The sequence below is a fragment of the Microbulbifer maximicatervae (SeqCode) genome, assembly GCF_052467695.1.
Window position 1 is genome coordinate 3532902 of sequence record NZ_CP174320.1, and the last position, 57671, is coordinate 3590572.

Sequence of the window (57671 nt, forward strand, 5' to 3'; positions counted from 1 at the left end):
CTGAGTTTAAAGGTCGTTATGGCGCGCCTAGAATTGCTTGCGAGCTTCAAGGGTTAGGTGAGCCATGCTCGCGGAACTACGTCGCTAAGCTTATGCAACAGGAACATATTAAAGCGAGAAACGGCAAAGGCTTTCGATATAGTCAGCCCGTGGAGGGGAGCATTAACGTCTCCGCCAACTTACTTAAGCGTTGCTTTGATGTGGATCGACCAAATTGCCGCTGGACCAGTGACATTACGTATATCTGGGTTCTGGATAGGTGGCTATACCTCGCGGTAGTTATGGATCTGTACTCTCGACGTATTGTAGGTTGGGCATTCGACTCGCAGATGACCGATGAATTGACACGTCGAGCATTGAAAATGGCCCTAGAGCGACGACCAATAAAGCCTGGACTGCTAGTTCACTCTGACAGGGGTGTGCAATATCGATCGCAGAAATACCAGGATCTCTTGTCCGAAAGCAAGTGCAAGCCGAGTATGAGTCGCCAGGCTAACTGTTGGGATAATGCGGCAATGGAATCATTCTTTAGCAGGCTAAAAGTCGAGCTGGTCTATGCCGGAACATTCGAAAGCGAAGAGCAAGCAAAATCTGAGGTGTTTGAATACATTGAGATTTTCTACAATAGGGTTCGTAGGCACTCTGCATTGGGCTATGTAAGTCCAGCAGAGTATGAGCGAGAATACGCATAGTTAGAGTGTCTACTTTTTGTGGGCAAGACCAGTGTCAATGAGTAGGAAATATGATTGATGTCATTGATGGGTTTAAAACAGGTGGTTGCGGTAAAATTTTTATCAGACACTTACTTAAGCTTATTTTTACATTGTGTGCCTCAATAGTTCTTGTAGGATTGATTCGCTTCTTACTTGGGAAAGATGAGATAATACCTCTTGGTGCTGAATTCATAGGCGTTTTAATAGCTTTGGTATTAGTGCACTTAGTTGATTTCATGCGTGCGGTAATTAAAAATGGCGAGCATTCTGATATACCTCCAACCACATAACCAGGCCAAGCAGGCTCGCCCAGCCCCTGTGGGGCTAGGCTGGACAGCCTACGCAGCGCGCTTCGCACGCAAACGCTCCGGCTGCCCCTGTTGGCAACGTTATATTTATTTATGACCAAAGTGCCAAGTGTTGGAATATTAGTCTTTGCTGACAACGGAAGTTGTTCAATGTATCTCGTTGAGCATTTTTTAGGAGATTTAAATTATCTTGAGATTGCCGAAGGTGTATTTAAAAAAGATTGCATACCAGAAAATGTAAAAATATTTGTCGAAGGAAAACCATGTGACTACGTAGGTAACCCATTGAGTTGGCATATTTGCTCAAATCGGCTTGCAAAGCATTTGGAGACTCATGCGTCCGCTTGTGTGCGTTTAATCGATATACCTTTGTACTACAAAAGTGGTGCTAGAATTGACGGCTACAGTTTGGCAATACCAACAAAAAATGTCGATTGCTTAAATTACGATAAATCGGAATTCCTCGATGGACAGGGTGGCCCTACATGTATGGAGCCAGTAATTAAGCGATCGTCGGTGAAAGATTTGCCGCCGCTATTTCTAGTAGAAGGTTGTCCCTGGACTGTCCTTTTTAGTCAAGGGCTAATCGCTTCATTGGTTGGCAAGGGGTTTACTGGTATTGGGTTTTTAGAGTGTGAAGTATCATAAATATAACAATGCAATCGTAGGGACTTTTGTTGCTACGCTCCGTTTTGGGGTGGCTTCGCCACTGTACCCCAAAACTCAACTACACAACAAAAGCCCCACATAGCGGCGTTATGATTAAGAAAGTTTCTAGATTCACGCTCTTAACTTACTTGGATTTCGGGGGCTGATTGATTACATTTTTATACGTTGTCCTAATTATCATACTGGCTGTCGGTCTTGAGATGGTCTATGAAAAAACCAGTGGAGTTGATCGAATATATAAAGCAGATGATACAATGGAGGCTATGGCTAATAGCGGTATTAAAACTTCTCTCAGGCTAATTGGCTTTGGTTTGTTATCCATTATGATTGTTGTTGGTCTTACCCAAAGGTTTAACTAAGTGCAAAACATAACAAATACAAGCAGGTTGCTGCGGGTCTTTGACCCTTCGCGGGACGGCCTACGCTACGCTCCAGTCGTCCCTGTTGTAGTCGTTAGAAGGCTTTGAGAATGTCGAGAAAACTCAAAATCACGATCGTTATAGCGTGCGTAGTGGCAGCACTACTTACTGCCACATACTGGTTCCTGATTAAAGCGCTAGAACCTAAAATACCTGAACCAAAATCTGATGTACCCATAACGTATAAAATTGGGTGGTGGGGCTACCAAGACGACCTAGTAATCGACGTATTAGAAACCAAAGAAATATACTCCAACTTGTACTTATTTAATTCCAAGGCTGTTATCGAGTACAGATTGAGAGGAACTATCAAAAACAAACCAATGTGGAAACCTTATATAAAATCAGTATTCCTTAGTGAGCGCTGGCTTGGTAATCCTGAAAGCTTCAAAGGAAATACTGGGGAAGTTATTTTGACTCCTGTTGTAGGCGTGAAGGAAGATCAAGCGTATAGGGGAGAAAGAGTTTCTTTCGATCTTAAAGTACAAGACTATTTACAGGCCGGAGGATGGGGTACAAATACTTATCTGGTAAAAGCACAAGACAAGGAACAAAAAATTGTACTCCAGCAGCGTAAGTAGCCTTCTAACCAGGTCAAGCAACAGGACCCGCGCAAGCGCGGGCTTCTGTTGGCGGCGTTAGTTGCTCTTAATGAAGATAATGAAACATAAATGCCCACACTGTAATAAAAAGGTGATTTCGAATTGGGATAAATTCAATTCCAGCGCGTTGCACCCCGCCATTTGTCCAAATTGTGGTGGTTACTCTAAGCAGCACTACGCTGGTACAGCACTTGAGAGCTTACTGGTAACTTTTGGTGTTCCCGTAGTCTTGCTATGGTCTCTCCTCGCTAAAACCTGGTGGCCAGTCTTTGCCTCTGTGTTGATTGTTATATCTAGCGGTATTCTTAAATTCTTATACGTCCCGATGGTTGCGGTTGACCTACAGGCAGCCAAAAACTATCACTGGTTTGCTTTTGGGTGCTTAGTTATAGTTCTAGCCTGGGTCTCCTATGAGGCACTTGGAAGTTAAGCAACTAACAAATCAATTAACTACGCGCCTTCGGCGCCCGACAGCTTACGAAACCTTCCCCCATTGAGTAGACGCCTATCTTTTAAATAGGATAGGAAAAAATGCCGAAAATACTGAGTGAAGAGCGGGTTGTTGAATATTCAACAGAGTTCAAAGTTAGAGTGGTAGCTCTCACTAATCAACTGAAAGTAGATACGACTACTATCGCCAACATTATTGGTTTGCATCCAGTAATGGTGTATAGATGGCGACAGGAAAGTAGAGAAGGCAAGCTGGTCGAGAAGCCCAGTCGTAGAATAAGTATGACAAAAGCAACGAAAAATCGGTCTCAAACCGATGATAAAGAGATAAGACGTCTAAAAAAGAAAGTCGAGAAATTGCAAAAGGAGAATGATTTCCTAAAAAAGTGGGAAATGTACCTGAAAGATCCAAAGCCGAAAGATTCTCATTCATAGCTCTTAATCGATCAGACTTTGGTGTCAGGTACTTATGTAGATACTTGAATGTTTCACCCCAAGGGTTTTATAAATGGCTCAATCGAGATGAGAGCACTCGTGACATAGAGAATAGGCGAATTCTAAGGCGTATCGAAGCTATCTATACACAGCATGATGGTAATTATGGAAGTCCAAGAATTAGCGCAGAGCTGAAAGCTAATGGTGAACGAATAAATCACAAGCGCGTTGAGCGCCTTATGAGAGAGGCTGGAATCGTGGGGAAAGCTGGAAGGATCTATCGTCGGCGCCCTTTGCCTGGAAATCCTTGCATTAAGTTTGAAAATATACAAAGAGAGCATGGTATGCTGAGTAAACCAGACTCTCAATGGGCTGGTGATGTAACCTATCTGAAGATCAATGGGCAATGGCAATATTTAGCTGTGATTATTGATCTTTACCCCCGGAAAGTGTTGGGTTGGGAGCTGTCGGATACTCGAACCGTTGAGCTAACACTGTCAGCGCTAAATAAAGCTGTCCGTCGCAGAAATATAGAATCAGATCTAATATTTCACAGCGACCGAGGTTCTGAGTACGGTGCTTATGCATACCAAAACCGACTCACAGAATTGGGTATTGAGCCGAGCATGAATCGTCCAGGGTTTGTGAATGATAATGTGTATGTAGAATCATTTTTTCAAACACTGAAAACTGAGAGTTTTAAAGGATTTAATTTTGAGTCCGTTGAGGAGCTAAGAACCAACTTAGCTTGGTATCTTGATAGGTACTATAACGTTAAAAGAAGACATGGTTCACTTGGGTTCAAAAGCCGAGATGAATATGAAAGAATGGCCGCATAAGATGAATATAAGGTGGCGTCTACTTTAAGGGGGGAGGCTTCCTGGACTCGCTCTGCTACGCGCCGCTCGCCCATTCGCAAGGCGTTATTGTGGCGGTCATTTTTTAGGTAGTTTGAGGTTGCTGCAAGCACCAATCTCTTCCTGATCACATTTTTCCAGAGAGTTTTCCTGCAAGTTGGCACCGCAGTTCCGTTCAAGTGCCTTCGTTTAAAGCCAACAAGTTATGCAAATTAACTGCAGCATTGTGGAGTGCCAGTCAGTTAGTTAACCGTTGGGGAAAGTATGGTATTTTTCCCAGTAAATTTATCGGGCAGTGGCCAGCCAAAGGTGGCTGGCAGAGAGCAAGTAGGTCGTTCAGTTATAACCTTGCCAGGCAAGATCGCCCAGCCGGTGGCTGGGCTGGACAGCCTACGCTTCGCTTCGGCTGCCCTTGCTGGCAACGTTCAGGCTGTAGAAAAACTCTTAAAAGATAGTATTTTTTGATAAAATGGGATCTCGTTATTGAGATCCTCAACATGCCCAACTTTAAGCACTATGATTACAACCAAGATGCCATGGTTGTAATTAACTTCGAAGAGCAGTTACAGCCTCAAACTTTTGAGTTTACTCTCCACCATCTGATCAATGATCACATAGATCTATCTGCCTTTAATGATAAGTATCAAAATGATGGTGGTGGCCGCTCAGCTTATGATCCCGCGATTATTCTGAAGATCGTTTTATTTGCTTACTCCAAAGGCATCACCTCTAGCCGTGAGATTCAGTGGCAGTGTGAACACAGCATCATTTTTAAGGCGCTCTCATGTGATAGCACTCCACACTTCACCAGTATCGCGAACTTCGTTAGTAGCTATCCTGATGCAATTGAGTCTGTATTTGAACAGGTCTTGATGGTGTGTAGTGAACAGGGGCTTCTTGGCAATGAGCTCTTTGCGATAGATGGCTGTAAAATGTCATCAAATGCTAGCAAAGCGCATTCTGGCACTTTTAAAGAGCTTAAAAAGAAGCGGGAGAAAATTCGTAAGAAGATCAAATCCTGTCTCAGTGAACACAAAAGGCTTGATGGAAGAAAACCTCAAGAAAGGGAGCGAAAACAGGCTGTTGCTAAGGCTGCTGACACATTACGAAAGCACTTTGAAAAAATTGATCAGTTCCTAAAGAGTCATCCCCAAGGATGGGGCAAGGCAAAAGACCGAAAGAAGTAAAGAGCAATATCACAGATAATGAATCAGCGAAGATGACTACTAGCAAGGGGACTATTCAAGGTTATACCGGTATTGCGGCAGTGGATAAGAAACATCAAATAGTCGTTGAAGCACAAGCTTTTGGTGAGGGGCAAGAGCACCATACCTTGAAGCCTATTTTGAATGGTATTAGTACACGCTATAAAAATACCGAGATTGATGAAGATATCTTAGACAAAGATGTCATTATCACTGCTGATACTGGGTTTTCAAATGAGTCTAATTATAAGTACTTGAGAGATAATGGAATCAATGCCTACATTCCTGACAATAAATTCAGGTCAAGAGATAGCAGCTTCTCTGAGCAAAAAGAGAAATATGGTAAACGTAATCAAGGAAAAAAGGTTGGAGTTCCCCAGATAATACCGGCCAAAGATTTTACCTTTAATAAAAGAAAGAAAACCTGCATTTGCCCAGCGGGTAAAGAGATGTCTCTTCAAAGAGAGGAATATGTTAGCGAGGGTAAAAGAAAGCTCTTTTTTGAGGGGCGTTTAACGGATTGCAGAAATTGTGACCTGAAACATCAATGCATGCGAAGCCCAGATTCAGCAGATACGAGAAAGGGACATGGTCGGCAGGTATCACTAACTTGGACAAACGGGCGTACTGCTACCGATTGGATGAAAAAGCGAATTGATAGCATAAAAGGTAAAACCATTTATGCGCACCGTATGTCGGTTGTTGAGCCTGTGTTTGGGAACATTGGTACCAATAAAGGGTTGAATCGGTTCTCCTTGCGAGGGAAGAGCAAGGTTCAAGGCCAATGGCAGATGTTTTGCTTAGTACATAACATTGAAAAGTTGATGAGATATGGCAATATCCACTGATTGAGGGTGTAATATGGACTTAAGAAGCCAAAATTCTATGTAGTGATATAATTCTAGTTCTTCAGAAGAAATCTCTAGAATTTTAGATGGGCGATGATTGATTGGATAGGGGTTTTGGTCAATCTGTTTTTCTACACCCTCGTTATAAGGCTTAGGGAATGAGATCTACAGCCAGATCTTGGCTTATCGAAGAAAAAATCGGTTTAATTTCGGAGCACGAACTAGTCGGGTTAGCTGATAGATATATAGCTGACCATGATGACTTCCCCGATTGGATGATTGATATATCAACTGGTTCATCTCTTGAATTTCAGGATCAGCTAGATTTGGTTGTTTATCCAATAAATGTTAATGATTGCAAAATAATAGCTAGGCGAATGTTAGACCTTCTTGCTTCAAATGACATCTCATTGAAGGATTTAGGTAGGGCTTGTGAGAAAATGTATCTGTCTGTTGAATGGGGTTCAGAACCGTTCAACCATTTTATTTGGGTTAGCGATGAAATTAACCTTAATGAACAGGGCTACAAGGCAACGGCCAATATTGATCAAGCTATTAAGGATGCTTTGTGCAAAATCACAGCCTTATAACAAGACAATCAACTACGCGCATTCTGCGCCGGAAGCAGCTAAGCTGCTCCGGTTATTGAGGCGTGTGTGCCAGGCATGGCATTTAACTAGAGAGGTGGAAGTCCTCTTACCAGGTATTCGTGGAGCCGAAGGTTAGCGAAAGGGCAAGGTCAATATCGCGAGGTATTGGCTGGAGGAAGCCCAACGCAAATTCACGGGGTGATGAACAAGAACTGGATATGAGGTGTGACGCAGGTGGAGCCAGTGGGCACGTGACCATAAAGCTCTCCATCCACAACTGGCCTGCGTTTTATAAATCCAGCATCTACGTGAAGAAAGTTAAATGTCTTACCCTGGGAGGTCTATGGGTTGTTAATGGAATAACTGAAAACTGAGAGATTGGTTTTGACCGGCCTATAGAAGTCAGCAGAAGGCATAGTAGGTAGATTTCGTGTTACTGAAGGCCTGAACAATTCTGGACAGTATTATTAACGCAGAGCTTGATGACTGCATCTGACAAGTAACTTAGTTACCAGAGAAAAAAAATTTTTTTCTGGGTGAACATCAAACTGGAAACTTAATCATACATTGTCCAATTTCTCATCTCTTTTAATGCAGCGAATTCTAGATAGGAATAATCTGTTTCGAGCATTACAACAAGTCTCTCGTAACCAGGGTGCACCAGGCCTCGATGGTATGACGGTAAAACAGTTGCCGGAACATCTTAAGCAGACTTGGATTGCTACCCGACAAAAGGTGCTAAGTAGTAGCTATCGTCCTCAACCGGTGAAACGCGTCTTTATACCAAAAGGCAATGGAGGCCTGCGTCCATTGGGTATACCCACTGTGCAAGATAGGTTGATCCAACAAGCTATCGCACAGATACTCAGTGAGCAATGGGAGCCGAAGTTTCATGCTCTTAGTTTTGGTTTTAGACCAAATCGATCGGCACACCAGGTGATTAGACAGGTCCAAAACTTTGTCCGGCAAGGAAAGCGCTGGACGATCGATATGGACTTGAAATCCTTCTTTGATGAAGTGAATCATGACAAACTCATGCTAACACTGAAGCAAAGCGGAATACCGGCTGATGTGCTGGGGTTGATAAACCGATACCTAAAAGCGCCAACGGTAGTCGATGGCAAGGTAATAGCTACAACAAAAGGCGTACCGCAAGGTGGGCCGTTATCTCCGCTTCTAGCGAATATTGTGCTTAATGAACTGGACTGGGAGCTGCACAAGCGGCAACTCAGTTTTGTACGATATGCCGATGATTTTCAAATACTGGTGGGAAGTCATCGGTCTGCAGCGCGGATAAAAGTAAGCCTTACGCACTTCATCAAATGTAAGCTGAAGCTCACAGTAAATACTGAGAAGAGTGCAGAGGATCACTTCTGGAAGCGGAGCTTTCTAGGATTTAGATTGCTGAAGAAGGATGCCCGGATAAAGGTATCAGAATCATCGATTAATAAATTGAAGGCAAAGATCAGAATGATCACCCGCCGAACACGAGGCCGTAAGTTTACTCAGATCATAGAAGAGTTAAAGAAGGCCCTGCTTGGTTGGAAAGCGTACTTTGACATCAGTGAAGTACTGAGCCCTCTGAAAGATCTGGACAAGTGGATAAGGCGGAAGTTGCGATGTTATTTATGGAAGCAATGGGGACGTAGTGGTTACCGCAGATTAAGAAGGCTGGGCGTTGATCGTTTTTTAGCGTGGAACACGGCCAAATCAGCGCATGGACCATGGAGGCTAAGCAAAAGTCCTGCCCTTTACAGAGCATTGCCAAATAGATACTTTAGGAACTTGGGGCTGCAGGAATTGGCAGATAGGAAGGGGAATAGAATTGAACCGCCATGGTACGTGACCCGTATGCCTGGTGGTGTGGGAGGAGGGGCATCGTGAGGTGCCTCCCTATCCCGATTAACTGTATTAGCGAATCTGGAATGTTTTTCAAAAAGAAAGAATCTACTGATACCAAATCTAGCGGCAATAAGGCCGTGTTTTGGGGGGCAAGTGATCGAATGGTTTGCTGCAAAGGAATAGATTGTAGTCAAAATGAGTTCAACGTAACTTCTCACCCCAAACTATGTGAAGGTGGTTATGTTTGTACTCTTGAAATAACTGTCCCAAGCGAAGTTCAAGGTATCTTTGTTCATGTGTTCTACTCAGGCCACTGGTCATTTGCGGTAAGCCCTTCAAGTGAAAATTCAGATGATATGCCAGAGTGGCGGATTGATAGAGACTGGGGAACAATAAACCCTCACTCAGAAACCCTCACGATTTACTGTCCAAAAAGTGCACGACTTGAAGTGATAGACCGGATCGAGGGGGATAGTTAAATCGGGTAGCCGGTAGTTTCTAGCTACCGGCCCCCACACCACCCATCGTGCGGGTCCGCAATGGGCGGTTCCCTATCCGTAATGAATCTCTACCCAACGATCTCGCAATGAAATCAACCCCATCTCTTCGAAGAACCCATTATTGAGCGCAATATGAATACCCTCAGTTTTTGCGCTTCGCCAGTAACTTTTACCGGACGAGCCGCAGGTAACTGCCAGCGACTCACTCACACCCATACGCAGTAAATTTCGAACTTTCGTTCTCACTCTGCGCCAATTCTTCCAATAGCTCATTCTTAATCGCCGACGTATCCAGCAGTCTAGATCTATACATTTTTGATAGCCTTGTGCTATACCAAAATAATTAATCCAGCCACGGAGGAATACGGTAAGCTCTTTCATTTTCTTCTCCATCGAAATACCACGAGATCGCCCTGTAATCTGGCGGACGCAGTATTTAAATTGGCGCAGTGACTTATCATGCCAGACAAGCTTTGCCCCCCGAAAAGAGAAGCCTAGGAACTTACAACGGCTGACAGGAACCACTTGGCTTTTAGTATCGTTAACTTTGAGCTTAAGCTTGCGCTCAACAAAGCGCTTAATACTCGCCATAACCCGTTCACCCGCGCGTTTAGAGGAAACTACAATCACAAAATCATCCGCATAGCGGACAAAAAGGTGTTGGCGTTTTTCCAGCTCTTTGTCGAGCAGGTCGAGTACAATATTGGACAGCAGCGGCGATAAAGGGCCACCTTGTGGCACCCCCTCATGACAGGCTTTCCAGCATCCATCTTCTACACTTCCTGTACGCATGTAGCTTGCGATCAGTTTGAGTAAGCGCTTATCGCTGATTCTTTGGCCAAGTAAACTCATGAGGAAATCATGATTTACCCGGTCGAAGAATTTAGATAAATCGACATCCACTGCTATTCGTTTCCCTCCCTCGATATACTTTCGCAGCTTTTTCACCGCATGATGCTGCGATCGCTTTGGGCGGAACCCATAGCTGAACTCCGAAAAGGTTTTATCGAAACTGGGACCGATGATTTGGGCGATAGCCTGCTGAATAACACGATCAAAGATCGTAGGTATCCCGAGCCCACGCTGGCCCCCATCTGGCTTGCGAATGTAGACGCGCCTGACGGGAAGCGGCTGGTAATGACCCTGTCGAATAGTCTCGATGAGGTCGTCGCCAACTGCCTTGAAGTGCTGCACAAAATTATCGACAGTAATCCCGTCAATGCCTGCGGCACCTTTGTTGCTTCGCACGTGTTTCCATGCAGCATTAAGATTTTCTTTGCTGAGGATGGCTTCAAGCAGATTTTCATTTGAGTTGAGTGTCATGGCAGTGCGCTACGTCAATTTTATATCCGGCTGGCAACACATCGGTAGGCTAGCCCTGTCTTTTAACTCGTGGATTTTGGGTTCAGGCCTTCACCGTATCCAAGGTATTAATCTTGGCATTAGGCTACTATGCCGTCGGCTGACTTCTGTTCAATCACCTTGGCCATTACTGGCCGAGGCGCTGCTGTGTTCCACCAATTTTGTTTACCCCCGCGATGGTGGCTAGCGGGCTGGGCCTACTTATGAGTCAGCGGCCACGCTGACAGCTTTACAGCAGCAGGTTGAACAGATCTCCCCAGATAAGAACGTGAACTTTCACTACACAACAGCATCATTTACTCTACCCGTTAGATCACATGGCTTCGGTGTTCTTGGCCACCTCGCCTCCAGGCTAAGCCTTATATGATGTTTCTGTCCGTCAGCTCGTAGTTTTGCTAGCGGCTTCCTCCCCACAAGACCTCACGGTGTTGCAGTTGCCATTCGCTAGTAGTTAGCATTTAATGGAATCCATTAAACGGTGATCCTCCTACAGGGGACTTTCACCCCATTAGTTCACGCCCATGCTGGGCGTACCAAGTAAAGGCACCCGACGTCAAAACCGCCGCTTCGCTTTGGTTTTGCCGCAGGTGCTTTAAGCGTTATGTTCTAGGAGAGTTATGGCTTCTTTACAAGGTATATTAAATACTGACTTCTCTTATCCTGGGATACAAATCAAGGTTGAGCTGATTGTCCTGAAAGAATACTTGTCCCATATGGAGGTTGGTGTAGAAGCTGCTTGTGATAATTACGTTGCATTAGAAGAGGACAAAGCTAAAGGGCAGGAATATGAAGAGTATTCATATATCTACCGTATCGCTGAAGAGGAGATACCACGTATCATTCGAATGCCCTTGTTGGTCAGTATTTACACCTTATTCGAAAACTCAGTAACGCAGCTTCTTAAATATGCTCAAGAGAAAGAAGAGAAGGCGCTGGGATTAAAGGATATAAACGCTAAATCTCTACCTTCAAAATTTAACAAGTATATGGAGCATGTGCTTGGTTATGATTTCAAATTTTCTGAAAGTACAATGAGTTCACTTTCAGAAATTATCAAGCTTAGAAATTGTATAGCCCATGCAAATGGAAATTTGGATGCTCTTGATAAAAGTAAATTTAGTGCTATCAAGAAAATCGAAGATAATGGAGCAGCTATAACCACTTCAATGAGTCAACTAGATATATCTCACAATTATCTCTGCCAAAGCATGGAAATTATTGACTCCTCTCTGAGATCGCTAATGAGGCATATGGAAGAAAGGTATGGTTTTAACTAAGAACATAACAAGTTGCTCAAGTACACTCCGGCCGCAAAAAGCGTGGCCTCCGCGGGACAGCCTACACTGCGTTTCGGCTGCCCCTTAGCAAGGCGTTCAGGCTGTAGAAAAACTCTTAAAAAGTAGCTTTTTTGTTAAAATGGAGGTCTTGATGTCGAGATTATCCATATGCCCAATTTCAAACGTTACGATTACAACCAAGATGCAATGGTCGTCATCAATTTCGAAGAACAACTACAACCTGAAACCTTTGAGTTTACACTTCATCATTTGATTGATGACCATATCGACCTCTCTGTCTTCCATAAAAAATATCAAAATGATAGCGGCGGGCGAACCGCTTATGATCCAGCTATCCTCCTGAAAATCACATTGTTTGCTTACTCAAAAGGCATTACCTCAAGCCGTGAAATTCAATGGCAATGTGAGAATAATATCCTCTTCAAAGCACTGTCATGCGATACCGTTCCGCATTTTACTAGTATTGCAAATTTCGTAAGCAGTTATCCTGATGCGATTGAGTCGGTGTTTGAGCAAGTGTTACTGGTCTGCGATCAGCAGGGGCTGCTTGGCAACGAACTTTTCGCAATAGATGGATGCAAGATGCCATCCAATGCCAGCAAAGAACATTCGGGGACTTTTAGAGAGCTAGAACAGAAGCAGGAAAAAATTCGCAAGAAGATCAAAGATTGCCTCAAAGAGCACAAGAGGCTGGATGGCAGGAAACCTAAAGAAAAAGAGCGAAAGCAAGCGGTAGCTAAAGCGGCGGATACGCTGCAGAAACACTTTGATAAAATTGATCAGTTCTTAAAAAATCACTCCCCCAGGATGGGGCAAGGTAAAAAACCTAAAGAAGTGAAAAGTAATATCACGGACAATGAATCAGCTAAGATGACTACCAGCAAGGGAACCATTCAGGGCTATAACGGTGTTGCCGCAGTTGATAGGAAGCATCAGATAGTTGTTGAGGCCCAGGCCTTTGGAGAGGGTCAGGAGCATCATACATTGAAACCTATTCTTGATGGCATCAGTTGCCATTATCAGAATATAGGAATAGATGAAGACATCTTGGCCAAACAGGTCATCATTACTGCTGATACTGGATTCTCCAACGACGCTAACTACAACTACCTGCGAGAGAACGGCATCAATGCCTACATACCTGATAATAAATTCCGTTCACGAGATAAAGCTTTTACAACGCAAAAAACCAAGTATGGCAAGCGCAATCAAAAAGGTAGGGCTAATGTCCAGAAGACTACCCCAGCTAGTGAATTTACATTCAACAAGAAAAAGAAAACCTGTATTTGTCCTGCAGGAAAATCCATGCTTTTGTTAAAAGAAGAGCATGTCAGTGAAGGTAAGAAAAAACTATTGTTCGAAGGGCGCCTCACTGACTGCAGGAAATGCAGCCTTAAAAAACAGTGCATGCGAAACCCAGATTCTGCTGACTCTCGAAAAGGACATGGAAGGCAAGTATCCCTAACTTGGACAAACGGACGGACAGCCACTGACTGGATGAAAAAGCGGGTTGATAGTATCGAAGGCAAGACCATTTATGGGCATCGAATGTCTGTTGTTGAGCCTGTGTTTGGGAACATTGGTACCAACAAGCGATTAAATCGCTTCTCGCTACGAGGAAAAAGTAAGGTTCAGGGACAATGGCAGATGTTCTGCTTGGTACATAACATTGAAAAGTTGATGAGATGTGGCAGTATTCACTGATTGAGGATGAATTAAGGGCGTCAAGACGCCTAAATTTAATACAATGAAAGAAATTTGGTGGTATAGCTAAATTTAGCTCGAAATTTAAATTAGAGGAGCCTGTGGAGTGACAGCTTTTTCTAAAACTGTTTTTCTACAGTCTCGTTATGTTTAAACTCAATAAATAAGGAAAAATTATGAGGCCAATTAAAACTATACTTCTTCTAAACCTACTGCTTATTTCGGCAACTTTATTCGCCGAAATTACAATAACAGAAGAAAAGATCAAAGGTATTAGCAAAGAGTTTGCTAAAGCAATGCAAAATAATGATCTCTCGGCTATTGATAAATACATGCACCCAAACACTAAAATAATAATTGATATGGATCCTGCAAGTAATCGGGGAGAGAAAGAAATTTCATATGATGATTATATGAACCTTACAAAGGTGAGTATGCAAATGATGCAAGATGTTGAGATTCATGATGAGTTAATTTCAATATCAATCAATAAAGAAAGTAACCAAGGAACAATCGAAGAAAAAACAACGGTTGTTGCAAGTATGATGGGTATGAAAATTGAAGATATTTCAATTAATAAAACTACCTATGGAATTATTGATGGTCAAATCAAGGTTCTCGTCTCTCAAGGTCAACTAATTAGCTCAGCTCCAATAAAGTAACCATACAAGGCCAGGCACGATCACAAATGCAAGCATTTGCTGGACCTTCGCCGCTTTGCGGCTACGGCCCGTGCTGGCGGCGTTAGCTTCCTATAGCTTCGAGATAGAAATGGAATTTGTAGATACATTTGAGTACCACCGATCTACACCGGAGATATGTTTCGATACATACGTACGTAGCCGCCGGATAGAACTCGGGGAAAGCCTGCAATCGAAAACCAAGATTTATCTAGATATAAAATACTGGATATATTTTCGCGATGTATTGCTTGGAAGGAAAACAGAAGGGCCGCTCTACGACGCATACCATATTCTAGACTCGCTGTGTGAATCAGGTGAGGTAGTTTGTCCGATAAGTGAGGACATTTTCTATGAAATACTAAAGCAGAATGATCACCAGACTCTTGCTTCTTCAATAGAACTGATGGATCGATTCTCGAAAGGTATATGCATTGCTTCTCAGAGCGAAAGGATTCAAGCTGAAATTCTGTATTTCTACTACCGTTATACGAAGCAAGAGCGAGAGCTATACAGCCCCGATGTATTGGTATGGACAAAAATCAACGACCCCATCATGTGTGGGTTCCCCTCGGGTATTGGCTTTAACGAGAAAGAAAGCTTGGTAATCAAGAAAGCATTTTTTGATCAAATGTGGTTTTCATCCTTATCAGAGGTATGCAATGTGATTGGTCTGGATAGTCTTGTGCAGCTTCCAAAAATGTCAGATTTTTCTCATCTACTAAATACCGATAATTTAGAACGACGCGAATCTTTCTCGAGTTTTAAACAAGTATTTCTTGATGAAATATATATAGCTGTTCAAGAAATGTCTGAACCACTAAAAGATGGTATGGAATACATGTATCGAAAGGAAACTGGTAGATCCCTTACTGATGAAGAGCGAGCTGAGCAGCGCGATGACAAAACTCTTACGAATGTAGTATGTAACTTGTTTCGCTTGGGAAAAGCAGGCGATAACTTCCCTACGTTAAAGGTAGGTGCAGGTGTACATGCCGCAGTTAGGGTTGATAAGAAGCGCACATTTGAAGCTAATGACTATTATGACTTTCGTCATGCGCAAGCTGCAGTCCCTTATTGCGACTATCTATTTACAGAGAAAAATCTTCGCCATTTACTGAGAACCAATAGTCTCTCATACGATGTCGAATATGAGTGCAATGTAATATCTAAGCCTAAAGAAGTTCTTGATGCGCTCTCAAAAATTCGAAGCTAACAAGGCGATGAATTTCGTTACGGCCCTACGGGCCTCCACCGGAAACCTTCCCCCATTGAGTAGACGCCTACCTTTTGAATAGGGTAGGAAAAAATGCCGAAAATACTGAGTGAAGAGCGAGTTGTTGAATATTCAACAGAATTCAAAGTTAGAGTGGTAGCTCTCACTAATCAACTGAAAGTAGATACGACTACTATCGCCAACATTATTGGTTTGCATCCAGTAATGGTGTATAGATGGCGACAGGAAAGTAGAGAAGGCAAGCTGGTCGAGAAGCCCAGTCGTAGAATAAGTATGACAAAAACAACGAAAAATCGGTCTCAAACCGATGATAAAGAGATAAGACGTCTAAAAAAGCAGGTCGAGAAATTGCAAAAGGAGAATGATTTCCTAAAAAAGTGGGAAATGTACCTGAAAGATCCAAAGCTGAAAGATTCTCGTTCATAGCTCTTAATCGATCAGACTTTGGTGTCAGGTACTTATGTAGATACTTGAATGTTTCACCCCAAGGGTTTTATAAGTGGCTCAATCGAGATGAGAGCACTCGTGACATAGAGAATAGGCGAATTCTAGGGTGTATCGAAGCTATCTATACACAGCATGATGGTAATTATGGAAGTCCAAGAATTAGCGCAGAGCTGAAAGCTAATGGTGAACGAATAAATCACAAACGCGTTGAACGCCTTATGAGAGAGGCTGGAATCGTGGGGAAAGCTGGAAGGATCTATCGTCGACGCCCTTTGCCTGGAAATCCTTATATTAAGGTTGAAAACCTACAAAGAGAGCATGGTATGCCGAGTAAACCAGACTCTCAATGGGCTGGTGATGTAACCTATCTGAAGATCAATGGACAATGGCAATATTTAGCTGTGATTATTGATCTTTACTCCCGGAAAGTGTTGGGTTGGGAGTTGTCGGATACTCGAACTGTTGAGCTAACACTGTCAGCGCTAAATAAAGCTGTTCGTCGCAGAAATATAGAATCAGATCTAATATTTCACAGTTACCGAGGTTCTGAGTACGGTGCTTATGCATACCAAAGTCGACTCAAAGAACTGGGTATTGAGCCGAGCATGAACCGTCCAGGATTTATGAATGATAATGTGTATGTAGAATCATTTTTTCAAACACTGAAAACTGAGAGTTTCAAAGGATTTAATTTTGAATCCGTTGAGGAACTAAGAGCTAACTTAGCTTGGTATCTTGATAGGTACTATAACTTTAAAAGAAGACATGGTTCACTTGGGTTCAAAAGCCCAGATGAATATGAAAGAATGGCCGCATAAGATGAATATAAGGTGGCGTCTACTTTAAGGGGGGAGGCTTCCCGGACTGGCCGCGCTGCGCGCACCCAGCCGATTATCGCGGCGTTAGAAGTAAGAGAGTAAAAGTGCGACGAAAGGAATTCAAAAGCATCGTGAGAGGTTTTGCTAAACGCTTAGCAAGTCGCAACAATGATTATGAAGGTTATTGGTCACTAGGCCAGCTTTTAACCATTGCTCAGCTGTAGTAGTTCAGACTTGATCTGACAGTTACCGGTTTTTCAGGAGGTGCTCTGTCAGGTCAAATTCAGTTTACGAGCTTTTCCTTCCAGATGCTTTTTCCATCTTCAAGAGTGGCTAACGGTGTTCGACCGCAACACTTCTTACCCTGATGGGTTCTCTCATTATTGTAATATGTGAGCCACTCGTCCAGATCCTTTTGTAACTCTTCTATTGATCCATAGATCTTGCGGCGTAATGAAGGTTGGTAGAACTCTTGTAGAATAGTTTTATGGAAGCGCTCACAGATCCCGTTAGTTTGTGGATGTCTGGCTTTTGTCTTGGTGTGTTCTATTTCGTTCACACTTAGATATAACTGGTAGTCGTGCTGTTCCAATTTGCCACAATACTCTGTACCGCGATCAGTTAGGATACGCAGCACCGGTAGATCATGTAAGGCATAAAACGGTAGTACACGGTCATTCAGGAGGTCTGCCGCAGTGATTGGCGTTTTGGTGGTGTACAGCTTGCAATGAGCCACCTTCGCATAGGTATCGATATAGGTTTGTTGGTAGACACGTCCGACGCCCTTAAAGGTTCCTACATAGAAGGTATCCTGCGAGCCCAGATAACCAGGGTGTTGAGTATCAATTTCACCACAGGCTTCATCATCATGCCGTTTTCTCTCCAAAGCCTGAACCTGTGACTCCGTGAGGATCAGTCCCTCCTCAGCGACCTTGGCCTCAAGTGCCTTTAATCGCAATTTGAAGTTAGCTAGGTCATGCCGTAACCAGATACTCCGAACGCCACTAGGGGACACAAATACACCGCGTTTACGCAGTTCATTGGAAACTCGAACCTGCCCATGGGCAGGCTCTTGGAGGGCATAAGTTAACACTGCCTCTTCAATGACTGTGTCAACACGGTTCTTGTGGTTGGGTACACGCCGGTTCTTCTCAAGAAGGGCGTCCACGCCACCACTTGAAACGGCTTCCTTGTACCGATAGAAAGTGTCTCTCGATACACCCAGCATCTTACATGCTTTGGAGATATTTCCGAGTTCTTCTGCCAGATTTAGCAATCCGGTCTTGTGTTTGATGATGCGATCATTAGTATGGATCATGGGGTTTATCCTTGGTTTTGCTTTTAGGTTTAGGCACCTTCATCAAAACCGGTAAACCCCTCTTTTTCAAGAGGATGTGTCAGATTTGGTCTGAACTAATACAGCTCAGCAAATGGAAGTAGACAAATTGTCCCTCCGAGCGTCACATGATGCAGTCGAATGTAATAATTCCAATTTGGCTCCGTTCGTTCAAACCTATTGGGCGTACTTATCTGAAATGGTAAAACGCATGGGTGGCAATACTAGTTGGCTTCAAAGCGTTACTATCGAGTTCACCTTTGCCACTGACCCAAAACGATCTTATAGCTTTTGGGGGCAGCAGTTGATGCAGTGCAGTATTTCTGCAAAGCTAACATCCGATTTAGGCAAGCAGTTTACGGCATCTTCAGTAAGTTATTGCGTCCCTCATAATCCGAACAAGGAGCAGAGACGTGCAAACTTCTAACAAGTTTATCAACCATCGCCCCAGCAAAAAGCCGCTGGGGCTGGACCTCTGTTCCGGCGCTTCGCGCCTACACTGCGGCCGGTTATAAAAGCGTTATGTGTAAACCAGTATGAAATTAATTTTTTCCCTCATAGCCCTCGTTTCGATGATATCGACATCTTTCTTCTTAGGTATGAAGTGGGAAAAGTATCGAATTTTGGAGTCGAACAGCTTGGAGCTCCAGGCTCCGTTCGTACTTCAGTCAGATAAAGGCAATGGTCAATTACCTGTTGGCACTATTTTGTATCCCTATTCATCTGGGCCTAGTATAGATACCTTTATCGTCTTCATTAATACTAAGAACTTGAATGCACTAGAACCATTTTCATTTGAAAAGCCCTTTACTATGGTTCCATTGGATGCATACCAAGAGTGAGACACATAACAAACACAGGCAGTATGCTACGGCCCTTCGGGCCTCCGCGGGACGTCTTACCTTGTGCACTTTTTGCGCAGGTCGCTACGCTCCCAGTTTTGCGCAAAACGCGTACAAGGTAATCCGCCCCTGCTGTGGGCGTTATCGGAGCTTACGAGTAAATGCTATACAGAGTTGCCAACATAAATGACTTAGAGGTTTTAGCTAACTTACATGCTGAAAGTTGGCGTGAGTCATATCGGGGAATATTCCCTAATCAATTCCTTGATAATGATGTTTGGGTGGAGCGGAGAAACTCTTGGGCAAATCGATTATCCTCACCAAAGAGTAACCAATACGTTTTGGTTGCCATTGATGGTGATAACATTTGTGGTTTTATTTGTGCTTTTGGTAATGAAAGTGCTAGATGGGGAACATTCATAGATAACTTGCATGTCTCAAGGGCTTATCAAGGTAAAGGAATTGGTAAACAGCTAATGCATTTAATTGCTAAATGGGCTGATGAAAACTTTAGCCATAAGGGATTATACCTTGAGGTTTTAGAAGATAACTCAAATGCACGCGATTTTTATCATCGAATGGGGGCAAAGCACCAAGAAACAAATTTATGGCTACCGCCCGGCAGTAATGTAAAAGTAAATGATTTGCTCTATATTTGGGAAAATAATTTATCGCTGTTGCAGATAAACAACTAACAAGCACCAGCAAATCGCACGCAAAACACGCGAGCTGGACTCGCAACAAGTTGCTCGCCTTTGTGGTGAGCGTTAAATTCCACTCGGAGATAAGCCACGAATGAAATACATCACTATTCTTGCTGCTATAAGCATGAGCATTAGTGCCTATGGGAGTTCCTTTTGGTGTACCGTCAAGGATTTTAACGCGGGTCCTTTAACTCAAGATTTTTATACAGACGCGATTGGAAAAGAGTTTCATGTCAACCGATCAACGGGAAGAATATATGGCGGACTAGATAATAGCGTTCTGGATTCATACACACCGAAAGTGGTGAGTGATGGATCTAACAGTTACTATAAGTCTATTAGCGGAAATGTCATGACTTATTTCACCGTAAGGATAGACAAAAATACAAAATCGCATTTCTTTGTTTTTGTATGAATTTCATGACATACACTGGTCAATGCGTTGATGTATGAGCAGGAATTTAACAAACGCAGCCACACCGGCCTATCGGCCTCGACTCGCTACGCTCGCGTGTGCTGCGGGCGTTAACTTTCCAGGAGATAAAATGGACTTCGGCAAAATCATCAAAAGCGATGGTGATATACAGCTTGCTAAATGGAGTGGCATAATCTCCAGTCATCAAGCCCTCGAGCAAGCTCCTGATAAGAAAGGAACTAACCCTTTTACCAATGAGGAGGTTCTTTTCTCTGGTGAAGGCATAGCTTTCTATCTAGAAGGCGGGGATAAAGTTGGCAATATAAGCCTGGAGAATGGTGTTCTACTGACCAGCGGGGTTCCTATGTCAATATGCTCTGAACTTGCATATTCCCTCAACGCGGAAGCTTTCGAAGATGACCGCAGTTAACAAGGGCCAGCACAATCGCCAAATGCAAAAAACGCATTTGGCTGGACTCGCTGAAAGCGCTCGCTTGTGTGGCCGGCGTTAAGTGTCATTATGGACGATAGAGCATTTACAAAATTAATTGAGTATCTTGAGAAAGTTCCAGCGATACGTGGTGCCATCGGAAAAGGTTCAGAAGTAGATGGCTGCTGGTGGGTGAAATTCGATATTGATATTCACCATCAATTTGCGTGGCACACCGTCCAGGAGCTTGGTCATGTTTTGAACTACATGTCAGTCAATGAGCGTCTGCCAACATCCTTTCACCCGGTGTCTCCACCACCTTATATGAATGGTGGCCCTGATGAGTTTCTATCTTGGGTAATAGAGTGCCATAACCCAGAATTTAAGCCTGGTACATGTGCTGAGTGGCTTGTTGGTCGTTTGCCAAATCCAGTAGAGGACTTAGGGCAATGGGCTACGGAGTAAAACACTTAACAAGGGTAGGCAACATCGCCAGCGCAAAAAGCGCGCTGGCTGGACGTCTTACGCTACGCTTCAGCCGCCGTTGCTACCGGCGTTATAGAGCAGCAGGGTTCGAGTAATGGAAGTACCTATATCCCAAGAATTCGTAAAAATCTGTAAGCAAATTAAAGCCAAATCGTATTCAATCTCCCAGTGGTCTGAAATCGAATCCGATGATATGTTTCACTCAGATTCTTTTCGTGGTGGCTTTGATGCAGATGAACAGGAGTTCTGCTTTAGCTTTTATGACCAAGCTGGAGATGAGTATTGGTTTCAAGTAAGTCTTTCTTCAATCATAGAAATAGCTAGTGGTATACAGCTTAAAATTGTAGGTAGGGCTGCAGACTGAAGGCCTATAACAAGGTGCTCAAACACCGTTCCGGCCGAAAGCGGCCTCCATTGGACGCGCAAAAAGCGCGCGCCGTTTAGCACGGCGTTATGTGAGCAGGAAATAGAGCATATGGACATCGCGATAAAAATGATTGATCAAGCTTGGCAATTACTTGTGCGTATTCCATTTTGGTTGTTGTTGTCCACACCATTGATAATCGCTCTCTACTTTTATGCAAAGAAAATCAGAAGCGTGCAGTGGAATATGGCAATAAAACTGTTGCTTTTTGTTCCACTTTCGACCGTCTTACTTGCTCCAATGCCGGTTGGCATGTTCATAGCACTCGTGCCTAATGGTTTTTTGCTCTTTAGTGGCCTTGAGTACTACAGTAGGGTTTTTGCCTGGTGTGTTTCATCCATGCTCGTATCAATGATAGTTTGTTACTTCGTAGGCAAGAAATACCAGAGACCCACATAACAAGTGACTATGGTTACTCGTCAAGTTTTTAAGCCATACTTTCATCCCAGTAGGTGTTATTTTTCACCATCGTATTCAGAATCGTAATCTGCTTTCTCATGCAAGCAATCAGAGCGACCTTTTTAGGTTTGCCAGCGTCGACTAATCGCTTATACATCGGCTCTAATTTGGGATGATGTTGTATGGCAGACATAATGGAAACAAACAGAACCGTACGTACACGATGCCTTCCACCCCGAATATATCTCTTTCCCTGGAAGCTGCCGCTATCACGGTTCATCGGGGCGATACCGACAAGTGCAGCGATTTCTTTACGGTTCAATTTTCCTAGCTCGGGAAGTTCACTCATCAACGTATAAGCCAATACATTTCCGACCCCTTTAGCACTCAACAATAGGTCGCGCCTTTGCCGCCACTCAGACACACTGTTAACCAGTTTATCCAGTTGCTTGTCGATACCTTGTAGCTCTTTTTTGATGGTGTTTAGAATGGTCTGTATAGGTTTGTGAACTGATTTCGGCATTCTCTGAAGCCGATTCTTTTGCATTGTGCTCATCTCCAAACACTGACTTCTTACCGCCAGTAAGTCACTGATCTCCCTAAGCTTTTCTGGCTTTAGTACCGACAGCCTTGGCTTCATGGCCTCACCAAAATGTGCAATATCCATTGCATCTAGCTTGTCGGTTTTGGCGAGGCGCCCTGCGGATTTAGCGAAGCTTCTTATCTGAGAAGGATTGCAAACAACAATAGGTAATCCTGCTTTGTCGGCGGCGCAAACAAACTCTAACTCGAGTCTTCCCGTAGACTCTATTAATACTCTTAGAGGTTTAAGGGGTTGAAGTTGTTTAATGGCATCCTTAATGCCACTTTTATCATTGGCAACACTAAAAAACTGGCCAGTAGGTCTCACATAAATATCGAGTTGTTTACTGCTGGTATCGATACCGACATTGATCTCTTGAGGTTCCATAAGATAAGCTATCTCCGCCTTGCTATTCGGGCTCGAGGCCCACATGACTATCCGAGTTATGCCTAGTGAGTGCTTATCACGTTCATACTTGTTATCGGTCTTTTACGAACCGGCCAGGCAGCGAACTGTGATAAACAAGGCCTTCGGTGGCCGCCGAAGGTGGGTCTCAATTTACCCGTTAACGAAAAGGATTTTCAACATCAGAATCAGACAAGAGCAATCATAGAAGGCCAGGCAGCATGGCTCCGGGCCTGCGGCCCTCCGCGGGACAGCTTACCTTGTGCACGTTTTGCGCTGGTCGCTGCGCTTGCATTTTTGCGCAAAACGCGCACAAGGTAAGCTGCCCCTGCTGGCGGCGTTCAGGCTGTAGAAAAACTAATTTATGTCTTTGCTGTCTTAGATGTGATCAAATATTAACCATAAATGGTGATTCTACGTGAATTCTGATCTAGGGACCCTCTGATCAACGAAGCATTTTTCTAGAATTAAGCTACACTGCTTGAAAAATTCACTTTATTACGCTCAAACGCGTAATTTTCGCGTAATAGTCCCCTAATTTTTCATCTGAAATCCTCAATAGGCGGATTTCAGGCGCCCCCCCTAGGTAGCCAAGTATTTTCTCCCTATTAATAAGTTGGTAAAGCCTGCCAGTAAGCACAGCCTCTCAGTATTTTTTACCAGTCCCCGATAGCGGACCTTGTCATAACCAAATACCTGTTTGATGTAGCGGAAGGGGTGCTCGACCTTCGCTCTTATCTGCGCCTTGATCTTTTCCGCTTTACGGAGTGCATCACGCCCTGGAAGAGTTTTTAGCTTGCTCGGCTTCATTGCTATATACCAATCCGCCTCCCGCTCTTTCAACTCTTCACGTTTCTCCGCACCAATGTACCCAGAGTCTCCCCAGATTCTTTTCTCCTCCCCGTGGAGAACTCGCTCTGTGGTTGTGACATCATGCGAATTCGCTGCTGTTGTATCTATGCTATGTATTACTCCGAGCACATCATCAACCCCGATATGCATTTTCATCCCAAAATGCCATTGATTGCCTTTCTTTGTTTGATGCATTTCCGGATCACGTTCTTTCTTTTCATTCTTAGTTGAAGTTGGCGCAGAGATAATAGTGGCATCTACAATCGTGCCTTCACGCAGTACCATGCCATTCTCAGCAAGATGTTTGTTGATTTCATCAAAAAGAGCTGCACCTAGCTGATTGAGCTCCAGTAAGTGGCGAAAGTTAAGAATCGTTGTTTCATCGGGAATTGGGCTACTCAAAGTCAATCCAGCAAAACTACGCATGGATTCAATTTCATACAGTGCATCTTCCATAGCGGGATCACTGAGATTGTAAAATAGCTGCATGCAATGAATACGAAGCATGACACTCAATGGATATGGCTGTCGGCCACGTTTGCCTTGTGGGTAACAAGGAGTGATCTGAGCTTCTAGTCGCTGCCATGGGATGAGGATTTCCATTTGAGAAAGAAACTTCTCTCGCCGAGTTATACGGCGCTTTAGCTTATATTCTGCTTCGGCAAAGGTGACTTGGTGCATGATTCATCGTAGTCTTGATGGGTAGGTGAATATTACCAAATTGACTCAGAATTATTCAGAGGTTCCCTAGCTTTCACTGATGAGTAGGCTATTTTTCACGTAGAAGCACAATACGAAAAGAGGGCTGAGTTTTTCTACACCCTCGTTAAGTATCACTATATGAAAAAACAATTTCTTTATATCTGGTGTGGAATAGCTACATGGTATGTTGCACAAGGTTTGCTTTCTTTTATTGCTTTCGAACTCCAGATCGATAAATACCCCGGATTAACTTATGGAGTATTGGCGCTAATTAATGGCTTTATTGGGGGTAGCGTTGTGTTGGCTTTATCTAAGGAAAATAATGTTCTGATCCAGTCAATACCCCTAATAGTTTTATCTCTCGCTTGGATTGTCTTGTCTCCAGCACCACATTGGCGTAATTTCTTCACCTGGAATTGGCCTATTTGGGGAGTGGTATCAATGTTATTAACAATTTATTTTGGGCAAAAATACTTAACAAAAAGCTCAAGCAAGGACGCCGCAAGCGGCGCCGCTTAGCTTGGCGTTAGTGCGACAAGCGAAGCTTGTTGCATCTTGCTGGGTGAAAGTCCCAGCCTGGTATGAGTTAGCCACTCACCAGTATCGAGTCTTGCGCGTTGTGCGGAGCTTTAAATTAGGGGTATTTGAGAGGCAGGATGCACGAGCGAACAATCAACGTGAAGCGTAGACAGAGAAATATGTAGGCCATAGGGAGTGCGCGCTCCTGAAGTGCTGGTATCGCTTCGAAATGCAAATTCTAGGTGACGAGGCTTGTAACGTGGTCGAAGTCCAAACAAAGCAATCAACTCAGGAGTGAATTTGTTTTCGCTACCTGAATGGCAAGATTGTGGAGACCTAGCGGAGTTCTTAAGTCGTGGCATGCGTACAGAGATGTAATGAGAACTTGTGAGACCCAAGGTAACTCCCAAAGGAATGGGTAGGGCGGTGTAGCTGAATAAGCGAGCCGAACGATGGTGTCTTGGGAGTCGGACCAGCTCATAGTAGTCGGAGGGCGGGAAAGCCGTCTACAGGGCGAAGGGGCTGGCAGTTATATTGAGCTTGCAGTCGATACATACACCGGACATGTAGGACTGGATATTGTATGAAAACAAAAGTGCAAGCATTACATTCAGTTGAATCTAAGTTTATGCACTTCAGTCATTGGGTGAAAAGGCGAAGATGGGTAGAGTGAATAGCTTTGATAGGATTTAGCTGCGCGGTAAATAATATAACGGAGGAGCCGGATACGGTAATTCCGCACGTCCGGATCTGCGTGGGGGCTGTCGGGTAACCGGCTGTCCTACCACTACGGCATTTATAAGGAAGTTAGGCATTGAAACTATTTTCAGCATTTTTTGTATTTTTAGTTTGTACCGGTTGTTCAACCCTTAGTAAGACTAAAAACTTTGAAATTGAGCCTTCTCCAAAGTACCAGAGAACCTATGTTTACGATTGGTGTGAAGAAGACCAAGCTGTATTAGGTATTTTGGGCGAGCACTGTTCTGGGATTTACAAGCCGCCTCTTTACTCGGTGCCTATCGATGATGGTTTTCTTGTTATCTACCCATTACTTTTGAGTCATAAAGAGCTTTCAGTGGGCCCTATGGGCTTGCCTATTATCCCTTTGAGTGGTAATAAAGTTTCCGCGAGTGAGGAGCAAAATATATATTTTCGGTTTAGAACCTACTCTAAGATAGGGAACTTTAATATTGCTCCAGTAAGAGTTTCGATTTTAAATGCTAATAGAGGCTCTTGCGACGTAATCGAACGTTCAGAGGATGCAATTGGAAAAGTTTATAACTGTGTGGTTGGTCTTAAAATTAATAAACTTCAAAAACTAATTATTAACCTGGAGCTAGATGACAATTCTACTTTAGATATTTCCTATATTTTGTCAGAGTTTACTAGTTACCGCCCTGTTGTTGCACCAAATGGACCTGCTAGGGATATTAAGCCGTTCATTACAATAGCTGATCCCGATGTCTAACAAGGTAATCATGTAAGGTGCCCATAATATCGGCGGTACTGGAGAAGCCTTAGGGGTTGCAGGTATTGGCAATGAAAAGTCAATTTTAGGGTAAGGGCATCAATTGACTTCAAATTTCGGAGGGGCAATTTGGAAAATGATGTCTGAAAAAGCTCAAGATTGATAAGAATAGAAAGTCGGCATCACAGATCATAGTTGTCGGACAAAATTTACGCAGAGCACGGCGCTATCAAAAATATAAAGTCTCCTTATTAGTACTCTGACCAGTTAGTAACTTATTTATACTGATTTCACCTTCATTTCACCTTTCCTTCTTTAAAGTGCTACTCAACCAGTTATTTAAAGAAACTAACTATGTCGAGTAGCATTCACTTAAAGCAAATTGACCATTATTTTACTTTGGATAAACAACAGGTCAGCCTGTTTGAGGGTTTAAATATTAAACTGCACAGTGGCCATTCTTACGCCATTGTGGGGCCCTCTGGAGTAGGTAAATCAAGCTTATTGCTGTTAATGGCGGGCCTTGAATGTCCGGTTTCTGGTGAGGTGCAATTTCAGAAAAACGGTGAGCCACAATTATTAAAGAACCTGCGTCAAAACTCAGGTTTTATTTTTCAGCAGTTTCATTTGTTACCCGAACTTGATGCCTTAAACAACGTTGCTCTGCCTTTAAAACTAAAAGGTGACAAACACGCATTATCCACAGCTGAATTATGGCTCGACAAGGTAGGGTTATCTGAGCGAATGTATCATAAACCACAGCAACTCAGTGGTGGTGAGCAACAACGGGTGGCCATTGCCCGTGCTTTTGTAATGCAGCCGCAATTTATTTTTGCCGATGAGCCTACGGGCAACCTAGATGAGAATACCGCGCAGCATGTCGCGCAATTGATGTTTGATTGCTGTCAGCAAAACGGCGTGGGGCTGGTATTAGTCACTCACTCGATGGAATTAGCGCAGCAGGCCGATACTTTACTGCAATTGAGTCAAGGCAAATTAGCAGTCAAGGCGCATAACAAAGCTGCGGCTATGGCAGGCCCATTATGCTGATTCTATTAGTGTGGCAATTATTCCGCCAGCAATATCACCAAGCGGATGTGCGCTTAATTCGCTGGACCCAAGCAACTTTGATGTTTTTCATTTTAACGCTCAGCTTAACCAGCAGTTCCATTCAAACTTATTTAGCCAATAATTTGCAGCAAATGCTCGGTAGCGATTTGGTGATTTCTCAGAATCAAGCGCTAACCGATGTACAACTAAGCAAGTTGCACCAGTATGCACAGAAGTTGAGCGTGAGCCAGCTGGTGAATGTAACCTTGACCAATGATCACCATTGGCAAGCGGTTCAATTAAAAGCAGTGGATGATCTTTATCCAGTGCAAGGCACAGTGCAAGTGGCATTTGAGACGGATGGACAAGGGCTATCCCTGAGCCATGGGCCCAAATCCGGTGAAATCTGGGTCGATAGCCGATTGTTTGCTTCGCTGCAGCTCACCCTTGGCCAATCCTTAGACATCGGACACGGACAATTGAAGCTCACAGGTTTGGTGCAACACGAACCCGACCGTCTGCTCGAAGGCCATTCCGTAGCGATGCGTGCATTGGTGCACCTGGATGATCTTTCACTGATACAAGCAGACAATGCCCGCTTTCGCTATTTACTTACGGGGGATGAAAGCGAACTGAACACCCTCAAACAGTGGGCCACTACTGAGCTAGTGACTGCACAGTTTTATGATAAATACAGTGGCCATCCGCTGGCGATGTTTTGGCAACGGGTTGAGAATTTTGTGGGTTTAGCATCGGTACTGTTGTTTTTGATGGCTGCCATTGCTATCGACCAAGCCGGTCGACGTCAGTTGTTATCCCAGCACCGCTTTGCTGCGGTGTGTTTAGCCATGGGCAGCAATAAACCCCAAGTGTTTGCTTTATCATTTGGTCAATGGCTACTAACAGTCATTGCAGGTCTAATTCCGGCAACCGCCTTGGCATGGGGGGCGGAATACCTAATTTTGCAGCAAATGCAGATACAGTTTACGGACCTATCCGCCACCCGGGTATGGACGGATTTATTCAACAGTTACATGCTGTTATTAGCCCTATTGGCGATTTTCCAAATTCCCAATTGGCTAGTGATGGCCAAAGTAACCCCGGCGCAGTTGATTCGCCAAATGGCGAGTCCGAATCACCTATTGCCACGATATGGATTTGCGTTAATCGGTGTGGCTGTGGTGGCCTTTGTTTACTCCGATAACGGTCTGCTCACGGCCATGACTCTATCCGCTATGGCGGCCACCTTGATGTTGATGGTGGTATTGACTTGGTTGGTATTGAGGTTGGGCTATACGGTGACGAGCCGTACAACGGGCATCATGGCTTTTGGTTTTTATATGATGAAACAGCGTTTGCTCAGCAAATCCATTCAAATTCTGGGTGTTGGCATGTGTGCCACTTTGTTGCTGTTCACCTTAAGTTTGATGAAGGACATTGGTCAAACCATGGAAGGCTATACCCGCGAGCACGATGGTAATCTGATGATCACCCAGGCCAATGAACAACAGGTGCAAGACATACGCCAATGGAGTGCGCAAACTGGCAGTGAGATTCGCCAATTAAAGCCATTTTGGTACGGGCAGTTAAGTCATATCAATGGTCAGTCCTTGGTGGAATTAACCACCGGCCCCAGCGAAAGTTTGGCTAGCTTACAGAAGCCTATCCGCTTGCATTTCAGTATTAAGCAAGCAAACAACAACCAAACCGTGATTGGCCAACGCTGGCAAGATCGGGATGCTGACTGGCAACAAGTATCGGTGGAGCAAGAAGTTATGACTGATATGGGGTTGAAGCTCGGCGACCAATTGCGGTTTGAAGTTGCGGGGCAATCTTTGAACTTTGAAATCAAAGCTAGTCATAAATATGTACCAGGCAAAGGTTCCATCACCTTTTGGTTTAATGTGCCGCAAAGCACCATGAACCAGCTTCAAATATCGCCTCTTTATATGGGTAGCCTTGAGCTTGTTGACACTGCTTGGGTGCAGTTGGCAGAGCTTTGGCTGCGTCATCCAACTTTGCGGTTAATCTCGGTGCGCGAATTAACGCAACGCTTTGATGATACTTTGTCGATGGTCATTAAGTTGGTATCTGGATTTAGTTTGATGATTATTGTGCTGGCACTGTTGGTGATCAGTGCATCGGTCAAAGGCTATGAAGCTGATGAGTGTAAAAAGAATGCCTTACTGATCAGCTTTGGTCAATCACGCCTTGCGTGCTGTAAACTAAGCCTGTTTGAGTGGTTGCTGACTTCTTTAATTGCTAGCGTGGGTGCCATTTTAGGTACTTACCTTATGGCTCAATTGATTTATCAGTCTCAATTTGGCATCAATTATAAGCCTGATTGGTTATGGATCATCGCTACTTTACTCGTCAGTGTATTGGTGGTGTGCAGCGCTGGTATGATAGCCAATCGCAGCAGTTTAAAGTTTTCCGTTGGAACCTTGTTAAGGAACACAGGGTGAATAACATTTCAATTTAGTTGGTGGAAGACCAACAGGATTTGGCCATTAATGTCACAGAATATTTTGAGCCAAAAGGTCCGTCGGTAGATTGTGCGAACTGTCTCAGGGGATGACATGAACTTTGATCATCCGGGGGGCAGCATGGTCTTCTGAACAATACAGGCGAAGATATAGAGTTGCTTAACGATGGAGGTTGCATATTAATGGTATGTAAATTGTAAAAATGTGTGTTGCGATACCTATAAAGAGTGCTCCATGCCTCTGGGCGCACTGTGTTCGGCATAGTGTGCATCGCCGTTTACGGTGATATTAGTGAGTAAAAAATGTGAAGATAATTATCGCTATAGTTAAATCTGCACATGATTTTAGTATTTACTAAGAAAATTATTCATGAAAAAGAGCCTTGATCAGCTAATAGATAATAGAGAAGACTGGCGAACAATAGCATTTGCTTTTTACTCCCTGGTTCACAATGACCCAAGTGATTGGGATAAGCTTTCAGACGAATTGAAAAATAGTGAAATAGGCAATATTGTCAGAAATATATAGATACTAAAGATGCTCAGTACCTAATGGGGGCAGGTAAGATGCTTGCAGGTAAAAATTGGTACACAGCTCTTGGAAGAGCATTTTAAATGTTTGTTATTTTAAGTTGGTATAAAAGTTGTGGTGTGTCAAAAAGATGTTAAGTATTGCAAATTAGAGTGAAATTATTTTTCCTAGATTTAACGCTGCTCGCACTCGAAAGATAATATTTCTTGATAAAGCTGAATCCAATCCACTGTTGGTTGGCTTATTTCTGGAAATTGCAATAAGCGATTATTCCAGAGCCTTTCAGATGTGTATGCAGTTTATGGTTTCGTTTAACAGTACATTGTGCTGCCAGGGATGGCACTAAAGTATGAGGCTGTCGTTCATAAAGCTCTTCTCGCTAATTATTTTTACTCCCTTTGAGGGGGGTAGCTTGTTGTTCAGGTCTACTCAGTGCGCTTGTTCAAGAAATGTCAGGTAAGTGCCTGTAATTTCCTAGTGAATACAATTCTAGTAGAATAAAATCAAATAGCTGGTGCTGTTATATATGGCAATGATGGTAGCTCCACGCTATCCGTATTTGGGTTAAGTAGGCTTTAATTATTTAGGTGCTCATAAAATAAGACAGATAAATCCGATATCAGCAGAAAGTGTAATTCGGATGATTGAATGGAAATGTGTTGGATTTATAGTGTTAAGTACTGCCGCATTAGCACTTTTATCACTATTTGTGTTGGGCTAGCTCGTGTTTATGGAAAATATATGCTGGGATGACGCCCCATTTAATCCAAAAAATATTCGCTAAGGTGTAACTTTTTTGACTTTGCAGTTTGTTAAAAGAAAAAATGGATTGTTGGCTTTTTAAAGGAGCTTGCCAATAATTTGAATCTCAAAAAATTACTGTTTCTGTGAGCTGGTATCTTTACAAGTAATTACTTTGCAAGTAGTTTCATTAGCTTGCCTTAACTGTTGGTTTTTAATTTTAGGTTCTGATAATACAAGTGCCGCCGGCACTAAAAGAATGTCAGGAATTATGGTCATCTACAATTGAAATGGGGGCGAGCAGTCTGTTTTAAAGTGTTTTTAGGTGTTTATCATTAAAAAGTGATCGGTAGTTAGGATGCTACATTAGTCACATGGATATAGCAAAAAGGAAAATCCAATGCTAAAAGATGTAACTTATAAAAAAGCTTTAAAAAGTATTATAGGATTAGTATTTGTGTCAGCAAGTTGGCAAGCGCAGGCCATCAGTTGTCCTCAGTTAGAGGATGTTTCATTGCCTCCAAAATGTAGCTCTGAAGAGCTAGGGACTTGTAATGTTGCGGTACAAAATATAATCCCAGCTGCAGCCTGTGCAATCTTTGAAGTGTCTCCGGCTGCAAATGATGCGACGTTGGTACTCCGTTTTACAACGCTTATCACTAACTCCTGGTTTGATGCAACAGCACCTTATCATCCGACAGCAAAGGGCGTTTACTCAGATATTAGTCGAATGACAGAGCCGACAGATAATACTGAGTTAAATATTGCATTGACCTATGCTTCCCACAAAGTACTAAGTGGTTTATTTCCCCATTTGGTATCTGAATGGGATGACATGCTAATTGAGCTAGGGCTAGATCCTGAAAATATTTCAGAAGATACGACGACACCAATTGGTATAGGAAATTATGCTGGTAGAAAAGTTCTGGAAGGACGTGTCAATGATGGGATGAATCAGTTAGGTAATGAAGGTAACCAGCTTTATCATCGCTTGCCTTATGCCGACTATACTGACTTTAAACCTGCTAATTCTGCCTACAAGCTGCGTTTTCCATCAAAATGGCAGCCGGCAGTTTTAATGGAGCGACCAGGCGTATTTCGGGTTCAGCAGTTCGTAACTCCTCAAATTGCCTTGACTACGCCCTACAGCTACGAATCTCCTGATGAGTTCACTTCACCGATACCAATTAAATCCAAAATTTGGAACTACCCCAGTTACGTAGCGCAAGTAAATGATGTATTGGCTACATCAGCGAATTTAACTGATAAGCAGAAGATGAAAGCTGAGCTATTTGATATGAAGATATTCAGCTTAGGCTTCGCTGCCGTTTTTGCATCTGAATCTCAAGGTTTATCCCTGATGGATTTCATACACTATGATTTCCTGACTAATATGGCAGCTTTTGATACTGCTATTGCTATCTGGAAAGAAAAGCGTCGCCATAATTCAGTAAGACCTTTTTCTGCTGTTCGGTATATTTATAAGGATGAACCTGTAACGGCTTGGGGTGGTGCTGGAAAGGGAACCGTGGATGATTTGCCCGCCAGTCAGTGGACTAGCTATCTGCCTGTAGCTGATCATCCCGAGTATCCCTCCGCATCAGCTAGCTTTTGTGCTGCGCATGCCGAGACAAGCCGCTTGTTTTTACCTCAAGGCGATACTTTGGGATATTCTGTAACTGCTCTGTCTGGCAGCTCTCAGATTGAACCTGGTGTAACACCACAAACTGACTTGAATCTATATTTCCCTACCTGGACTTCATTTGAAGAGGACTGTGGTAATAGTCGTGTATGGGGAGGTGTACACTTTGAGCCTTCAGTACCTGCAGGGCAGGCGATAGGTCATCAAGTGGCACATCGTGCTTTTCAGTTTTACCTCTCAAAATTAGAAGGTAACTAAGAGAGATGACGTGGGGCAGAAGAATCACTAATTGATAAGCTCGGATCCAATTAGTATCTTCTGCCTCATTTATAAGTTAGATGTTTCTATTCTGGGACCTCTGTTCATCTATGTTTAAAATGTGAGCTAAGTTGTCATTAGATAATCTTTTATCTCGATACTTGGGAAATCTAGAGTGGCTTTCGATCACAAGAAATGTGAACCTAAGAACCCGATAATAAGTTCACTCAAGTGACTGAAAAGGCCATATAGATAATGCAGCCTATTGTACCATAAGTTAAGAAGTGAAATACTTGACAATGATTTTTGACAGAGGAGCCTGAATCTCAGTAGGGAACAATATCCCGTTGATGTATTTCTGCAGTTTTTAGATGTTTTACAGGGCTTAACTTTAATTAAAATATAATTCGGTCCTGTTTCTCTTATGCTAATTACTTTACTTATAATAATTGGATTGTTATTGCCTGCAGTATGGCAGGTATTGTTAGGATAATTGTGATGAAGCGAATCCCTGAACCCTTCCGTATAAAAATGGTTGAGCCGATCAAGATGACAACCTATAAAGATAGGGAGGTTGCACTCAATAAGGCTGGATTAAATCCGTTTTTACTGCGCAGTGATGATGTCTATATTGACCTATTGACAGATTCAGGTACTGGTGCAATGAGTGATAATCAATGGGCGGGTTTGATGCTTGGTGATGAGTCCTATGCCGGTAGCCGAAACTACTACAATTTGTGCAATGCAGTAGAGCATTTTTTCGGGTATAAATTGGTTGTTCCTACACATCAGGGGCGTGGAGCAGAACAAATTTTGTTTCCTGCTCTGATTGAGCGTATGCGTCAAGTGCGTGGAGGGACGGAGCCTGTATTTATTTCAAATTATCATTTTGATACTACTGCAGGGCATATAGAGTTAAATGGCGGAAAAGCAATTAATGTGGTGGATAAACGTGCTTTTGATACCACGACAGCATACGACTGGAAAGGTAACTTTGATTTACAACGCCTGGTTGCCACTATTGAGGAGCACGGAAGCCACAATGTCTGTGCGATTATAACTACTGTGACCTGTAACAGTTCTGGTGGTCAGCCTGTGTCCATGAAAAATATGCAGGCAGTTTATGAAATTGCTACTAAGTATGATATCCCAGTGGTAATTGATTCGGCTCGATATTGCGAGAATGCTTACTTTATAAAGCAAAGGGAAGAGGGGTATCAAGAGAAATCGATTTTAGAAATTATTCGCGAGATGTATCAATATGGGGACATGTTGACAATGTCCGCAAAAAAAGACCCTATGGTAAATATTGGTGGCCTTTGCTGTATTCGAAACAATGAGGAACTGTTTCAAGCCGTACAAACCCGCTGCGTCCCTATGGAGGGTTTTGTGACCTACGGAGGGATGGCTGGTCGCGATATGGAAGCGCTGGCCCGGGGGCTCTATGAGGCTGCCGATGAGAGCTATTTGAGCTACCGAATTGGCCAAGTGGCCTATCTGGGAGAGCGATTGAGATCTGCTGGAGTACCCATTCAATATCCCACAGGTGGGCATGCAGTTTTTGTAGATGCATCGAAGATTCTTCCCCATATTCCATCAGAGCAGTTTCCGGCACAGGTGTTAACCAATGCGCTGTATCTAGAAGCGGGAATCAGGGCTGTGGAAATTGGCTCTTTACTTCTTGGGCGGGACCCGGATACCGGTGAACAAAAGAAAGCAGATCTAGAATTAATGCGGCTTACTATTCCACGTAGAGTCTATACAAATGATCATATGGATTATGTAGCAGATGCGATTATCGAACTTTGCTCGCGGGCCAATGAATTGCGGGGGCTAGCTTTCGAGTATGAGCCACAAGTTCTACGACATTTTACTGCCAGATTTACAGAGATTTGAGCTATAATTAACTATTTTTTCTATTATAGTAAAACCATTCTTTAGTATATTTTACAACTAAAATAAGGTGGATACATTGGATGTTTGTATCCACCTTATTTTTTCTAGAAATTATCTTGCTGCCTTACCTGGTTCCAGCTGGCCCCTAAGTCGGTCGACTCGTAGAAATCACCATTGGCACCATCGCAGGAAACTAATAAACGATCGGCAACCAGAGGAACTATAGAGGTACAATAGTCTGTAGGTGGTTTATTGTCTGTAGCTATCCAGCTTTTTCCGCCATCCGTTGTTGTTAAGATTCTGGTTTCTGTTTCACGATTCCTACCGGAAAAGTTACTTTGTGAAAAACCAACAATCGCAACGGCTTCATTGTCAGTTGAGAACCAGGGAACGGATCGAAATGTGAAATTTCTATTTATACAGCGATTTCTGGAAGATTTACTCTCTTTACATTCTTTAATATACGTAGTTATTTTATCCTGGTTGCCATTTTTATCAATTTTGTAATAGGTTGGCTTTCCTGTCCAGGACCAGAAGCCAGCTTCCTCGACACCTAACTGAACTGCGCCTGCGTTAACAATTGCATTTAGGTCAAAATCATCTACTGTTTTTTCGATCATCCAACTTTCAGGATCATAGATGAAGATTTCGCTATTGATTGGCGAAAATATAATACTTCCATACGTTGATTGCTCACGGACAGTTATGTAATTCTGGCCGTTGAATTCAAAAATAGTTGTATTGTATATATGTTGGTCACTTTTAGTGTGGGCTTTCATTTCCCCTATTTTTACTTCCGCAATATGCTTCCATCCTTGACCTGATCTTGAGGAGTATTGATTCAAAAGTTTCCACTTTACTTGTGAATTTGCTACTACTCCCCTATAAATATTCACTTCAAAGTCGCGAGTAACTAGAAGTTCTATCTCTCCTGTATCTAGAAGTCTCAGGTTTTCAATGTGAGTATTGTGCTCCAATGATATGTCTAGCCAATCCCCTTTAGCAGAGCGCCAGAATAGGGCGCCTTCACTCCCCCCGACTACTAGATCACCATGATTGTTTTGTGCGATAGCCGTTAGTTCATGATTGGTGTCAACAGCATCAAGCTCCCAGTCCCCGTCGGGAGTACGTTTCATAAATACGCCGACCTTTCCAAGAAAGTAGATGGAACTATCAGGGGAAATATACTCTTCGCTGTATGTCAGAGGATTCTGTGCAATGGATATATAAGCTGACTCACGCTCTTCATCATTTTCATCGATATGCCACCCGTTGATTGATTGAGGATCGTATTTTATGAATGGAAAGTGCTTTGCAATTACCTCCCCTTCTTTTGATTCAGGCGCGCGAATCAAAAGGTCAAGGTATCTGTCACCTTGTGGCTTTGGATAATAGATCAAAGTACCAAGATCAGTGACCTCACCCTGCGTAACTGAAAAGGTCCCCAGCTTCTCATCTGCACTTACGAAACGGCTGTACCATCCATTACCGTTTGAATAGAACGCCCGAATGCTACTAATAGAGTAATTCCCTGGTTTGACAGAAGAGGCAAATACCGTTGTACCATTTAGCTTTGGTCGATCCGCAAGGAGACGTTCAGGTTTTATGGCCTTAGACTCGTTTAAGTTTTCCGGGTTAATTGTGAGTTGATTAAACGGCAGGGCAACTCCAGATGCGTTAATGATTCGGGCGACAATAATTCCATCTTGTTCGTTAATAGGGGCGTCTTCTTTCAATGCCGGTAGCATATTAACTTGCACCGCACAACCTTGTAGAAATAATAAACAGACCGTTAAAAGAAGTGGGCAAGACTTAACGTACCTGAGAGCGTTCATCCCTGACATATTATTCTCCATAATTAGAACCAAAGCTTGCCAATTGTATTGCATTTGGCTCTGAGATAGTATTCAAAACGTTGTCACTCATTTATAAATAAACATATGGAAGTGTTATTTTGACACTAAATTTAAGAAGCGTGATGCCGATAGGCTATCAGGCAAGTGGAGTTAATACTCTTCTTAAAGGCATAATATTTGCGGCAATCCTTGTGTCTGAATCAGTAATTGCTCGGGCGCTGTCATTGGTACCCTATGATAGTCCGCCTGAGTTAGAGGGCGGGCGTGGGTATGTTTTGGTAAAGCTCGATGTAGGAGGTACTGCGCCCTCAATAGAGTTTGCTAAGATGTACGCTAATGGAAATAAATACCTGCTGAGTGGGCAAAAATATAAACTGCGAAAGAAAGGTCGTTATAAAGTCAGCCTCAAGGATAAGTCCGAAGGCTTTTACCTGATGACAGTCCCTGCTGGCCTGTACCAAATTACCCAAATAAATGCACCTTACTTCAATCTTCCCTACAAACTAGATACTGCTAAGCGGCGCACATGGCGTTTTCATGTGGAAGCTGGAAAAACAAATTATATTGGCAGCTTGTTTATAGGTAAGCAAAGAAAGTCAGATACGGTAGAGGTCTATTTCAAAAATCGAATAGCAACAGATTTAGATGGAGTTCAAGAAGCCTTAAACTCATTAACTGAGTTGTATCCTCTGGTATCTGGTGCGGGAGTGCAAGATGAATTCTTGCAAAGTTGGTTAAGTCCTCTGGAGATAAATCAATGATTGTTTTTTTTCGAGGGGCTTTATTGGTTTTGTTATGCATTCTGGTGAAAATTGGTCCAGTAGTAGCAATGCCAGCAGAAAGCTACTTTAAATCGGTTGATACTATAACAGCACAGGTTAGTCCAGATGGAAGGTTGGTAGCGTCCATTAAGCAGAGTGACGCTAGTCAAAAGTTAGATATTTGGAGTCGTAAAGATGGATCTAGTCATACCCTAATTGATCTCGAAACATTGACTTCCAGGGATGCATCAATTCAATTTATCCGTTGGGTTGGCCCAAAGTATCTTGTTGCCCAGTTTAAGGAAGTCAAGAAGGGTGTTAAAAATTTACTAGATACCAAGCCAGCTTATCGACTATTAGTGCTTGATGTATCAGGCTCCGAAGGCCAGCCTCCAGAAATATTTGAGGTAAAAACGCCGGGTTGGTTGGTCCATGCGTTGCCAAACAGGCCGGGCCATTTTCTGTATGCAAAAAGTGGGATTTACTCCAAGGTATACAGTATTGACGTATCTAAGCTTAACCGATTTAAACAGAAAGCAAGTAAACTTTTACGAAAAGATGGAGGCCAGTTTACAGTTCAGAATGAAGTGGCGTCGGTTGAAGGGTATGCGATACGCTGGTTTTTTGATCCATCAGGCCAGCCAAAGTCCGTTTTGTTTTTCAATGACAGCAAGCTTCATCTGAGTAAAGTTGTTGATGGAAACTCTACCGCCCCAATAAAGAGTTGGTCTGAAGAAGAGTTGGAAGAGGAGCCCGCTCCCGGAGCAGAGCATGGAGTCCTTATTCCGGTGTCTATAAGTTCAGAGCCTGGAACTTACTTTTGTTTAGATACTAATTCGGAGAAAGATCGGGTAGTTTACCGCTGCAATTTCACTAGTGGAGAACAGAGCATAGCTTATCGATCTGATAGCTACGATATTATCGATCTGGTAATAGAGCAATCGACAGGGGAGTTGATTGGTGTAAAAGTCGTTCATAATGGACGGTTAGAATATCAATATATTGATGAGGATAGACAAGAAAAAAATGGCATGGCGAGTCTACTAAAAACAACAGTAGGAAGAAGCCTCGATAGTACTATAGAACTTTACTATAGTGAGAGCCACGGCCAGCCAGGACGTTATTTCATTAGCAGGAAAAACCAGAAAATTGACCAGCTAGTGGCCTCAAAATTTCCACATTTAAATGATCAGCTTGAGAGTCGCCAATACCACGAGCAGGTTAAAGTGGAGGGATTGGATATTCCTTATATATTGACCATGCCAAAAGGTAACGGGCCATTCCCTCTTATAGTTATGCCACATGGTGGTCCTCTTGGCGTTTTTGACCATCAGTATTTTGACTACTATACACAGTTCTTTGTGGCGAATAATTATGCCGTTTTAAGGGTGAATTATCGAGGATCGAGTGGTTATTCAACTGAGCTGGAGGAAGCGGGTGTTCAGCAGTGGGGTAACTTAATGCTTGAAGATATATTTCAAGCAACAAAGGTGGTAAGTGACCGAAGCGATATTTTGTCTTCGGAAATTTGTTCTGTTGGAATAAGTTATGGTGGATATGCTGCACTAATGATGGCTATCAAACACCAGCAATTGTTCCGCTGTGCAGTCAGTGTGGCCGGTGTCACAGATGTTAACCTCTACCTGAACTCACCCTATGCAACTGAGGCTCAAAGTAAGTGGCTGCTGGAGAATGTTGGAGATACTGTTAAAGACTATGGCAAACTGAAGGACATTTCACCAGTATATCTGGCACAAAACCTTCAAAGGCCTGTATTTATTATTCATGGTGAGAAGGATGAAACTGTTGATGTTGAACATATGTATCGCATGAATATGATGTTAAGTAAGTTTGATAAGGACTATGAGTGGAAACTATATCCAGAAATGGCTCATGGTCCTACTGATAGTGAGCACCATAGAGCTATTTTTGGGTCGATCATCAGTTTCCTTGAAAAGAACATGTAGGTTTCTGGGATTATGGAGGCTCGGAGTAATTTCATAGCTGTATTTGTGGGATTACTTAGAGCCATCTATTACCCAATTAGAGAGCTAGCTGAGACTCTAATACTCTCCTTTAAGATGGATAGAAAACTGCGAGATACTGGGATAAGTGTATCTGTTCCGGAAAGCCGGACAAAATGGCGTCGTGACTGTAACTTTAATTCAAGGATTCTATGGCTGTTAATGATGTAGCTTCGATGTAATCGGTAAAAAGTTTCCTTAGGTAGCTGCTCACTGAAACTGTCAAGTGTCATATCTGAAATAATGGTATTTGTATTGTGAGATTTAACTCCTGTCTCGGTAAGGTGGATGCGACGATAACGACCGATACTATCGATATAGTTAATTTGTTCATATTCAAATATCTTCATTTGATTGTAATCACTCAAAACCAATCGGTTTCCGCTTGTCGAAGACGTCTGTTGCCCTAAGGCATACATCTCTTGCCGTAATATCTTGCGAATGCTTTTCTTTATTAATTCTGGATGAGCAGGCTTTGTCAAATAGTCAATTGCATTTGTGTCGAACGCACGCAGGGCATAGTGCTGATAGGCTGTTAGGAAGACAAGTTGATAGTTTATATGTTGAGTTGCATTGGCCACATCAAAGCCATTCACTTCTGGCATTTCAATGTCAAGGAAAACGATATCAGGGCTTTTGGTTGTGATCTGCTTTATTGCTGACTTCCCATCAGTTACTTGCGCCACAACTTTCAATTCATCGAAGGTGTTGATTACTTCTATTAGATTGGATCTTGCTGCAGGTTCATCATCGACAATAATTACCTTTTTAGTATTCATTTTCGCCATTTTCAACCTACGGGGTTATGGATGAATTTACTTGTGGGAATCGAATTTTCAAACTTGCTCCTTCACCGCTTGAATTTAGCTTAAGGGCGTGGTTGTCACTGAAGTTGACTCTTAATGTTTGAGTTAGAATACGTAATCCTTCACCATAAGTGATGTTTTTGTCATCAAAGCATGCCCCTGTATCCTGAACTTCCACTTCTATGTAGCTATTATTTAGTTCCACATTTACACTCACATGACCACTTTTAGCGTAGGGTGCAATACCGTACTTTATAGCATTTTCCACAGCTGGCATTAATAGTAATGAAGGTATATTCATTCCATTCAAATTTTGTGGGCAGTCAATATCAAAGGTGAATCGATCCTCAAAGCGCTTTTGCTGCAGCAAGAGGTATAACTCGATTAATCTTAGTTCTTCCTCAATAGTTATCCATTGGGTTTTGGTTAAGTTGATTGTGTCGCGCAATAAATCGGAAAGGCTGTAAATGAGCTCTTTAGCTTTTGATGGGTGCTGAATGACTTCTGATGCAATCAAATTTAGAGTGTTAAATAGAAAGTGAGGATTTGATTGCATTTTAAGTATTTGTAGCTCTGCCTGTTGCGCATGAAGCTGCGAGCGATAGTAGAAGCTTTGCTGTTGAAATATATATATGGCAAAAATATAAACTGTGGATTCAAGTAGCATTATCGCCAATGGTAATATTTTAATATCAGGTACTTTGAAAGTTAATGGGGGTTCTACGATCGGTGCAATGCTTATAAATAGAAAAATGACTACAATTGGTCTAAGTAAGTAAATGTGTTCTTCTTTTAATAATCGTAGAGGGCTGTTGGGAAGGTTTTCAATAAAAATGAAAAGAAGGTGACATAAAATAAATGTTCCCCATATTTTAGCTGTAGCCAACAGGAAGAGGTGGGGGGTTAGTGACTCAAGTGAATAAAGTGTAGCAGAGACGATAAAGATATTCACCCATGGCCATATTAGAAGAAATATCCATGCTTGGATCTTATTTATTTTGCGAAATTCAAACAAGGTTCCTTGCCTATATTGCATTCAATATCGATTTTATATATCAAAATATCAACAGTGAATGATATAGGTAATCTCATATGAAAGAAACTTGCCATTTGCTCCATTGAGCTTGAAATATGCACCGTTCATACAAAACATTCTCGATTGCAAGCAAATTTTTAAGTATCTAAGCATAAGTTTATGTATCTCTGGTTTTTAAATTGGCGGAAGTTAGTTATGTGCTTTTTTTATAGAGTTTTCCCTGTTTAATTAATGATAAAACTTCCAACAGTTCTGGTCGTGCGGAGTTTTTCACCATCCGCACAATTCTGTCATAGGTGGATGCTCTGATGGTGATATGAATATCCTCTCCAGTTAAAGGAATTTTTATTTAATGTAAAAGGAAGGTTTATATTATGAATTATTCTTTTGTCTCTATATCTATAACTCCCCAATATATCTCTCTATTCCGGTGCCTGTTCGGTATCTGCTTTTTGGGTTCCCTATTGGTTGCTTGTGACTCGGATGACTCTGAAGATGTCTCAGGGACAGAGATTCCCTTAGTTACAGGCCCAAATAGCGATGCTTGTAAATTGTCTGAAAGTGAAATATATGCAACCGCTACGGGTTTGGAATATATTGTTACTCCCGATGCCTGTTTTGACTCCCTTTCCGGATATGAGTTTGAGCCAAGTTACGTAGAAATTGACGGCTTAAATATGCATTACGTGGATGTTGGGCCTGATAATGGCGAAGTTATATTGTTACTACATGGCCAACCCAGCTGGTCCTATTTATACCGAAAAATGATCCCGATCCTTGCTGATGCCGGTTACCGAGTGATTGCACCAGATAATATTGGAATGGGAAGGTCAGACAAGCCGATCGACGTCACAGTTCATCAATATGAACAACATGTTGCTTGGACTAAGGCGTTTATTGATAAGTTAAATTTAACTGATATTAATCTATTTGTACAAGATTGGGGAAGTGTTATTGGTCTTCGTATTGCAGGTGATATGCCACAAGTTATCGGAAGGCTAGTTGTCGCGAATGGTGACCTTCCGGTGATTCCATTGGGGGGAAATCCTTATATATACCCGACTTTTGAGATTGATGAATCACTGGGTGATGCAGAAACATTCTTTACTTCAAAATCGACTGACAGGGTGGAGGGATTCCAACAATGGATTAACTATGCTTCTAGTGTACCGGAATTAATTGCTGGAGATGTGGTACAAACATTGACTATTAACCTGCTAAGTGATGAGGAAGTACTTGCGTATAACGCCCCCTACCCAAATATTGAGTATAAAGCGGCAATACGAGCATTTCCTGCGATGATGGTAGGCATTGAAATGCAGAATTTTTCTGCCTGGAAAACACTTGGAGCTTTTCACAACCCATTTATGTTTAATGCCGGTGAGTATGATATCAACTTGGGGAGTATTGAAACGCAACAGAAGTGGGTGGAGCATGTACCAGGTTCGGATGATGGTGATCATAGGCGCTTTGCTGCAGGCCACTTTATTCAAGACGATGTAGGCGAGGAATTGGCCATACACTTTTTAGATTTCTTGCGAAATACTACGGTTGAGGAACCATTGCAAGCTGGCGGTCCACTCTTTAATTTTCGCTATTGTGAGATATTACTGTCTTATCTAGACGGAGCTGAGGAGTCAACAGAGATTTGGGGTACCCCGGGTGTTAATTTTTGTCCCCAAAGTCAGTGGGATGCTATCAACTTCAACGATATAGAAATTGAGTATGGTGCGCTTTTTGCAATCCCTAATGGGCCGCGTTTTTTTGTGGTGGATGAAATTTTAGGTGGCGATATTGTCTCACCCAGTCCGGATGATGAATACCGTTTTTTTGGTGACTTAGAAATGCGCTTATTGACTACCATGAATTATAGTTCTGATCTCGGAGAGAGTGTTTCCTATATTCCTGGACAAGTACTAAGGAATAATACTTGGTTGTTTTATGAAGGTCGCCGTGTTTATGAGCTAACTGATATCAATGGGCAGGTGTATATTATGCAATCATTTAGTCGTATTGAGGTCTCTGATCTTCAGTTTGACGATTTAAAAGACCTGGGAAGTCGCCTCAATCTGCCAGAAGGCTGGACATTTAGAAGTCGCATTCTAAGTGAGCCATTAGAAGTCTCCGCCATCAATGGTATTGCTGAGGTTGTACAAGACGACTTAGGTAATAGCTACCAGTTAGTGCCGTAATATAAATGAAGTAACATTCATCGGTGTTATAAGGAATTACTGTTCTTTAAGAAGCCCATTTTTATTAAAGTGGGCTTCTTATGCATCGCCATACCCTTCAAGTGCATAGGTTAATGGAGGCTTAGGTGGTCTCTATGTCAAGTTGCTAGCGCTTGTTACTTGTGACTCTGCCAATTAAACGAGTTTCACGCTCTATCCCTGGGATTTATCTATAAATATCCTCGCTTCGCCGATATTCCGCATTTGAGGTGTTGAAACTCATTTTGTTACAGTGCCTACTATAAAATAGGAAATTGAAGTTTTCTTTATAGAAACCTTTTTAATGAGTTTTATGTTGCGGTCTTATAAGAATGATTAATGTAAAAAGAGCGGGTTTAGGTGTATTGGTAGTTTCATCGGTCCTAATGGGGTGCTCAGTTACTGATAACCAAACTGATGTGGCCGGTAGGGAAGCTATTGACAACTCGGCGCTACTCCATGATCTAGCGGATCAATATGCTGAAGCTTATTTAGAAAACTTCCAGCCGTACGCTTACTTCTCAGATATGGAGCTGGACAGGCACAACCTTTTTTTAAGTAACTCCCCCAGTAACGCTGCCTCTCTAGCGGCATCTGAGGACAGAATACTCAATAAATTGGCAGAGATAGATCTTAATGGTCTAAAAAGTGATCAAGAGAAGGTATTCTACTTCAAACTAAAAGAGCGATTAGAGTCCAATGTTGGCCTAAGGGTGTGTAAGACTGAACTCTGGTCTGTTGATCATATGTTTGGGCCTCATATCATTCTTGGCTTTTTGACCGAGGTTCAGCCGGTTGAAACAGCCCAAGAAAAGGCAGATGCGATTGAACGTTGGCTTGACGCGGCTCGTTACTATGAGCAAGAAATAGCCAATCTCCGCCGGGGGTTAGAGCAAGGTTACTCCGCACCTCAGAGTGTGGTTAAGCGAGTCATTCAGCAAGTTGATGGCTTGACCCAAGTACCTATCGATGAGCACCCGTTCTTGGGGTTAGCGAAGAAAGCTGGGGACCCTGAGTTTGAAGCTGCATTTAAACAGGTGCTTTCAGATTACGTTATCCCCTCAATGGAGAATTACAAGAATTTTCTAGAGTCTGCCTATTTACCTGAAGCCAGAGCGGAGCTTGGTATCCATGCGATTCCTAATGGCCGTAAATGTTATATGGCTCAGTATCGTTCTTATACGACTTTGCAGAGAACACCTGAAGAAGTTTTTGAGTTGGGTTTAAGGGCTGTCAACTCAAACAAGAGCGAAGTGGTTCGCTTAGGCAAGGAGTTCTATCAAGTAGATTCCTATTCTGAGGCAGTGGCAAGGGCCAGTGAGGATAAAACTCAGAAATTTAATAGCGCTGATGAAATGCATCAGTTTTATGAGCGCCTGGTAGATAAGTCTAGAGATTTCACCGTTGACTTCTTCCATGAAATGCCTTTGATCGAAATGGAAGTAAAAGCTATCCCTGAGCATGAACAGGGATCAGGTCGCAGCGCACACTATATTCCGGGCACCAAGGAGCGCAAGGCGAGATTTGGATATGATCCGACAACTTACAAGGATGAGTCTTACGCTTCTGCAGAGAAGGTTACTATCCACGAAGGGTACCCGGGCCATCATATGCAAATTGCTCTCGTACAAGAGCAAGAAAAGTTTCACAAAATAGAAGATGCTTTGTCTAACTCTGCTTTTGCTGAAGGTTGGGGTAGGTACTCTGAACATCTAGCGGAGGAAGCGGGAATGTATCAGTATGGGTCAACCAAGATCCTAAGGAGAGCATGGCCTGCGCGAGGTATGGTAGCGGACACCGCAATGCATGTACTCGGTTGGAGTGATGAAAAGGTTGCGGAGTTTTTGCAGGATTCTGGCGCTTCATTTGCAAAAGGCCCGAGGACTCTGATGGACCGAATGGCGGTTATGCCTGCGCAGCTTACCTCTTATGATTCTGGTGCCCTCGAGATTTTCGCCTTGCGAGAACTGATGCAAAATGAACTTGGTGAAGACTTCGATATTAAGGACTTCCATGAAATCATTCTGAGAAATGGCAATGTTCCTATGGCCGTACTAAGTGAGCAGGTAAGGGATTTCATTCAGGACAAGAAGTAAGGGTAGCTGCATTTAAGTCTGATCTCGGGCTCGTGTTATTGCGAGCCTGAGCTACACAGTTGGGTACCAATTAATTTTTGAGTAAGTGTCAGCGCTATATAAGTTGGTTTCCCGAATTGGGCTATGTTTAACTTTTTTACTATAGTGGTTTTTTCCTTCCCAGTTACGATTTTAATCAGTCACCTAAAGTTATCTGATCTGATTAAGTACCAATTTGAGAGGTACCATGAAAAATGGCTTAGGGATGGAAGTCCGATGGCTTTGTTTTTCAAACCGAGGGGTTCTTCCTTTTATGCCTTTCATACTGTATGTAACAGGTTGGCTCGAGGGGAGAGGCCGGATTGGATCTTTGGTGATCCTTATGCAGAAATACTATTTGGGAAAGTGAATTTTTGGGATGAATTTTCTAAATATCACACAATTCTCTTCACTATCTCTATATTTTTATTCCTCTAGTAGTTGTTAAGATGGTTATAAAGTGGGTAGTTAATTGTTCTCTTAAGAAGTTGCTGCTGCCTGAGTCAAAGTAACTACCCCAAATAAAGCTTCGTAATTATTAATATGATGTTTTTAGGAGGCCTTACACTTACTAAATCCCCATTTGCCTGGACGCCAGATCCCGCATAATTTCTTCAGATCCGCCACCAATCGCATTCACCCGCACTTCACGATATATACGCTCAACACGGCTGCCGCGCATATAGCCTGCGCCGCCCAATACCTGCATAGCCTCCCGAGCGCAGAACTCAAGAGTTTCTGTGGCTTGGACTTTGAGTAGTGCGATATCCGCTACTTTGAGCTGATGTTGTTGCTCTGCCCAGGCACAGAGGTCCAGATAGGCTTGGGTGGCATTGATGCGTTGAAGCATCTGGGCAAATTTGTGTCGAATCACCTGGTGATTGGCGAGACGCTTTCCGAAAGTTTGGCGCTCCTGGGCCCACTCAATGGCATCCTGCAAGCAGACCCGGCTGAATTCTACACAGGAAGCGGCAATGCCCAGGCGCTCGCGATTGAAGTTGTGCACTATGGGCAAGAAACCTTGGTTCTCACCGCCAATTAGATTACTCGCGGGCACGCGCACCTGATCAAAAAAGATACTGGCCGTATCAGAACACCACCAGCCCTGCTTTTTATCGAGAAGCTGCCGGCTAACGCCTTCGGCATCCGCAGGGATTAAGAGCAGGGAGATACCGCCGAAGCCTTCCTCGCCAGTGCGCACCGCAGTAGTAAACCAGTTAGCGCGCATACCGCCGGTGATATAGGTCTTTTCGCCGGTAACGATATAGTCATCCCCATCACGCTCTGCGCGGCACTGAAGATTGGCTACATCGGAGCCTGCGCCTGGCTCGGTAACAGCCAGGGAAATATGCTTTTCGCCACGTAATACAGAGGGAATAACCTGATCTTTTAGGGCCTCACTGCCATAGTGCAGTAATGGGGGCAGGGCAATGCCGTGGACCATTAGGCTGGCGTAGAGGCCACCAGCGCCGGGGCGGGCTAACTCCTCTGCGGCAACAATCATATGGAAGACATCGGTTTCGATACCGCCGTAGTTTTCCGGATAACTCATCTGCAGAAGGCCAACTTCTGCGGCTTTTTTCCAAAGCTTGGCGGGCAGTTGGCCGTCTTCGTCCCATTGAGTGATGTAGGGAGTAATCTCACGGTCAACAAAGCGGCGCAACTGGGTGCGCCATTCCTGATGGCCTTCGTCGTAAAAGGGGCTTGCCATACGGGAGGCATCAATATCGTACATTTTGATCTCCTTTAGGAAGTAGCGTCGCTGGGGATTTTGGCTGTTTCCGCAGGAGCAGCTTCGATCTGAACTAACAGCTGGCCACCGCGTACCTGGTCTCCTTCACAGGCGCCCAGTTTAATTACGGTACCGTCGCGGTCTGCGCGCAGGGCGTGCTCCATTTTCATGGCTTCCATTAAGGCGATAGTGTCTCCCCGCTGAACGCTTTGATTGGGCTCAACCAATACCTGCACTAGGCAACCGTCCATAGGAGCCGTGATGCGGCCACTGCCTTCGTTAAGGCTCGATTTGGCCGGGGCGTGGGTGATATCGACAAAATGAAATTGCCTGCCGTCTAACAGGAGATGCAGATTGCTTTGGTTGGCTAGAAACAGTCTCTTTTGGCTAACGCCATCCAGCAGAAGTTCAGCGCTATAAACTCCAGTTTCTTTTTGTGATTTCTCAAAATGGACCCACTGAATCAGGAACTGCTGGTCGCCTACTGAGATTTGATAAGAATTATCTACTAACGCCAGCAGCTCACAGTTTAGGGTTTGTCCTGCAATTTCCAGTCGGTAGTTGATCGGCACGCTGTTGTCACCACTGCGCCAGTCACTGCGGCCGCTACGCCGATCCTGAGGGTTGGCTTGGTGCAAGTGATTAAGTAATGTGGCTTGGGCTGCGATTACTGCTGGAACTGGTTCTGCGGATGTCAGCGTGCTCTTTTGGTCGAGAAAGCTGGTATCGGCATCGCCAGCGATAAACTGTGATTCGGCCAGGATCTTCTGCAGGAAATGGATATTGTTTTTGGGGCCGATAAATTCCAGCCGGGTTAGGGCCTGAGTTAGCTTGCGCCGAGCTTCTTCTCGATCCTGCCCCCAAGCAATTAATTTGCCGAGCATGGGGTCGTAAAATGGCGTAATTTCGCAACCATTTTTCAAAGCGTGGTCGATACGGATTCCTTGCCCCTTTGGCGCTACCCAGTGGAGTACTTTTCCGGCCTGGGGCAGGAATTGTTGTTCCGGGTCTTCGGCATACAGGCGGACTTCAATGGCGTGCCCCTGCTGGGAGACTTGCTGCTGGGAAACGCATAGGGCTTCGCCGCGTGCTACTGCCAGTTGCCAAGCTACCAGGTCAAAACCGGTTACCATTTCTGTTACCGGGTGCTCTACTTGCAACCGGGTGTTCATTTCCAGGAAATAGAATTCGCCGTTGGGGCAGAGTAGAAACTCTACGGTGCCCGCGCCTAGATAACCGCAGGCTCGCGCGGCGTCGACTGCGGCTTGCCCCATTCTTTCCCGCAGCTGGGTGTCGACCGCTGGGGAAGGGCACTCTTCGACCACTTTTTGATGGCGTCGCTGTACGGAGCAATCCCGCTCCCCCAGGTGAATACAGTTGCCATGACGATCCGCAAATACCTGGATTTCGATATGGCGAGCGTTGACCAGTGCCTTTTCCAGAATCAACTCGTCGCTGCCGAATGCACTCATGGATTCACTGCGGGCGGCGCGCAACTGGGAGGCCAGCTCGTTGTCTCCGTGAGCCAGGCGCATGCCGCGCCCACCACCGCCTGCGGCGGCTTTGATCATTAATGGGAAGCCAATGCGCCGCGCCTCGGCGATCAGGGTGTCGTCGTCCTGGGCACCCTGGAAGCCGGGAATACAGGGTACGCCGGCTGCGGCAACAAACTCCTTGGCTTTGCGTTTGTTGCCCATCAGTTCTATGACTTCGGCACTCGGGCCAACAAAACTCAGTCCACTCTCTTCGCAAGCGCTGGCAAATTCCGCATTCTCAGCGAGAAAGCCGTAGCCGGGGTGGATGGCGGTGGCTCCGGATTTTTTAGCCGCGTCGAGAATTTTTTGGATATCCAGATAGGACTCCGCCGAAGTCTGCCCGCCAATGGCTACGGCGATATCGGCAGCTTGTGGGTGAAGTGCATCGCAGTCCGCATCGCTGTAGACGGCGACTGTGCGATAGCCTTCCGCCTGAGCAGTACGCATAATTCGCAGTGCGATCTCGCCGCGATTGGCGATTAACAGGGTCTCTGTTGTCGACATCAGTGCTGCCACTCCGGTGATCGTTTTTCCAGAAATGCACGGGCGCCTTCGCGCCCTTCATGGCCTTGAATTGCGCGGGAAAACTGTTGCGCAGCGCCGTCGAGCAGTTGGCTGAGGGCAGTCTCATCACTCACCCGCGCCGCATCCAGCAAGATTTGCTTGGTCGTTGCCAGAGCGCCGGGAGCGCAGGCATTGATCGCGCCCAGGTGTTCCTGCAGCGCGCCTTCAAGGGCTTCGGAATTATCGAGTAACTGATGGATTAACCCAATTTCCAAAGCCTGCTGTGCATTGACCTTTGCTCCGCTGAGGGCCAGGCGCCGGGCCTGGGAGAGACCGACCCGTGCCACGACAAAGGGAGCAATTTGTGCAGGCGGTAAACCCAGGCGGGTTTCCGGAAGGGCGAAGCGGCAACTGCGATCGGCAATGGCAATATCGGCACTGCAAGCGAGCCCGAAACCACCGCCCATTACGGCACCTTCCAATACGGCAATGACTATTAAAGGGGTGCGATTAAAGCGTTCCATCAGTTCACCGAAACGACGGTTTAGGTGAAAAAACACATCACTATTTCCATCGCTCGCGCCCTGCTGAGCATTGAGCATATCGGCAATATCGCCACCGGCGCAGAAGTTGTGTTCTGCACCCCGCAGTACCAACGCTCGCACCTGCGGATCTTCTTCCGCTTCTGCGAGTTTTTGCAGAAGCTCATCTACCATTTGCAAACTGATGGCGTTGCGCTGCTGCGGGCGATTTAGCGTGAGATAGCGGGCGATGCCGATGGTTTCATCAATAATTGTCTCCATGGCCTGACCTCACGCGGTGGGTTTGCGTTTGCTGGGCAGTATGCCCATCAGCTTACAGATAATGCCGAGCATTACTTCATCTGCACCGCCGCCGATAGCGGTGAGACGGCTATCCCGGTAAGCGCGGTTGATTACAGTCTCCTCGATATAGCCCATGCCACCCCAGAACTGCAGGCACTGATCGGGAATAGAGCGGGACAGGCGACCAGCCTTGAGCTTGGCCATTGAAGCAAGGGTAGTGACATCTTCACCTGCCACATAAGCTTCCACCGCGCGCCAGGTTAGAGAGCGCAGGCATTCCACTTCGGTCTGCATTTCTGCGAGGGCAAAGTGGATAGTTTGATTGTCGATCAATGGTGCTTTAAAGGCATGGCGTTCGCGCACATAGTCGATGGTGCTGGTTACACAGTGCTCCAGGCCTTTTAAGTTCAGCGCGGCGCCGGCGAGGCGTTCTTCCTGGAACTGAAGCATCTGCAATAGGAATCCGGCACCTTCATCGCCGATACGGAAATGTTTGGGCACCCGTACATTGTCAAAAAAGATGGGAGCGGTTTCCGATGAGCGCATACCTAATTTGTCGAGTTTTTCGCCGATGCGTACACCAGGCGTTTTCGCCGGAATAATGACCAGGGATTTGTTGCTATGGGCTTTGCCCTCACTGGTATTGACCAGGGTGCAGAAAAAATCGGCGCAGGGGGCGTTGGTGATCCACATCTTGCTGCCGTTAATCACATAGTCGTCGCCATCGCTCTTGGCGGTGGTCTTAATCGAAGCAACATCGGAACCGGCGCCGGGTTCGGAAACGGCAATTGCACCGATCATCTCGCCACTCACAGCGGGAATCAGGAACTGTTCTTTCAAATCCTGGCTGCCAAAATTAGCCAGGGCCGGGGTGCACATGGAGGTTTGTACTGAAATTGACAGGGGTACACCACCACAGTGAGCGCTGCCCAGCTCTTCCAGGAAAACGGTTTCGTAACTGAAGTCGAGACCCAGGCCACCGAAGTCCGTGGACTTACTGATTCCCAGCAGGCCCAGGTTGGCCAGTTGTTGGAAAATTTTGTGGATAGGAAAGCGGCCGGCCTTTTCCCATTCCGCCACATTGGGATTGATTTCCTGCTGTACAAAGTTTTGTACAGTGCGCTGCAGTTCCCGGTGTTGATCGCTAAATATCATTATTGTTTTCCCTGCCTTGAAGTGTGAACCCGGTGATTGTGTTAATGGGCAACCGTACTTCCTTGTTGCCCCGGTTTTTCGTTAGAACCTAGCTACGCCAAAGGTATTTTTATTGAGTTTTCTCTGCTCGGCCTCATTGCAAATTTCTAGCAACATGCCTAAAAGTTTGCGTGTATCGCGGGGATCGATAATGCCGTCATCCCAGAGGCGTGCACTGCAGGCGAGAGCATCGGAATTGCCATCCATAAATGCGCTGGTGTCATTTTCCAATTTGTCCAATACAGTCTCATCCACATTGCCACTGCGTTGCATTTTTTGCTCGGTGACGATGCGCATTACCTTGCCGGCCTGGGCTGCGCCCATAACTGCGGTGCGGGAATTGGGCCAGGCAAAAATAAAGCGGGGATCGAATCCGCGACCGCACATGGCGTAGTTGCCGGCCCCGTAGGAACCGCCCACGACAATACTGAGTTTTGGTACGCTGGCATTGGCCACGGCCTGAATCATTTTGGCCCCGTGCTTGATGATGCCGTTGCGCTCCACCTCGGTACCCACCATAAAGCCGGTGGTGTTATGTAAAAACAGCAGTGGCGTGCCACTCTGTTCGCACAACTGAATAAACTGCGCGGCCTTGTTGGCCCCCTTGGGGGTGATCGGGCCGTTATTCCCAATAATTCCTACAGGAAAGCCTTCAATACGAATATGGCCACATACGGTTTGTCGATCGAATTCCGGCTTGAAATCCAGCATGGCAGAGCCGTCGGCTAGACGAGCGAGAATTTCGCGCACGTCGTAGGGCTTTTTACTATCTGCTGGAATCAGGCCGAGCAGGTCGTCGATAGGATGCAATGGGTCTCGGTAGTCTTTTTGTACTGAGCTTTTAATGGGTGAGGGTAGGGTGGCAATAATTTCCCTTGCTATGCGGATACCATCGGCGTCGTTCTCAGCTAAGTAATCGCCACTGCCGGATTCGGTACAGTGCATTTCCGCTCCACCGAGGCTTTCCGCATCGGCAATTTCACCGGTGGCTGCTTTCAGTAGCGGCGGCCCAGCCAGATACATACCGGTTTGCCCGCGTACCATGACCACATAATCTGACAGGCCTGGCTGGTAAGCACCGCCAGCAGTAGCGCCGCCATGTACCACGGTTACTTGCGGAATACCGGCAGCGGACATTCGAGCCTGGTTAGCAAATCCGCGTCCACCGGGAGCGAAAGTGTCGCTGGCATACATCAGGTTGGCACCACCACTTTGTGCCAGGGCGACAATCGGCAAATGATTCTCCAGAGCGATCCTCTGCATTCGCAGGGCTTTATCCATCCCGGCTGGTGAGATGGTGCCACCTTTTACGGCATAGTTATCCACCCGAACCATGCAGCGTTGTCCGCTGACCTGGCCAATGCCACAAATGGCTCCGCCACCCGCACCGGTACCATCCTGGTCGTCAAAAAGTTTATAGCCGGCAAGGGAGCACAACTCTACAAAAGGCGCGCCGGGGTCGAGCAATAAATTAAGGCGCTCCCTTGGCAGCAGCCAGCCCCTGTCACGATAGCGCGCAGCCTTACTTTTCTCTGCCTGTACCGGACGTTGCTCAGCTTCACGAAAATGGTTGATCTGTTCCAGCATGGCAGCTTGGTTGTCATTGAACTCTGCCGAGCGGTTGTCGAGCTGGGAATCAATCGGCTGCATTAGAGCTTGCCCTCCGCTTCCAATTCTTCCACTACCTGCGGCCGGCGTTTGCGATGGAATCCGTTGAAGCGTTTAGAGTTACGGGCCGCCTGTGGCTGCCAAAGGGGAGAGTGATGTTTGAGACTCGAGCCACCATCGATACGCAGCGTTTGTCCGGTGATATAGCTGGCGGCATCGGAAAGCAGGAAGCACACGGCCCCACTAATTTCCGCTTCCTCTCCCAATCGATAGAGGGGAATACTGTCTCGGAAGCCCGGTAATAGCTCGCGCAGGAATTTGGGGTCGTAAGTATCAAAACCGCTGGAGAGAATATAACCTGGCGCCACGGCGTTGACTCGAACCCCAAAAGGCGCCCACTCTAAGGCGGAGGTTTCGGTAATATTTTCCATGCCTGCTCGAGCGGCACCGGAATGGCCCATCATTGGCATACCGCCGGCGTTATCTGCGGTGATATTTACGATACTGCCGCCGTGCTGTTTCATAGATTGAACAAAAACTTCTCGGGACATTAAAAAGCCACCGAGCAGGTTGCTGCGTACAACAGCATCAAAACCTTTTGTGTTGATCTGCTCAAGGGGGGAGGGGAACTGGCCACCGGCATTGTTCACTAATCCGTGAATTTGGCCCCGGGCCTGGACTATTTGCCCCACTTTCTCCTGCACGCCTTCTTCATCGCGGATGTCCAGGCTGAATAAGCTGCACTCGCCAGCATCGTTGTTGATCTCGCCGGCAACCCTTTCCAGCTTGTCCAGTTTGCGCCCGATCAATACTACATGGGCGCCGAGGCTGGCCAGTTCGTGGGCGATGCAGCGTCCAATACCGCTGCCGCCGCCGGTGACGATATAGGTTTGCTCGCTAAAGCTGCCGGAGCGCAGCTGGCTTTGATAGCGCATGAAAGTTTCCTTTTTTACGGCCTTACGGCTTATTCAGTTTTTATTGTTCTTGTCGGCGCTTGCGCCTGCGTGTGGGAAAACGCAGAATAGCTTAACGCTACCAAGCAAGCGCTTGGTATTCAATGCTTGGCGCCTATTTGATTAAAAATTCTCAGGGCCGTTAAGATGCTTGACTCAAATTGATCAATACGGGGAGTGGTTCGTGATTGAAAGTGGGCAGGATTTAGTGAGAGTTCCCGAAGAGTTATCGCCGCAGCAGCTGGTAGGTGCTTTGGTGGCAGAGGGAGTGCTAACAGATCCTGAATCTGCCCGTGGACGTTTGCTGAATGCTGCAGCGCGGTTGTTTGAGCAAAAAGGGTTCGCCCGGACAACAGTGCGGGATCTCGCTGCTGAAGTGGGTATTTTGTCTGGCAGTATTTTTCATCATTTCTCCAGTAAGGAGCAGATTCTCTGTGAAGTAATGCGGGAGGTGACGATATTTGCTGGTGCGCGAATGCGAACCGCGGCGGAACAGAGTCGAACACCGCAAGAGAGGCTTCAGGCCTGTATTCAGTGTGAATTAGAGGCTATTCATGGGTTGGCAGTACCGGGCTTTTCTATCCTGGTGGTGGAATGGAGAAGCCTATCCGAAGAGAGTCAGCAGGAGGTTTTACGCCTAAGGGAGGAGTATGAGCAGATATGGCTGGACGCTATTGAGGCCGCCGAGTGTCCCGGTGGTGATCCCGCTCTGGTAAGGCGTTTGCTGGTTGGTGCCTTGAGTCACACATACAGTTGGTATAAGCCGAGAGATAAGGGGTTGTCTATTCCAGATCTGGCGGCGCGTGTTCTAGCGATATTCACTCCCTGATTTCTTCCTAAATTGGCAAAGCGTGCCAGAAAAACTGTGAACTTTGCCTTCTTTCCTGCCATTTTTGTTTTTGAACTGGCTTGGTGAGAACTGGTGCGCAACTGATTTTCTCTGAATCTTTTACTCTCCGCGCAAGATGTAATAAATGTGACAATTTGCGTCACTTGGTGACAGGAGAGGGAGATGGCGGGCCAGGATTTGTACCAGGTGGTTTCCACGGGAAGGACGCTTCACGCCAAAGAACCGGGTCCGGTTATCCGGGATGTGGCGAAGTTGTTCTCTATCTCGGAGCCCCAGGCGCGCAGGCTGCTACTAAAAGGCTGGGTAATTAAAGATCGGTTGGTTTCTGACCAGGCGCTGGAGTTTCGCACCAGTCTGCAGAAAATTGGCCTGCGAGTGGAGGTTTGTCCGGCGGGACGATTTGATAACCGCGAGCTGATTGCAAAGATAAAAGTCGCCCAGCGGCGCAAGGCCCAGGTCAATGCTGCATCGGTGGATGCGCCGGATAAGTCGCGCGCTGGTACTGACCCTTTTGTTCCTGTTAGCCAGAAAACTCTCGAAGCAAACGAGCCCCAGAAAGTCGTTTCATCCACTCCTGCCGCAGGCAACCCAGCAATAAAGCCGGAAGGCTCCCGGGATTCGGTTGAGTGGTATTTATCTGATGCAGGCCGATTACAGGCTGACAGTGTCACGAGTCAGGGAAAGGCAGTTTGGGGAGTGGTCAAAGCAGTAATCGTGCCTTCAATATTCTGGTTGGTACTGTTCGCTTGTGTTTTCTCCAGTGGATATGCTCTATGGCAAATCCCTATGGCTGTTTGGCAGGGAGAACTTACTTGGGTGGGGGTGTCGCTGAGTATTTTAACCGTACTTCTCGCCCTGCTTGTTGGTCTGCTGTTTGTCTGGCCATTTTTCTGCTTATCCTCCCGTTTGCGAGATTCATCGGAGCCCCGTCAGCTGTTGCCCTCTGAAGGTAAGGAGGCCTTGAAGTTAATTAATTCATTGGTCGATAAGCTAGGGCTGCCAAAGATCAGCCAGGTCTTTGTAAGTGCAGACTCCCATATTCTGTCCCAGCCGGGATTTTTCCAGGTTTTTAGGCAGAATTTACCACTTACGGTAGGGCTTGCCAGCGTCGCCTCATTGAACGGAAAGGAGGTCCTGGCACTCGTGGGCCGGGGGCTCGCCTTTTATCGCGGCCGTTTGCTCGGCGCACTTGGTTGGTTGACTTACGGCACCGTGCAGCGATTGGAACTGATGCAGTGGGCTTTTGAAAATGAGCGCAGTGTTGTTAGCCCGGATAATGCTCCGGGAGCATTGGCCGCGCCATTTCACCGTATGCTAGTGACAGGTGGATATATTTTGCTCCCTATCTTGCAGCGCCTGGAGGCACTGCATTGCCGCTTAACCGCAGGCAGTGCCGTAATGCTACAGGAGAGGGCTGACGGTATTGCGGCACAGATAATAGGTAGTGATGCGTTGGCAGACTTCGCCAGAAAGTGGCACCGGTTAGTGCACGCAGATCTCTTGGTGACAGAAATTAATCGTGAAGCCCAGGCGCTGGGACGCAGTTGTGCAAATATTCCCGATGCCGTTCGCTGGATGCAGGAGAACCTGGATGTTGATACCTGCGATGTGGTTGAGGCTGCTATGACGCAGGCCAGGGACCCCTGGGATATTCAGCAGGCGATCGACAGTGAATGTGTAGCGGTGTTGATTGAGCGGGAATTTGTGGGGCAGGTTAGATCTGCGATACCCCTGCAATCCATGTTTGTGGACTTTGCCGGGCTGGCAACCGCTGTGACCTCTGAAGTTGCTGGCAAAGACTGTGAGATGGTCGAAAACCGACTTTTACTGAGTTCAAGTAAGGAGTCAGAGGAGTCTGCTGAGGTACTGGACGAGTATTTCAATCGCCTGGCACCCTTGAACCTGATGCCTCTGCGCAGGCCATCCTCTGCGGAAATGCAGGCGCTGGATCTGCAGGGCACTATCGATTGGCTGCGCAGTAAACTGGTGGAGTTGCGTGATTTGCGTGGACGCCGGGAGGACTTGCAGATCAGGGTTTTTACAATGCAGCTGGGAGCGGCGCTGATACGCGGTAAAATCCCTTTTACCGCTGAAGACTTTTGCTTGAAAGGGGCCAGCCTTGCAGGAGCTCAAGAGCAGATCGCTGTTAAGCGCGCTGAACTGGAGGAGTCACACAAGCAATTACAGCAGATTTATGGTGTTTTCTATCAGCGCCTGTGTCTATCCCTGGTAACTATGCCCACGGATCAGCGTCAGACAGCCAGGAATCAGCTGCGCCATTTGGCCGCCTACGATAGCTTGGCACCACATCTGGATCGGCTCGCCGGTTATAGCCACTCGCTGGCAATATTTGCCCAGCACCTATCACCAGAGTTGAATGAAAGGGAACTGCTGCAAAAATATACGGCGCTGTCTTTGCGAGAGACAGATGCCATAGTAGCGGCAGTGGAGAGTTCGGCTCTATTAAAAGAGCAAGGCGTGGCGGCGGCAATAAATTTGAAAGCTCAGGGG

The 57671-nt window shown here is 45.0% G+C and carries 48 protein-coding genes and 1 pseudogene (2 of these 49 cut by a window edge); 36 read left to right on the forward strand and 13 right to left on the reverse strand.

Annotation, left to right across the window (positions count from 1 at the left end; all coding sequences use genetic code 11):
* The 11 genes and pseudogenes from ACJJI8_RS15600 to ACJJI8_RS15650 form a co-directional block, all read left to right on the forward strand.
* Positions 1-692, forward strand: partial view of an IS3 family transposase gene (locus tag ACJJI8_RS15600; RefSeq protein ID WP_444932928.1) — the 3' portion only. The gene continues 154 nt to the left of window position 1, outside the view; the window shows 692 of its 846 coding nt (coding positions 155-846); the start codon falls outside the window, past its left edge; the stop codon is at positions 690-692.
* A gap of 50 nt (positions 693-742) precedes the next feature.
* Complete coding sequence (locus tag ACJJI8_RS15605) at positions 743-1003, forward strand: hypothetical protein (protein ID WP_444932929.1); 261 nt, start codon at positions 743-745, stop codon at positions 1001-1003.
* 111 nt (positions 1004-1114) lie between these two features.
* Entirely contained in the window at positions 1115-1669 is a 555-nt protein-coding gene (locus ACJJI8_RS15610) for a hypothetical protein (RefSeq protein WP_444932930.1), read from the forward strand.
* Positions 1670-2159: 490 nt separating this feature from the next.
* A complete protein-coding gene (locus ACJJI8_RS15615) occupies positions 2160-2690 on the forward strand; it encodes a hypothetical protein (protein ID WP_444932931.1) in 531 nt (176 codons plus the stop codon).
* A gap of 552 nt (positions 2691-3242) precedes the next feature.
* Positions 3243-3596: a transposase gene (locus ACJJI8_RS15620; protein ID WP_413662302.1), complete on the forward strand. Its 354-nt coding sequence runs from the start codon at positions 3243-3245 to the stop codon at positions 3594-3596.
* Complete coding sequence (locus ACJJI8_RS15625) at positions 3548-4435, forward strand: IS3 family transposase (protein ID WP_444932932.1); 888 nt, start codon at positions 3548-3550, stop codon at positions 4433-4435. The genes ACJJI8_RS15620 and ACJJI8_RS15625 overlap by 49 nt, the downstream gene beginning before the upstream one ends.
* A gap of 282 nt (positions 4436-4717) precedes the next feature.
* Complete coding sequence (locus tag ACJJI8_RS15630; protein ID WP_444932933.1) at positions 4718-4918, forward strand: hypothetical protein; 201 nt, start codon at positions 4718-4720, stop codon at positions 4916-4918.
* 32 nt (positions 4919-4950) lie between these two features.
* Positions 4951-6506: pseudogene (locus tag ACJJI8_RS15635) on the forward strand (IS1182 family transposase).
* Positions 6507-6664: 158 nt separating this feature from the next.
* Positions 6665-7096, forward strand: coding sequence for a hypothetical protein (locus tag ACJJI8_RS15640; protein ID WP_444932934.1), 432 nt, complete (start codon positions 6665-6667; stop codon positions 7094-7096).
* A gap of 591 nt (positions 7097-7687) precedes the next feature.
* Positions 7688-8980: a group II intron reverse transcriptase/maturase gene (gene ltrA, locus ACJJI8_RS15645; RefSeq protein WP_444935172.1), complete on the forward strand. Its 1293-nt coding sequence runs from the start codon at positions 7688-7690 to the stop codon at positions 8978-8980.
* A gap of 41 nt (positions 8981-9021) precedes the next feature.
* The gene (locus tag ACJJI8_RS15650) at positions 9022-9417 is read left to right on the forward strand and encodes a hypothetical protein (protein ID WP_444932935.1); all 396 of its coding nucleotides are present in this window, start codon (positions 9022-9024) and stop codon (positions 9415-9417) included.
* A gap of 72 nt (positions 9418-9489) precedes the next feature.
* On the opposite strand, the gene ltrA (ACJJI8_RS15655) is transcribed toward ACJJI8_RS15650, so the two are convergent.
* Positions 9490-10761, reverse strand: coding sequence for a group II intron reverse transcriptase/maturase (ltrA, locus tag ACJJI8_RS15655; protein ID WP_444932936.1), 1272 nt, complete (start codon positions 10759-10761; stop codon positions 9490-9492).
* 656 nt (positions 10762-11417) lie between these two features.
* On the opposite strand from ltrA (ACJJI8_RS15655), the gene ACJJI8_RS15660 reads away from it, so the two are divergent.
* The 6 genes from ACJJI8_RS15660 to ACJJI8_RS15685 all read left to right on the forward strand — a co-directional run bounded on the left by ACJJI8_RS15660 (position 11418) and on the right by ACJJI8_RS15685 (position 16984).
* Positions 11418-12077, forward strand: a complete 660-nt coding sequence (locus ACJJI8_RS15660; RefSeq protein ID WP_444932937.1) for a hypothetical protein — start codon at positions 11418-11420, stop codon at positions 12075-12077.
* Between the two features lie 168 nt (positions 12078-12245).
* Positions 12246-13802 carry a transposase gene (locus tag ACJJI8_RS15665; protein ID WP_444932938.1) on the forward strand — a complete coding sequence of 519 codons (1557 nt, stop codon included), beginning with the start codon at positions 12246-12248 and terminating at the stop codon, positions 13800-13802.
* Between the two features lie 176 nt (positions 13803-13978).
* A complete protein-coding gene (locus ACJJI8_RS15670; RefSeq protein WP_444932939.1) occupies positions 13979-14464 on the forward strand; it encodes a hypothetical protein in 486 nt (161 codons plus the stop codon).
* Positions 14465-14573: 109 nt separating this feature from the next.
* Complete coding sequence (locus tag ACJJI8_RS15675) at positions 14574-15698, forward strand: hypothetical protein (RefSeq protein ID WP_444932940.1); 1125 nt, start codon at positions 14574-14576, stop codon at positions 15696-15698.
* A gap of 93 nt (positions 15699-15791) precedes the next feature.
* The gene (locus ACJJI8_RS15680) at positions 15792-16145 is read left to right on the forward strand and encodes a transposase (RefSeq protein ID WP_413662312.1); all 354 of its coding nucleotides are present in this window, start codon (positions 15792-15794) and stop codon (positions 16143-16145) included.
* Complete coding sequence (locus ACJJI8_RS15685) at positions 16097-16984, forward strand: IS3 family transposase (protein ID WP_444932941.1); 888 nt, start codon at positions 16097-16099, stop codon at positions 16982-16984. The genes ACJJI8_RS15680 and ACJJI8_RS15685 overlap by 49 nt, the downstream gene beginning before the upstream one ends.
* A 283-nt stretch (positions 16985-17267) precedes the next feature.
* On the opposite strand, the gene ACJJI8_RS15690 is transcribed toward ACJJI8_RS15685, so the two are convergent.
* On the reverse strand, positions 17268-18302 hold the full coding sequence (locus ACJJI8_RS15690; protein ID WP_444932638.1) for an IS481 family transposase: 1035 nt from the start codon (positions 18300-18302) through the stop codon (positions 17268-17270).
* 1021 nt (positions 18303-19323) lie between these two features.
* On the opposite strand from ACJJI8_RS15690, the gene ACJJI8_RS15695 reads away from it, so the two are divergent.
* The 6 genes from ACJJI8_RS15695 (at position 19324) to ACJJI8_RS15720 (ending at position 22020) form a co-directional block, all read left to right on the forward strand.
* Positions 19324-19857, forward strand: coding sequence for a GNAT family N-acetyltransferase (locus tag ACJJI8_RS15695; RefSeq protein WP_444905569.1), 534 nt, complete (start codon positions 19324-19326; stop codon positions 19855-19857).
* Between the two features lie 100 nt (positions 19858-19957).
* Complete coding sequence (locus ACJJI8_RS15700) at positions 19958-20281, forward strand: hypothetical protein (protein WP_444932942.1); 324 nt, start codon at positions 19958-19960, stop codon at positions 20279-20281.
* Between the two features lie 130 nt (positions 20282-20411).
* Positions 20412-20711, forward strand: a complete 300-nt coding sequence (locus ACJJI8_RS15705; RefSeq protein WP_444932943.1) for a hypothetical protein — start codon at positions 20412-20414, stop codon at positions 20709-20711.
* A 90-nt stretch (positions 20712-20801) separates the two neighbouring features.
* Positions 20802-21176: a hypothetical protein gene (locus ACJJI8_RS15710; RefSeq protein ID WP_444913296.1), complete on the forward strand. Its 375-nt coding sequence runs from the start codon at positions 20802-20804 to the stop codon at positions 21174-21176.
* A 115-nt stretch (positions 21177-21291) separates the two neighbouring features.
* A complete protein-coding gene (locus tag ACJJI8_RS15715) occupies positions 21292-21561 on the forward strand; it encodes a hypothetical protein (protein WP_444913281.1) in 270 nt (89 codons plus the stop codon).
* A gap of 111 nt (positions 21562-21672) precedes the next feature.
* The gene (locus tag ACJJI8_RS15720; protein ID WP_444932944.1) at positions 21673-22020 is read left to right on the forward strand and encodes a hypothetical protein; all 348 of its coding nucleotides are present in this window, start codon (positions 21673-21675) and stop codon (positions 22018-22020) included.
* Between the two features lie 28 nt (positions 22021-22048).
* Here ACJJI8_RS15720 and ACJJI8_RS15725 read toward each other — a convergent pair whose 3' ends face one another.
* Together ACJJI8_RS15725 and ACJJI8_RS15730 are read right to left on the reverse strand one after the other, a co-directional pair.
* On the reverse strand, positions 22049-22990 hold the full coding sequence (locus tag ACJJI8_RS15725; RefSeq protein WP_444905566.1) for an IS110 family RNA-guided transposase: 942 nt from the start codon (positions 22988-22990) through the stop codon (positions 22049-22051).
* 600 nt (positions 22991-23590) lie between these two features.
* Entirely contained in the window at positions 23591-24541 is a 951-nt protein-coding gene (locus ACJJI8_RS15730) for an IS5 family transposase (protein WP_444932661.1), read from the reverse strand.
* A 159-nt stretch (positions 24542-24700) separates the two neighbouring features.
* Here ACJJI8_RS15730 and ACJJI8_RS15735 point away from each other — a divergent pair, with 159 nt between their 5' ends.
* From ACJJI8_RS15735 to ACJJI8_RS15765, 7 genes are all read left to right on the forward strand, one after another.
* Positions 24701-25081 (forward strand): hypothetical protein, encoded by a 381-nt coding sequence (locus ACJJI8_RS15735; RefSeq protein WP_444905565.1) that lies wholly within the window; start codon positions 24701-24703, stop codon positions 25079-25081.
* Positions 25082-25895: 814 nt separating this feature from the next.
* Positions 25896-26549, forward strand: coding sequence for a hypothetical protein (locus ACJJI8_RS15740; protein ID WP_444932945.1), 654 nt, complete (start codon positions 25896-25898; stop codon positions 26547-26549).
* Between the two features lie 354 nt (positions 26550-26903).
* Positions 26904-27599, forward strand: coding sequence for an ABC transporter ATP-binding protein (locus tag ACJJI8_RS15745; RefSeq protein ID WP_444932946.1), 696 nt, complete (start codon positions 26904-26906; stop codon positions 27597-27599).
* Positions 27593-30064, forward strand: a complete 2472-nt coding sequence (locus ACJJI8_RS15750) for an ABC transporter permease (protein WP_444932947.1) — start codon at positions 27593-27595, stop codon at positions 30062-30064. Before ACJJI8_RS15745 ends, ACJJI8_RS15750 begins: the two co-directional genes overlap by 7 nt.
* 390 nt (positions 30065-30454) lie before the next feature.
* A complete protein-coding gene (locus tag ACJJI8_RS15755) occupies positions 30455-30613 on the forward strand; it encodes a hypothetical protein (protein WP_444932948.1) in 159 nt (52 codons plus the stop codon).
* Positions 30614-31757: 1144 nt separating this feature from the next.
* Positions 31758-33257 carry a vanadium-dependent haloperoxidase gene (locus ACJJI8_RS15760; RefSeq protein WP_444932949.1) on the forward strand — a complete coding sequence of 500 codons (1500 nt, stop codon included), beginning with the start codon at positions 31758-31760 and terminating at the stop codon, positions 33255-33257.
* Positions 33258-33755: 498 nt separating this feature from the next.
* Positions 33756-35153 (forward strand): tryptophanase, encoded by a 1398-nt coding sequence (locus tag ACJJI8_RS15765; RefSeq protein ID WP_444932950.1) that lies wholly within the window; start codon positions 33756-33758, stop codon positions 35151-35153.
* Between the two features lie 104 nt (positions 35154-35257).
* On the opposite strand, the gene ACJJI8_RS15770 is transcribed toward ACJJI8_RS15765, so the two are convergent.
* Entirely contained in the window at positions 35258-36997 is a 1740-nt protein-coding gene (locus ACJJI8_RS15770) for a WD40/YVTN/BNR-like repeat-containing protein (RefSeq protein WP_444932951.1), read from the reverse strand.
* Between the two features lie 134 nt (positions 36998-37131).
* Between ACJJI8_RS15770 and ACJJI8_RS15775 the strand changes: the two genes are divergently transcribed.
* The gene (locus ACJJI8_RS15775; RefSeq protein WP_444932952.1) at positions 37132-37770 is read left to right on the forward strand and encodes a hypothetical protein; all 639 of its coding nucleotides are present in this window, start codon (positions 37132-37134) and stop codon (positions 37768-37770) included.
* Positions 37767-39737, forward strand: coding sequence for an alpha/beta hydrolase family protein (locus ACJJI8_RS15780; RefSeq protein ID WP_444932953.1), 1971 nt, complete (start codon positions 37767-37769; stop codon positions 39735-39737). Before ACJJI8_RS15775 ends, ACJJI8_RS15780 begins: the two co-directional genes overlap by 4 nt.
* A gap of 68 nt (positions 39738-39805) precedes the next feature.
* Here ACJJI8_RS15780 and ACJJI8_RS15785 read toward each other — a convergent pair whose 3' ends face one another.
* Both ACJJI8_RS15785 and ACJJI8_RS15790 read right to left on the reverse strand, forming a co-directional pair.
* On the reverse strand, positions 39806-40582 hold the full coding sequence (locus ACJJI8_RS15785) for a LytR/AlgR family response regulator transcription factor (RefSeq protein WP_413665467.1): 777 nt from the start codon (positions 40580-40582) through the stop codon (positions 39806-39808).
* A 7-nt stretch (positions 40583-40589) separates the two neighbouring features.
* The gene (locus ACJJI8_RS15790) at positions 40590-41615 is read right to left on the reverse strand and encodes a sensor histidine kinase (protein ID WP_413665468.1); all 1026 of its coding nucleotides are present in this window, start codon (positions 41613-41615) and stop codon (positions 40590-40592) included.
* Between the two features lie 395 nt (positions 41616-42010).
* Here ACJJI8_RS15790 and ACJJI8_RS15795 point away from each other — a divergent pair, with 395 nt between their 5' ends.
* The gene (locus tag ACJJI8_RS15795) at positions 42011-43828 is read left to right on the forward strand and encodes a haloalkane dehalogenase (RefSeq protein WP_444913523.1); all 1818 of its coding nucleotides are present in this window, start codon (positions 42011-42013) and stop codon (positions 43826-43828) included.
* 350 nt (positions 43829-44178) lie between these two features.
* Entirely contained in the window at positions 44179-45942 is a 1764-nt protein-coding gene (locus ACJJI8_RS15800) for a DUF885 domain-containing protein (protein ID WP_444932954.1), read from the forward strand.
* 589 nt (positions 45943-46531) lie between these two features.
* On the opposite strand, the gene ACJJI8_RS15805 is transcribed toward ACJJI8_RS15800, so the two are convergent.
* The 6 genes from ACJJI8_RS15805 to ACJJI8_RS15830 form a co-directional block, all read right to left on the reverse strand.
* Positions 46532-47695 carry an acyl-CoA dehydrogenase family protein gene (locus tag ACJJI8_RS15805; protein ID WP_444932955.1) on the reverse strand — a complete coding sequence of 388 codons (1164 nt, stop codon included), beginning with the start codon at positions 47693-47695 and terminating at the stop codon, positions 46532-46534.
* 11 nt (positions 47696-47706) lie between these two features.
* Entirely contained in the window at positions 47707-49731 is a 2025-nt protein-coding gene (locus ACJJI8_RS15810; protein ID WP_444932956.1) for an acetyl/propionyl/methylcrotonyl-CoA carboxylase subunit alpha, read from the reverse strand.
* The gene (locus ACJJI8_RS15815) at positions 49731-50534 is read right to left on the reverse strand and encodes an enoyl-CoA hydratase/isomerase family protein (protein ID WP_413665473.1); all 804 of its coding nucleotides are present in this window, start codon (positions 50532-50534) and stop codon (positions 49731-49733) included. Before ACJJI8_RS15815 ends, ACJJI8_RS15810 begins: the two co-directional genes overlap by 1 nt.
* Before the next feature lie 9 nt (positions 50535-50543).
* On the reverse strand, positions 50544-51710 hold the full coding sequence (locus tag ACJJI8_RS15820) for an acyl-CoA dehydrogenase family protein (protein ID WP_444932957.1): 1167 nt from the start codon (positions 51708-51710) through the stop codon (positions 50544-50546).
* An 81-nt stretch (positions 51711-51791) separates the two neighbouring features.
* Positions 51792-53399, reverse strand: coding sequence for an acyl-CoA carboxylase subunit beta (locus ACJJI8_RS15825; protein ID WP_444932958.1), 1608 nt, complete (start codon positions 53397-53399; stop codon positions 51792-51794).
* Positions 53399-54292 (reverse strand): SDR family oxidoreductase, encoded by an 894-nt coding sequence (locus ACJJI8_RS15830; RefSeq protein WP_444932959.1) that lies wholly within the window; start codon positions 54290-54292, stop codon positions 53399-53401. Before ACJJI8_RS15830 ends, ACJJI8_RS15825 begins: the two co-directional genes overlap by 1 nt.
* Before the next feature lie 202 nt (positions 54293-54494).
* Here ACJJI8_RS15830 and ACJJI8_RS15835 point away from each other — a divergent pair, with 202 nt between their 5' ends.
* Together ACJJI8_RS15835 and ACJJI8_RS15840 are read left to right on the forward strand one after the other, a co-directional pair.
* On the forward strand, positions 54495-55139 hold the full coding sequence (locus ACJJI8_RS15835; protein WP_444897600.1) for a TetR/AcrR family transcriptional regulator: 645 nt from the start codon (positions 54495-54497) through the stop codon (positions 55137-55139).
* A gap of 183 nt (positions 55140-55322) precedes the next feature.
* On the forward strand, positions 55323-57671 hold the 5' portion of the coding sequence (locus ACJJI8_RS15840) for a hypothetical protein (protein WP_444932960.1). 195 nt of this gene lie beyond the right edge of the window; 2349 of the gene's 2544 nt are visible here — the first part of the coding sequence; its start codon is at positions 55323-55325; its stop codon lies beyond the right edge, outside the window.

Bases quoted from the DNA above. Each gene is read 5' to 3' on its own strand.
- ACJJI8_RS15605 (WP_444932929.1), top strand. From the start codon at position 743: ATGATTGATGTCATTGATGGGTTTAAAACAGGTGGTTGCGGTAAAATT.
- ACJJI8_RS15610 (WP_444932930.1), top strand. From the start codon at position 1,115: ATGACCAAAGTGCCAAGTGTTGGAATATTAGTCTTTGCTGACAACGGA.
- ACJJI8_RS15615 (WP_444932931.1), top strand. From the start codon at position 2,160: ATGTCGAGAAAACTCAAAATCACGATCGTTATAGCGTGCGTAGTGGCA.
- ACJJI8_RS15620 (WP_413662302.1), top strand. From the start codon at position 3,243: ATGCCGAAAATACTGAGTGAAGAGCGGGTTGTTGAATATTCAACAGAG.
- ACJJI8_RS15630 (WP_444932933.1), top strand. From the start codon at position 4,718: ATGGTATTTTTCCCAGTAAATTTATCGGGCAGTGGCCAGCCAAAGGTG.
- ACJJI8_RS15640 (WP_444932934.1), top strand. From the start codon at position 6,665: ATGAGATCTACAGCCAGATCTTGGCTTATCGAAGAAAAAATCGGTTTA.
- ltrA (WP_444935172.1), top strand. From the start codon at position 7,688: ATGCAGCGAATTCTAGATAGGAATAATCTGTTTCGAGCATTACAACAA.
- ACJJI8_RS15650 (WP_444932935.1), top strand. From the start codon at position 9,022: ATGTTTTTCAAAAAGAAAGAATCTACTGATACCAAATCTAGCGGCAAT.
- ltrA (WP_444932936.1), bottom strand. From the start codon at position 10,761: ATGACACTCAACTCAAATGAAAATCTGCTTGAAGCCATCCTCAGCAAA.
- ACJJI8_RS15660 (WP_444932937.1), top strand. From the start codon at position 11,418: ATGGCTTCTTTACAAGGTATATTAAATACTGACTTCTCTTATCCTGGG.
- ACJJI8_RS15665 (WP_444932938.1), top strand. From the start codon at position 12,246: ATGCCCAATTTCAAACGTTACGATTACAACCAAGATGCAATGGTCGTC.
- ACJJI8_RS15670 (WP_444932939.1), top strand. From the start codon at position 13,979: ATGAGGCCAATTAAAACTATACTTCTTCTAAACCTACTGCTTATTTCG.
- ACJJI8_RS15675 (WP_444932940.1), top strand. From the start codon at position 14,574: ATGGAATTTGTAGATACATTTGAGTACCACCGATCTACACCGGAGATA.
- ACJJI8_RS15680 (WP_413662312.1), top strand. From the start codon at position 15,792: ATGCCGAAAATACTGAGTGAAGAGCGAGTTGTTGAATATTCAACAGAA.
- ACJJI8_RS15690 (WP_444932638.1), bottom strand. From the start codon at position 18,302: ATGATCCATACTAATGATCGCATCATCAAACACAAGACCGGATTGCTA.
- ACJJI8_RS15695 (WP_444905569.1), top strand. From the start codon at position 19,324: ATGCTATACAGAGTTGCCAACATAAATGACTTAGAGGTTTTAGCTAAC.
- ACJJI8_RS15700 (WP_444932942.1), top strand. From the start codon at position 19,958: ATGAAATACATCACTATTCTTGCTGCTATAAGCATGAGCATTAGTGCC.
- ACJJI8_RS15705 (WP_444932943.1), top strand. From the start codon at position 20,412: ATGGACTTCGGCAAAATCATCAAAAGCGATGGTGATATACAGCTTGCT.
- ACJJI8_RS15710 (WP_444913296.1), top strand. From the start codon at position 20,802: ATGGACGATAGAGCATTTACAAAATTAATTGAGTATCTTGAGAAAGTT.
- ACJJI8_RS15715 (WP_444913281.1), top strand. From the start codon at position 21,292: ATGGAAGTACCTATATCCCAAGAATTCGTAAAAATCTGTAAGCAAATT.
- ACJJI8_RS15720 (WP_444932944.1), top strand. From the start codon at position 21,673: ATGGACATCGCGATAAAAATGATTGATCAAGCTTGGCAATTACTTGTG.
- ACJJI8_RS15725 (WP_444905566.1), bottom strand. From the start codon at position 22,990: ATGGAACCTCAAGAGATCAATGTCGGTATCGATACCAGCAGTAAACAA.
- ACJJI8_RS15730 (WP_444932661.1), bottom strand. From the start codon at position 24,541: ATGCACCAAGTCACCTTTGCCGAAGCAGAATATAAGCTAAAGCGCCGT.
- ACJJI8_RS15735 (WP_444905565.1), top strand. From the start codon at position 24,701: ATGAAAAAACAATTTCTTTATATCTGGTGTGGAATAGCTACATGGTAT.
- ACJJI8_RS15745 (WP_444932946.1), top strand. From the start codon at position 26,904: ATGTCGAGTAGCATTCACTTAAAGCAAATTGACCATTATTTTACTTTG.
- ACJJI8_RS15750 (WP_444932947.1), top strand. From the start codon at position 27,593: ATGCTGATTCTATTAGTGTGGCAATTATTCCGCCAGCAATATCACCAA.
- ACJJI8_RS15755 (WP_444932948.1), top strand. From the start codon at position 30,455: ATGAAAAAGAGCCTTGATCAGCTAATAGATAATAGAGAAGACTGGCGA.
- ACJJI8_RS15760 (WP_444932949.1), top strand. From the start codon at position 31,758: ATGCTAAAAGATGTAACTTATAAAAAAGCTTTAAAAAGTATTATAGGA.
- ACJJI8_RS15765 (WP_444932950.1), top strand. From the start codon at position 33,756: ATGAAGCGAATCCCTGAACCCTTCCGTATAAAAATGGTTGAGCCGATC.
- ACJJI8_RS15770 (WP_444932951.1), bottom strand. From the start codon at position 36,997: ATGTCAGGGATGAACGCTCTCAGGTACGTTAAGTCTTGCCCACTTCTT.
- ACJJI8_RS15775 (WP_444932952.1), top strand. From the start codon at position 37,132: ATGCCGATAGGCTATCAGGCAAGTGGAGTTAATACTCTTCTTAAAGGC.
- ACJJI8_RS15780 (WP_444932953.1), top strand. From the start codon at position 37,767: ATGATTGTTTTTTTTCGAGGGGCTTTATTGGTTTTGTTATGCATTCTG.
- ACJJI8_RS15785 (WP_413665467.1), bottom strand. From the start codon at position 40,582: ATGGCGAAAATGAATACTAAAAAGGTAATTATTGTCGATGATGAACCT.
- ACJJI8_RS15795 (WP_444913523.1), top strand. From the start codon at position 42,011: ATGAATTATTCTTTTGTCTCTATATCTATAACTCCCCAATATATCTCT.
- ACJJI8_RS15800 (WP_444932954.1), top strand. From the start codon at position 44,179: ATGATTAATGTAAAAAGAGCGGGTTTAGGTGTATTGGTAGTTTCATCG.
- ACJJI8_RS15805 (WP_444932955.1), bottom strand. From the start codon at position 47,695: ATGTACGATATTGATGCCTCCCGTATGGCAAGCCCCTTTTACGACGAA.
- ACJJI8_RS15810 (WP_444932956.1), bottom strand. From the start codon at position 49,731: ATGTCGACAACAGAGACCCTGTTAATCGCCAATCGCGGCGAGATCGCA.
- ACJJI8_RS15815 (WP_413665473.1), bottom strand. From the start codon at position 50,534: ATGGAGACAATTATTGATGAAACCATCGGCATCGCCCGCTATCTCACG.
- ACJJI8_RS15820 (WP_444932957.1), bottom strand. From the start codon at position 51,710: ATGATATTTAGCGATCAACACCGGGAACTGCAGCGCACTGTACAAAAC.
- ACJJI8_RS15825 (WP_444932958.1), bottom strand. From the start codon at position 53,399: ATGCAGCCGATTGATTCCCAGCTCGACAACCGCTCGGCAGAGTTCAAT.
- ACJJI8_RS15830 (WP_444932959.1), bottom strand. From the start codon at position 54,292: ATGCGCTATCAAAGCCAGCTGCGCTCCGGCAGCTTTAGCGAGCAAACC.